At 64.3% G+C, this 57,107-nt stretch carries 51 protein-coding genes and 4 pseudogenes; 24 read left to right on the top strand and 31 right to left on the bottom strand.

Annotation, left to right across the window (positions count from 1 at the left end; translation table 11 throughout):
* Positions 1-81: 81 nt before the first annotated feature.
* Positions 82-1,407: an HNH endonuclease signature motif containing protein gene (locus ACHIRB_RS18225; protein ID WP_395125113.1), complete on the top strand. Its 1,326-nt coding sequence runs from the start codon at positions 82-84 to the stop codon at positions 1,405-1,407.
* 14 nt (positions 1,408-1,421) lie between these two features.
* On the opposite strand, the gene ACHIRB_RS18220 is transcribed toward ACHIRB_RS18225, so the two are convergent.
* The 5 genes from ACHIRB_RS18220 to ACHIRB_RS18200 all read right to left on the bottom strand — a co-directional run bounded on the left by ACHIRB_RS18220 (position 1,422) and on the right by ACHIRB_RS18200 (position 7,762).
* On the bottom strand, positions 1,422-2,930 hold the full coding sequence (locus tag ACHIRB_RS18220) for an ATP-dependent DNA ligase (RefSeq protein ID WP_395125114.1): 1,509 nt from the start codon (positions 2,928-2,930) through the stop codon (positions 1,422-1,424).
* Positions 2,931-2,944: 14 nt separating this feature from the next.
* Entirely contained in the window at positions 2,945-4,051 is a 1,107-nt protein-coding gene (gene dapC, locus ACHIRB_RS18215; RefSeq protein ID WP_395125115.1) for a succinyldiaminopimelate transaminase, read from the bottom strand.
* Entirely contained in the window at positions 4,052-4,375 is a 324-nt protein-coding gene (gene fdxA / locus ACHIRB_RS18210) for a ferredoxin (protein ID WP_199705792.1), read from the bottom strand.
* A 109-nt stretch (positions 4,376-4,484) separates the two neighbouring features.
* A complete protein-coding gene (locus tag ACHIRB_RS18205) occupies positions 4,485-5,222 on the bottom strand; it encodes a hypothetical protein (RefSeq protein WP_395116586.1) in 738 nt (245 codons plus the stop codon).
* Positions 5,219-7,762, bottom strand: a complete 2,544-nt coding sequence (locus tag ACHIRB_RS18200) for a bifunctional FO biosynthesis protein CofGH (protein WP_395125138.1) — start codon at positions 7,760-7,762, stop codon at positions 5,219-5,221. Before ACHIRB_RS18200 ends, ACHIRB_RS18205 begins: the two co-directional genes overlap by 4 nt.
* 111 nt (positions 7,763-7,873) lie before the next feature.
* Here ACHIRB_RS18200 and ACHIRB_RS18195 point away from each other — a divergent pair, with 111 nt between their 5' ends.
* Entirely contained in the window at positions 7,874-8,371 is a 498-nt protein-coding gene (locus ACHIRB_RS18195) for a PH domain-containing protein (RefSeq protein ID WP_395116584.1), read from the top strand.
* A gap of 1 nt (position 8,372) precedes the next feature.
* Here the strand turns inward: ACHIRB_RS18195 and ACHIRB_RS18190 are convergent, their stop codons facing one another.
* Positions 8,373-9,176, bottom strand: a complete 804-nt coding sequence (locus tag ACHIRB_RS18190) for an NAD(P)H-binding protein (protein ID WP_395125116.1) — start codon at positions 9,174-9,176, stop codon at positions 8,373-8,375.
* 84 nt (positions 9,177-9,260) lie between these two features.
* Here ACHIRB_RS18190 and ACHIRB_RS18185 point away from each other — a divergent pair, with 84 nt between their 5' ends.
* The 3 genes from ACHIRB_RS18185 to ACHIRB_RS18175 are packed head-to-tail and all read left to right on the top strand — an operon-like array spanning position 9,261 to position 14,607.
* A complete protein-coding gene (locus ACHIRB_RS18185) occupies positions 9,261-10,025 on the top strand; it encodes a TetR/AcrR family transcriptional regulator (RefSeq protein WP_395125117.1) in 765 nt (254 codons plus the stop codon).
* A gap of 16 nt (positions 10,026-10,041) precedes the next feature.
* Positions 10,042-11,571, top strand: a complete 1,530-nt coding sequence (locus ACHIRB_RS18180; RefSeq protein ID WP_395116578.1) for a PH domain-containing protein — start codon at positions 10,042-10,044, stop codon at positions 11,569-11,571.
* Positions 11,572-11,586: 15 nt separating this feature from the next.
* Positions 11,587-14,607 (top strand): alpha-mannosidase, encoded by a 3,021-nt coding sequence (locus ACHIRB_RS18175; RefSeq protein ID WP_395125118.1) that lies wholly within the window; start codon positions 11,587-11,589, stop codon positions 14,605-14,607.
* Here the strand turns inward: ACHIRB_RS18175 and ACHIRB_RS18170 are convergent.
* On the bottom strand, positions 14,604-16,070 hold the full coding sequence (locus ACHIRB_RS18170; RefSeq protein WP_395127739.1) for an amino acid permease: 1,467 nt from the start codon (positions 16,068-16,070) through the stop codon (positions 14,604-14,606). The two genes, ACHIRB_RS18175 and ACHIRB_RS18170, sit on opposite strands and share 4 nt — an antisense overlap.
* Before the next feature lie 125 nt (positions 16,071-16,195).
* Between ACHIRB_RS18170 and ACHIRB_RS18165 the strand changes: the two genes are divergently transcribed.
* Positions 16,196-16,780 (top strand): helix-turn-helix domain-containing protein, encoded by a 585-nt coding sequence (locus ACHIRB_RS18165; protein ID WP_199705787.1) that lies wholly within the window; start codon positions 16,196-16,198, stop codon positions 16,778-16,780.
* Between the two features lie 29 nt (positions 16,781-16,809).
* Here ACHIRB_RS18165 and ACHIRB_RS18160 read toward each other — a convergent pair whose 3' ends face one another.
* On the bottom strand, positions 16,810-17,286 hold the full coding sequence (locus ACHIRB_RS18160) for an FCD domain-containing protein (protein WP_395116572.1): 477 nt from the start codon (positions 17,284-17,286) through the stop codon (positions 16,810-16,812).
* Between the two features lie 111 nt (positions 17,287-17,397).
* On the opposite strand from ACHIRB_RS18160, the gene ACHIRB_RS18155 reads away from it, so the two are divergent.
* Positions 17,398-18,105, top strand: coding sequence for a FadR/GntR family transcriptional regulator (locus ACHIRB_RS18155; protein ID WP_395125139.1), 708 nt, complete (start codon positions 17,398-17,400; stop codon positions 18,103-18,105).
* Between the two features lie 18 nt (positions 18,106-18,123).
* Here ACHIRB_RS18155 and ACHIRB_RS18150 read toward each other — a convergent pair whose 3' ends face one another.
* Positions 18,124-18,966, bottom strand: a complete 843-nt coding sequence (locus tag ACHIRB_RS18150) for a serine/threonine-protein kinase (RefSeq protein WP_395116570.1) — start codon at positions 18,964-18,966, stop codon at positions 18,124-18,126.
* 56 nt (positions 18,967-19,022) lie between these two features.
* Between ACHIRB_RS18150 and ACHIRB_RS18145 the strand changes: the two genes are divergently transcribed.
* A complete protein-coding gene (locus tag ACHIRB_RS18145; RefSeq protein ID WP_395116568.1) occupies positions 19,023-19,730 on the top strand; it encodes a uracil-DNA glycosylase in 708 nt (235 codons plus the stop codon).
* Positions 19,731-19,735: 5 nt separating this feature from the next.
* Here ACHIRB_RS18145 and ACHIRB_RS18140 read toward each other — a convergent pair whose 3' ends face one another.
* From ACHIRB_RS18140 to typA, 4 genes are read right to left on the bottom strand one after another with little or no spacing between them, the layout of a single operon-like run.
* A complete protein-coding gene (locus ACHIRB_RS18140) occupies positions 19,736-20,116 on the bottom strand; it encodes a hypothetical protein (protein ID WP_395125120.1) in 381 nt (126 codons plus the stop codon).
* A complete protein-coding gene (gene mshB, locus ACHIRB_RS18135) occupies positions 20,113-21,018 on the bottom strand; it encodes an N-acetyl-1-D-myo-inositol-2-amino-2-deoxy-alpha-D-glucopyranoside deacetylase (protein WP_395116564.1) in 906 nt (301 codons plus the stop codon). The genes ACHIRB_RS18140 and mshB overlap by 4 nt, the downstream gene beginning before the upstream one ends.
* On the bottom strand, positions 21,015-22,811 hold the full coding sequence (locus ACHIRB_RS18130; protein WP_395125121.1) for an ABC transporter family substrate-binding protein: 1,797 nt from the start codon (positions 22,809-22,811) through the stop codon (positions 21,015-21,017). The genes mshB and ACHIRB_RS18130 overlap by 4 nt, the downstream gene beginning before the upstream one ends.
* Positions 22,812-22,855: 44 nt before the next feature.
* Positions 22,856-24,751, bottom strand: coding sequence for a translational GTPase TypA (gene typA / locus ACHIRB_RS18125; protein ID WP_395116560.1), 1,896 nt, complete (start codon positions 24,749-24,751; stop codon positions 22,856-22,858).
* Positions 24,752-24,968: 217 nt separating this feature from the next.
* Between typA and ACHIRB_RS18120 the strand changes: the two genes are divergently transcribed.
* Positions 24,969-25,145 (top strand): hypothetical protein, encoded by a 177-nt coding sequence (locus tag ACHIRB_RS18120; RefSeq protein ID WP_199705779.1) that lies wholly within the window; start codon positions 24,969-24,971, stop codon positions 25,143-25,145.
* A 51-nt stretch (positions 25,146-25,196) separates the two neighbouring features.
* Here ACHIRB_RS18120 and ACHIRB_RS18115 read toward each other — a convergent pair whose 3' ends face one another.
* Entirely contained in the window at positions 25,197-25,589 is a 393-nt protein-coding gene (locus tag ACHIRB_RS18115) for a (deoxy)nucleoside triphosphate pyrophosphohydrolase (protein WP_395116558.1), read from the bottom strand.
* Between the two features lie 16 nt (positions 25,590-25,605).
* Between ACHIRB_RS18115 and ACHIRB_RS18110 the strand changes: the two genes are divergently transcribed.
* Positions 25,606-25,893: a 4a-hydroxytetrahydrobiopterin dehydratase gene (locus ACHIRB_RS18110; protein ID WP_395116556.1), complete on the top strand. Its 288-nt coding sequence runs from the start codon at positions 25,606-25,608 to the stop codon at positions 25,891-25,893.
* Here the strand turns inward: ACHIRB_RS18110 and ACHIRB_RS18105 are convergent.
* Together ACHIRB_RS18105 and ACHIRB_RS18100 are read right to left on the bottom strand one after the other, a co-directional pair.
* The gene (locus tag ACHIRB_RS18105) at positions 25,808-26,548 is read right to left on the bottom strand and encodes a glycosyltransferase 87 family protein (protein ID WP_395125122.1); all 741 of its coding nucleotides are present in this window, start codon (positions 26,546-26,548) and stop codon (positions 25,808-25,810) included. The two genes, ACHIRB_RS18110 and ACHIRB_RS18105, sit on opposite strands and share 86 nt — an antisense overlap.
* Before the next feature lie 16 nt (positions 26,549-26,564).
* Positions 26,565-27,053: pseudogene (locus ACHIRB_RS18100) on the bottom strand (glycosyltransferase 87 family protein); the annotation flags it as partial.
* Here ACHIRB_RS18100 and ACHIRB_RS18095 point away from each other — a divergent pair.
* Together ACHIRB_RS18095 and ACHIRB_RS18090 are read left to right on the top strand one after the other, a co-directional pair.
* Positions 26,998-27,168, top strand: a complete 171-nt coding sequence (locus ACHIRB_RS18095; protein WP_395125123.1) for a hypothetical protein — start codon at positions 26,998-27,000, stop codon at positions 27,166-27,168. The pseudogene ACHIRB_RS18100 and the gene ACHIRB_RS18095 overlap by 56 nt on opposite strands.
* Positions 27,169-27,387: 219 nt before the next feature.
* Positions 27,388-28,155 (top strand): Rv1157c family protein, encoded by a 768-nt coding sequence (locus ACHIRB_RS18090; protein ID WP_395125124.1) that lies wholly within the window; start codon positions 27,388-27,390, stop codon positions 28,153-28,155.
* Between the two features lie 274 nt (positions 28,156-28,429).
* On the opposite strand, the gene ACHIRB_RS18085 is transcribed toward ACHIRB_RS18090, so the two are convergent.
* Positions 28,430-29,155, bottom strand: coding sequence for a DUF1906 domain-containing protein (locus ACHIRB_RS18085; RefSeq protein WP_395116551.1), 726 nt, complete (start codon positions 29,153-29,155; stop codon positions 28,430-28,432).
* 264 nt (positions 29,156-29,419) lie between these two features.
* Between ACHIRB_RS18085 and ACHIRB_RS18080 the strand changes: the two genes are divergently transcribed.
* The gene (locus ACHIRB_RS18080) at positions 29,420-29,779 is read left to right on the top strand and encodes a PLD nuclease N-terminal domain-containing protein (RefSeq protein WP_395116549.1); all 360 of its coding nucleotides are present in this window, start codon (positions 29,420-29,422) and stop codon (positions 29,777-29,779) included.
* 28 nt (positions 29,780-29,807) lie between these two features.
* Here ACHIRB_RS18080 and ACHIRB_RS18075 read toward each other — a convergent pair whose 3' ends face one another.
* Positions 29,808-30,947: a hypothetical protein gene (locus ACHIRB_RS18075; RefSeq protein ID WP_395125125.1), complete on the bottom strand. Its 1,140-nt coding sequence runs from the start codon at positions 30,945-30,947 to the stop codon at positions 29,808-29,810.
* 160 nt (positions 30,948-31,107) lie between these two features.
* On the opposite strand from ACHIRB_RS18075, the gene ACHIRB_RS18070 reads away from it, so the two are divergent.
* Complete coding sequence (locus tag ACHIRB_RS18070; RefSeq protein WP_395125126.1) at positions 31,108-32,526, top strand: acyltransferase family protein; 1,419 nt, start codon at positions 31,108-31,110, stop codon at positions 32,524-32,526.
* On the opposite strand, the pseudogene ACHIRB_RS18065 reads toward ACHIRB_RS18070, so the two are convergent.
* Positions 32,479-32,754: pseudogene (locus tag ACHIRB_RS18065) on the bottom strand (VOC family protein); the annotation flags it as partial. The gene ACHIRB_RS18070 and the pseudogene ACHIRB_RS18065 overlap by 48 nt on opposite strands.
* A 78-nt stretch (positions 32,755-32,832) precedes the next feature.
* Between ACHIRB_RS18065 and ACHIRB_RS18060 the strand changes: the two are divergent.
* The 5 genes from ACHIRB_RS18060 to ACHIRB_RS18040 are packed head-to-tail and all read left to right on the top strand — an operon-like array spanning position 32,833 to position 37,754.
* Positions 32,833-33,501, top strand: a complete 669-nt coding sequence (locus tag ACHIRB_RS18060; protein ID WP_395125127.1) for a GntR family transcriptional regulator — start codon at positions 32,833-32,835, stop codon at positions 33,499-33,501.
* 57 nt (positions 33,502-33,558) lie between these two features.
* On the top strand, positions 33,559-34,989 hold the full coding sequence (locus ACHIRB_RS18055; RefSeq protein WP_395125128.1) for an allophanate hydrolase: 1,431 nt from the start codon (positions 33,559-33,561) through the stop codon (positions 34,987-34,989).
* A complete protein-coding gene (locus ACHIRB_RS18050; RefSeq protein ID WP_395116539.1) occupies positions 34,986-35,699 on the top strand; it encodes a cysteine hydrolase family protein in 714 nt (237 codons plus the stop codon). Before ACHIRB_RS18055 ends, ACHIRB_RS18050 begins: the two co-directional genes overlap by 4 nt.
* 12 nt (positions 35,700-35,711) lie before the next feature.
* Positions 35,712-37,319 carry a SulP family inorganic anion transporter gene (locus ACHIRB_RS18045; RefSeq protein WP_395125129.1) on the top strand — a complete coding sequence of 536 codons (1,608 nt, stop codon included), beginning with the start codon at positions 35,712-35,714 and terminating at the stop codon, positions 37,317-37,319.
* Positions 37,320-37,328: 9 nt separating this feature from the next.
* Complete coding sequence (locus ACHIRB_RS18040; RefSeq protein WP_395116535.1) at positions 37,329-37,754, top strand: RNA-binding S4 domain-containing protein; 426 nt, start codon at positions 37,329-37,331, stop codon at positions 37,752-37,754.
* Here ACHIRB_RS18040 and ACHIRB_RS18035 read toward each other — a convergent pair.
* The gene (locus ACHIRB_RS18035) at positions 37,745-39,124 is read right to left on the bottom strand and encodes a wax ester/triacylglycerol synthase family O-acyltransferase (protein ID WP_395125140.1); all 1,380 of its coding nucleotides are present in this window, start codon (positions 39,122-39,124) and stop codon (positions 37,745-37,747) included. The two genes, ACHIRB_RS18040 and ACHIRB_RS18035, sit on opposite strands and share 10 nt — an antisense overlap.
* Positions 39,125-39,217: 93 nt before the next feature.
* Between ACHIRB_RS18035 and ACHIRB_RS18030 the strand changes: the two genes are divergently transcribed.
* Positions 39,218-39,682: a hypothetical protein gene (locus ACHIRB_RS18030; RefSeq protein WP_395116533.1), complete on the top strand. Its 465-nt coding sequence runs from the start codon at positions 39,218-39,220 to the stop codon at positions 39,680-39,682.
* Here ACHIRB_RS18030 and ACHIRB_RS18025 read toward each other — a convergent pair.
* Together ACHIRB_RS18025 and ACHIRB_RS18020 are read right to left on the bottom strand one after the other, a co-directional pair.
* Positions 39,672-40,187, bottom strand: coding sequence for an OsmC family protein (locus ACHIRB_RS18025; protein WP_395116531.1), 516 nt, complete (start codon positions 40,185-40,187; stop codon positions 39,672-39,674). The genes ACHIRB_RS18030 and ACHIRB_RS18025 overlap by 11 nt on opposite strands.
* Before the next feature lie 65 nt (positions 40,188-40,252).
* Entirely contained in the window at positions 40,253-40,720 is a 468-nt protein-coding gene (locus tag ACHIRB_RS18020; RefSeq protein WP_395116529.1) for a hemerythrin domain-containing protein, read from the bottom strand.
* Positions 40,721-40,796: 76 nt separating this feature from the next.
* On the opposite strand from ACHIRB_RS18020, the gene ACHIRB_RS18015 reads away from it, so the two are divergent.
* The gene (locus ACHIRB_RS18015; protein WP_395125130.1) at positions 40,797-44,096 is read left to right on the top strand and encodes a BTAD domain-containing putative transcriptional regulator; all 3,300 of its coding nucleotides are present in this window, start codon (positions 40,797-40,799) and stop codon (positions 44,094-44,096) included.
* A 94-nt stretch (positions 44,097-44,190) separates the two neighbouring features.
* Entirely contained in the window at positions 44,191-46,341 is a 2,151-nt protein-coding gene (locus ACHIRB_RS18010) for an MMPL family transporter (protein WP_395125131.1), read from the top strand.
* Positions 46,342-46,410: 69 nt separating this feature from the next.
* On the opposite strand, the gene ACHIRB_RS18005 is transcribed toward ACHIRB_RS18010, so the two are convergent.
* Entirely contained in the window at positions 46,411-47,556 is a 1,146-nt protein-coding gene (locus tag ACHIRB_RS18005) for an acyl-CoA dehydrogenase family protein (RefSeq protein WP_395116523.1), read from the bottom strand.
* Between the two features lie 139 nt (positions 47,557-47,695).
* On the opposite strand from ACHIRB_RS18005, the gene ACHIRB_RS18000 reads away from it, so the two are divergent.
* Positions 47,696-48,325 carry a TetR/AcrR family transcriptional regulator gene (locus tag ACHIRB_RS18000; RefSeq protein WP_199708343.1) on the top strand — a complete coding sequence of 210 codons (630 nt, stop codon included), beginning with the start codon at positions 47,696-47,698 and terminating at the stop codon, positions 48,323-48,325.
* A gap of 6 nt (positions 48,326-48,331) precedes the next feature.
* Here the strand turns inward: ACHIRB_RS18000 and ACHIRB_RS17995 are convergent, their stop codons facing one another.
* The 4 genes from ACHIRB_RS17995 to ACHIRB_RS17980 all read right to left on the bottom strand — a co-directional run bounded on the left by ACHIRB_RS17995 (position 48,332) and on the right by ACHIRB_RS17980 (position 52,441).
* Complete coding sequence (locus ACHIRB_RS17995; protein ID WP_395125132.1) at positions 48,332-48,805, bottom strand: sigma factor-like helix-turn-helix DNA-binding protein; 474 nt, start codon at positions 48,803-48,805, stop codon at positions 48,332-48,334.
* Between the two features lie 129 nt (positions 48,806-48,934).
* A complete protein-coding gene (locus ACHIRB_RS17990) occupies positions 48,935-50,542 on the bottom strand; it encodes a wax ester/triacylglycerol synthase domain-containing protein (protein ID WP_395125133.1) in 1,608 nt (535 codons plus the stop codon).
* A 17-nt stretch (positions 50,543-50,559) separates the two neighbouring features.
* Positions 50,560-51,297: a sulfite exporter TauE/SafE family protein gene (locus ACHIRB_RS17985; RefSeq protein ID WP_395125134.1), complete on the bottom strand. Its 738-nt coding sequence runs from the start codon at positions 51,295-51,297 to the stop codon at positions 50,560-50,562.
* 238 nt (positions 51,298-51,535) lie between these two features.
* On the bottom strand, positions 51,536-52,441 hold the full coding sequence (locus tag ACHIRB_RS17980) for a TauD/TfdA dioxygenase family protein (protein WP_395125135.1): 906 nt from the start codon (positions 52,439-52,441) through the stop codon (positions 51,536-51,538).
* A 417-nt stretch (positions 52,442-52,858) separates the two neighbouring features.
* Here ACHIRB_RS17980 and ACHIRB_RS17975 point away from each other — a divergent pair.
* Positions 52,859-53,537, top strand: a pseudogene (locus tag ACHIRB_RS17975) (lysostaphin resistance A-like protein).
* Here ACHIRB_RS17975 and ACHIRB_RS17970 read toward each other — a convergent pair.
* The 4 genes and pseudogenes from ACHIRB_RS17970 to ACHIRB_RS17955 form a co-directional block, all read right to left on the bottom strand.
* Positions 53,538-54,179: a TrkA C-terminal domain-containing protein gene (locus ACHIRB_RS17970; RefSeq protein WP_395127741.1), complete on the bottom strand. Its 642-nt coding sequence runs from the start codon at positions 54,177-54,179 to the stop codon at positions 53,538-53,540.
* A gap of 15 nt (positions 54,180-54,194) precedes the next feature.
* Positions 54,195-55,607: pseudogene (locus ACHIRB_RS17965) on the bottom strand (chloride channel protein); the annotation flags it as partial.
* An 8-nt stretch (positions 55,608-55,615) separates the two neighbouring features.
* A complete protein-coding gene (locus tag ACHIRB_RS17960) occupies positions 55,616-56,188 on the bottom strand; it encodes a mismatch-specific DNA-glycosylase (protein ID WP_395125142.1) in 573 nt (190 codons plus the stop codon).
* A gap of 74 nt (positions 56,189-56,262) precedes the next feature.
* A partial coding sequence (locus tag ACHIRB_RS17955; RefSeq protein WP_395127738.1) for an HNH endonuclease signature motif containing protein occupies positions 56,263-57,107 on the bottom strand: 845 nt, incomplete at its 5' end.

The raw sequence follows: 57,107 nt of genomic DNA, 5'->3' as shown, positions 1-57,107 counted from the left end.
ACGTTTCCGGCGATCATGTTTCTGTCGGTGGGTCGCGATAGGTTTGTCGAACATCAGTTCTATCGAAACCGGGGAGATTCGATGAACACCACCGCACAACTACCGACAGCACTACCGACACAACGGCCGATCGAAGAGATCGAAACCGAAATCTGCACCCTCGCCGGCCAGATCGCCGCCGCCACCGCACGATTCCTGACCCTGCTGGCCGAATTCGACGCCCGCCGCGGCTGGGCCGGGTGGCAACTGCATTCCGCCGCCCACTGGCTGTCCTGGAAAGCCGGTGTCAGCCTGCACACCGCTCGTGAACAGGTCCGCGTCGCGAACGCCGTGACCGTGTTACCGCGCATTGCACAGGCGTTCGCCGAGGGCAGGGTGTCCTACTCCAAAGTCCGTGCCCTCACCCGCGTCGCCACACTGCACACCGAAGAATCGTTGCTGCGCATCGCCCTGCAAGCACCGGCGGCACACCTGGACCGGCTCGTCCGCGGCCTCGTCCGACAAACCCGCACCACCGACACCGACACCGACACCGACCGTGCTGGTGGGCGTTGGTTCTACGACGACGACGGCTACCTGGTCGTGTCCGCCCGATTCCGTCCCGAGGACGGTGCCCGATTCCTCGCCGCCCTCACGCGTGCGGAGTACGAACGCACCCGCACCGACGCGACGGGACCTGATACCCCTGAACCCGACCGCACCGCACCCGCACCCTCGAACCCGGTTCCCGCGATGGTGGCGATGGCGGAGATGATCTGCGCCGGCACTACCGCTTCTCCGGTTGTGTCTCCTGCTGCGGATGTGTTGGTTCATGTCGGACCCGACGGCACGCCACTCGACACATCGGATGCGCACCTCGACGACGGACCCGGTCTCGATTCGCAGACTCTGGAGGCGGTGTTGTGCACCGCGTCGGTGCGGCTGATCCGTCACGGTCGTCTCGGGCCGACCATCGCCTGGGACACGTCCCAGCGCCGTCCGAGTCGAACCCTGCTGCGGCAGTTGGTGATCCGGGATCGGTGCTGCACGGTGCCGGGCTGCGGCCGCACTAGGTTTCTGCATGCGCACCACGTTGTCTACTTCTCGCGGGGCGGTCCGACCGATCTCGACAACTTGACCCTGCTGTGCGGTGAACATCACCGCGCATTGCACGACGGATTGTTCACCATCACCGCCGACGGCAATCAGAACTTCACCTTCGCCGACCTCAACGGACGCAGAATCGACTACACCCTGCTGTCCGGCGATGACGACGACCTCAGCCGCCGTTATCGCCACATCGAACCCGATGCCGTCACCGCCGATTGGTCCGGTGAACCGCTCGATGCCAGCTTCGCCACCGACGTGCTGCTCCGCAACTGGGACCTGGAGAAACGCCGACGCAACAGCGACCTCGTGGCGGCCTAGGGCGTACCCCAAAGTTAACCCGGCAGCAGAGCTCGCACCGTGTCGATGGTGTCGGCATCGCGGGCATCCTTGTCGGGTCGGTACCGCAGGACCCGTGCGAACCGCAGCGCCACTCCCCCCGGATAGCGCCGACTCACCTGCACGCCGTCCAACTCGATTTCGACGACGATCTCCGGCCTTAGGTAGACGGTCTGCGCGTCGCGGCTGCTCTCGTGTTTCGGGAATTCCTCGGTCTGCCACGCGAGCAACTTGTCGGTGAGGCCTTTGAAGGTCTTGCCGACCATGATCGGCGGGCCGCCGTCGGGATCGCGCGCGCCGAGATGCAGGTTGGACAGCAACCCCGTCCGTCGCCCATATCCCCACTCGGCGCCGAGCACAACCAGGTCGATCGTGTGGACCTGCTTCACTTTCTGCCACGTTCGACCGCGACGTCCAGCGGCGTACGGCGCAGCGAGCGATTTCACCATGACGCCTTCGTGACCGTCGCGCAGGGCAGCAACCAGATAGTCGGTCGCTGCTTCGTCGGTCGGCCGTTGCACCGACGGAATTCGATGATCCGGCGCCGCTCGCTCGAGCGCGTCGAGCCTGGCCGACAACGGTTCGTCCAACAGGTCTACGCCGTCGAGGTACAGACAATCGAAGAAGTAGGGGTGCAGCAGCAATTCGCCTGTGTCAGCACCGAATCGGCTCATCGTCTCCTGGAACGGCCGGGGTCGGCCACTGTCGGCGAGAGCAAGAGTTTCGCCGTCCAGTACGACGGACTCGCACGGCAGGGCCTGCACGAGCGAGACCAACTCCGGGACGCTCGGCGTGATCTCGCGCAGGGTGCGGGTGAAGATCCGCACCTCGTCACCGTTGCGGTGCACCTGGATTCGGGCGCCGTCCATCTTGTACTCGACGCTGATGTCGGCACCGAGTTCGGCAAGCGCATCGGCGAGGCCCTCGGCGGGTGAGGCCAGCATCGGCTGCACAGGACGCCCGACTTCGAGTTCGAACTTCGACAGTTCGTCGATGCCTCCGCGCAACGCCGCGACCGCCGTCGTCGGGAGAGCGCCGGACAACATAAACGCCCGACGTACCGGGGCGATCGGCAACCCGGCAGCGGTGGCGACGGCGTCGGTCATGATTCCGACCAGTGCGCCCTGCCGTAGTTCACCGGTGAGCAGACGGATGACGAAACTCTGCTCGTCTGCGGTCGCCGCGGCGAACAATGCACCGACCAGTTCGCGCCTGCGCAGCACCGACCCGGACCCGGACAACCCAGCAAGTTCCTCGATCATCGAGTCGACGGCCAGAACCGTGAGCGACGGTGCATCCGCGGGATCGACACGCAGATCGGTCAGCGTGCGCCAACCTGTGCCGATACGCCGCTGCCGAGGTTCGCCCGCAAGCCACGCGACGGCCGGTTCGATCTCCTCCGGCGCCAAAGCCCGCAGCAACGTGGCGAGCGATTCGATCTTGGCCTTCCGCGAACGAGTACTTCCGACCGCGGCTGAGGTGGCGACTATCTCGGCAAAGAGCACACTTCCATAGTTGCCTACTCCACCGACAACCTGTCCACGGCCGCTGCGATTCGCTCATCGGTCGCAGTCAGGGCGATCCGCACATGCTTCGCGCCGCTCGGACCGTAGAACTCGCCCGGGGCGACGAGGATCCCGCGCTCGGCGAACCAGTCGACAGTCGTGCGGCATGCTTCGCCGCGCGTGGTCCACAGGTAGAGGCCGGCTTCGGACAGGTCGACCGCAAAGCCTGCGTCACGAAGCGCGGCAAGCAGGGCCGTCCGCCGCGCCCGGTAGCGTTCGCGCTGCTCAGCCTCGTGATCGTCGGCGATCAGTGCCGCCGTCATGGCTGCCTGCACCGGGAACGGCACCATCATGCCCGCGTGCTTGCGGACCGCGAGCAATTCGGCAACCAGAGCGGCGTCACCCGTCACGAAGCCGGCGCGGTAACTCGCGAGGTTGGAGGTTTTCGACAGCGAGTGGATGGCAAGAAGTCCTGTGTGGTCGCCGTCGCAGACTCGGTCGTCGAGTATCGACGGCGCTTCGCCCTCCCAGGTCAGACCCAGGTAGCACTCGTCGGATGCGACGATCGCACCACGTTCGCGGGCGTAGGCGACAACCTTGCGAAGATGGTCGACGGGCAGCACCTTGCCGGTCGGGTTGGACGGCGAGTTGACGAAGATCAGCGCAGGCGAATCCGGGCCGAGTTGCGTCAACCCGTCGGCGCGGACAACTCGCGCCCCGGCCAACAACGCGCCGACCTCGTAGGTCGGGTAAGCAAGCTCCGGAGTGACGACCAGGTCGTCGGAACCGAGGCCGAGCAACCGCGGTAGCCACGCGATGAGTTCTTTGGTGCCGATGACCGGCAGCACAGCCTGCTCGTCGAGACCTGTTATGCCGTAGCGCCGCTGCAACGATTCGACGGCGGCGACCCGCAGTTCGCGGGTGCCGTGTGTTGTCGGGTAACCCGACACCGCCGAGACGGACGCCAACGCGTCACGGATAGTCCCGTCGACCGGATCTACCGGCGCACCGACCGAGAGATCGACGATCCCGTCCGGATGGGACTGCGCCAGCGCTTTCGCGGAAGCAATTGTGTCCCAAGGAAAATCGGGCAGGATGGCCGAGACCGGCGTGCGGGCCAACTAGCCCTCGCTCATGGGCGGCAGAGCCTTGACGAACGGCGGATCGTAGTCGACCTTCCCGAGCTTCGCGGCGCCGCCAGGCGAGCCGAGCTCGTCGAAGAAATCGACATTTGCGTTGATGTATCCGGTCCACTGATCCGGGGTGTCGTCCTCGTAGAAGATCGCTTCGACCGGGCAGACCGGCTCGCACGCCCCACAGTCGACGCATTCGTCGGGATGGATGTAGAGCATCCGACCACCCTCGTAGATGCAATCAACGGGGCACTCTTCGATGCATGCCTTATCCAACACATCTACGCACGGTTCAGCGATGATGTAGGTCACTGGCCTGCTCTCCTTGTTCCGAAACGTTGCTCGACAACCCTCACGCGCGCGGTAAACCGCTCGTGGACAGTATCCCCGCCCACGTCGGCCCATCCGTTGTAAGTCTGCCCTAACTGGCTGCGATCCATTGTTGGCCGGCTTTCGCCGCCCGTGACAACGCACCGAATTCACCGAAGTAGTCGGCGATGACTCCGACCGCAGGCAGCATCCCGAACAGCCGAAAGATCTTTTTCGGCCGCGGCCGTTTGCCGAGTTCGTCGGTGATCCCACGCACGATCTTCGTGATTCGCCACAACGCCTTTGCCAGGGCGAACGGCGTCCATTTGCTGTCCTGCTCGGCCTCGGCAAGCTGTCCCGCCGCCGACGCTGCCTTCGCCGACGCGCCGCCGATATTTCGCTGACACAGCACCGCCGCGATCAGTTCGACCTGCTTGTGCTGATCGACGATCCCGTATTCCCGCGCGACGGCACAGAGCACGATCGATTGGTTCGCGAAACCGAGCGCGTCCTGCAGCGGCAGGCGTTGCAACAGCGCACCGAAAACGCCCGGATACGCGACGACCAGGTTGTTCAACGCGCCGACACGACGGACCCACCACGCCGACCGCTCGTGCAGGCTCATCCCGTCCCACGACTTCGTGCCAGGGACATCGACTGTGTTCAGCACCCACGCCATTGCGTCGAGGCCACGGTCGACCACGGAATCACCCGACGGCTCTGTTCGCTTCGTCCGGCCGCGCAGCCCGAGCGGATCGATCGTCGACAACACGTCGAGTACCGGGTTGATGACCCACACCGCCCGACCGAGGACGGCCGCGACCTCTTTGTCCGTGATCGCTTCGCTCACGCGACGTGGACCTTGTCCGCGTAGGCAGTGGTGCGCTGCCGAGCCGGACGGTCGATGCCTTCGGCGATCGCGCGCAGCTCGGCGACCGATTTCGACGAACCGTGTTCCGACCCTGCCATCCGAGAGATGGTCTCCTCCATCAAAGTTCCCCCAAGATCGTTGGCACCGCCCGCGAGCATCACGCGACTGCCGGTGACCCCTAGTTTGACCCAGCTGACCTGAATGTTGTCGATGCTGCCGTGCAACATTATTCGAGCTAGTGCGTGCACCGCGCGGTTATCGCGATTGGTCGGTCCTGGTCGGGCAGCACCCGCAAGATAAAGCGGCGAGGACTGATGCACGAACGGCAGCGGCACGAACTCCGTGAATCCGCCTGTCTTGTCCTGGATTCCGCGTAGAACCCGCAGGTGTCCGACCCAGTGCTTCGGATTGTCGACGTGGCCGTACATCATCGTCGAACTGGACCGAAGCCCGACCTGGTGTGCGGTGGTGACGACGTCGACCCAGGTCGCGGTCGGCAGTTTGCCCTTGGTGAGAATCCAGCGAACCTCGTCGTCGAGGATCTCGGCCGCCGTGCCGGGAATCGTGTCGAGACCTGCCTCACGAAGGTCGATGAGCCAGTCACGAACGCTCTGTGCCCCACGTGCCGCGCCGTTGACGATCTCCATCGGGCTGAAGGCGTGGACGTGCATCGACGGCACTCGGTTCTTCACCGCGCGAACCAGATCCGCATAACCGGTGGCGGGCAGTTCGGGATCGATACCACCCTGCATGCAGACCTCGGTCGCACCTTGGACGTGGGCCTCCCACGCCCGGTCGGCGACATCGTCCATCGACAGCGTGAAAGCGTCGGCGTCACCCTTACGCTGCGCGAACGCACAGAACCGGCAGCCGGTGTAGCAAATGTTGGTGAAGTTGATGTTTCGGTTGACGACGTAGGTGACGGTGTCGCCGACCGCCTCCTTTCGGAGCGCATCAGCAAGTGCGACAACAGCTTCCAACCCCGGACCCTCGGCCGTCGCCAGGGCGAGGTACTCGTCGTCGGTGCAGCCTGCCGGATTTCGCTCCGCCGAGCGAAGTGCCGCAACGAGATCGGTGTCGACGCGGACGGGAGCCGCCAGCGATAGCACCTGCTCGCGAACGGTGTCCCAGTCGCCGAACGCGCTACCGAGGTCGCTGCGGGTTTCGGTGTTGCGACCGTCGGTATCGATCGACGCGTTCAGGTCGGTGCGCCCGGTCGATTCCCACGATTCGTCCGGTTCCTGCCACGGCAGCCCGACCGGCTTGGTGTCGAGCTTCGCAAGCCCGGTCTCCGGATCGGCGAGCGCCTGCACATGTGCGGTGATGCGCGGATCTATCCACGGATGACCGGCGAGGACGTACTTCGGTTGTGCGGCAGTGCGTTCGGTCAACGTGTAGCCGGCCGCGGCGGTGATCTCGGCAAGCGTGTCCAGATTCGGCCACGGGCGCTCTGGATTCACATGATCGGGCGTGAGCGGCGACACGCCACCCCAGTCGTCGACTCCTGCACCGATGAGCGCAAGGCACTCGGTGTTGGAGACGAGGTTCGGCGGCGCCTGGATTCGCATGCCAGGACCGAGCAGTAGCCGCGCAACGGCGATCGTCGCGGTGAACTCTGCGATGCCCGCGTCGGGTGCACCCCGCATCACCGTGTCAGACTTGGCGAGGAAGTTCTGTACGATCACTTCCTGCACATGCCCGAACGCCTTGTGCGACTTTCGGATTGCCATGATCGACTCGGCGCGATCGGTCAGCGTCCCACCGATTCCGACAAGGATGCCCGTCGTGAACGGCACACTCAGACGCCCTGCGTCGGTGAGGGTTCGGAGTCGAACCGCCGGGTCCTTGTCAGGGCTTCCGTAGTGGCACTGACCTTTTTCGGTGAACAGCCGGGTCGACGTCGTCTCGAGCATCATCCCCATCGACGGCGCAACAGGTTTGAGTCGGGAGATCTCCTCCCAGCTCAGCACGCCCGGATTGAGGTGCGGCAGTAGGCCGGTCTCCTCGAGCACACGAATCGACATGGCGCGCAGGTAATCCAGTGTCGAGTCGTAGCCACGGGCGTCGAGCCATTCCTTCGCTTCCGGCCACCGCGCCTCAGGTCGGTCACCGAGCGTGAACAACGCTTCCTTGCAACCCAACTCGGCACCGCGGCGAGCGATCTCGAGTACCTCGTCCGGCTCGAGGAAAGCGCCGCGCCCTTCGGCCCGCAGTTTGCCGGGAACGGTGACGAACGTGCAGTAGTGGCACTTGTCCCGGCACAGCCGAGTCAGCGGGATGAACACCTTGCGTGAGTAGGTGACCGTCTTCGGTCGGCCCGCGGCCTCGAGCCCAGCGTCACGGACCCGCGCGGCACTCAGACAGAGGTCCTGCAGATCGGCGTCGCGCGCCTGCAGCAGCACAACTGCCTCGTCGACGTTCAGGGTCGCCCCGTCCCTTGCCCGTCGCAGCGCACGGCGCATCGCGGACGGGGTCGGCACAGTCGGGGGTGCGGCGGGCAAGATCGGGTCCGGCAGCAGGGTCACGGTTCGATCATGCGCCACTACCTACCTGCCCTGCCACCGGGAGGGTCGTTCCCCAGGTCCGCGCACGATCGTGGACGATGGCTGTATGACTCCGATCGTGACGCCATGACTCCGACCGTGACGATGGCCGACCCCGCGTGGCGACCCAGCCCGAAGGCGAAAGCGCTGTGGGCGATCAACGCGGCTCTGCTGTGGGTCGTCCCGTTCGTCGCTCAGATCGTGTGGGCGGTCATCGACGGCACCGCGACATCGGCAGTCCACGTAGGAGTGTTCGTCGCGAGCGTGGTCCTTGCTGCTGCTCACATCGGCGGCGTGCCGATGTGGCGGTATGCCGTCCATCGCTGGGAGGTGAGCGACACCGCGGTCTACACCCGAACCGGCTGGTTCACGCAGGAGCGCCGCGTCGCTCCGATCTCCCGCGTCCAGACCGTCGACACCGAGCGTGGACCCATCGATCGGATGCTCGGCTTGGCCACAGTTACGGTTACGACCGCATCGTCGGCCGGGGCGGTCAAGATCACGGCGTTGGACAACGAGGTTGCCGATCGCACCGTCGCGCAGCTCACCGAGATTGCGGCCAGAAACACCAGCGACGCAACCTGATTCAGCGAAACGCAGCGACATTGGCAGCGGCCCATTCTGCGAACGTCGTTCCTGGCCTGCCGGTGATCTCAGCGACGGTCTGGACCGCGAGTTGCGGTGCCTCGACCAGTGACGCCACCCCGTCGACGTACCAGCGGGCGTATTCGCCCATACCTGCTGCCAACTCGGCGACCGCGGCCTCGTGATCGAGTTCGAAATAGGAGATCTCGCGCCCGACGGCCGAGGCGATCGCGGCCAGCTTTTCGTCGCGACGCAAGCACTCGGGTCCGGTCAGTTCGTAGGACTTGCCGACGTGAGAGTCGTCGAGGATGGCACGGGCAGCGACTGCGGCAATGTCGGACAGGTCGATAGCGGCATTGGCCGCAGCGGGATAGCCGTCGCGTACGCGGTCCGTCCTTCGGATCTGATCGGACCACATCAGGTAGTTGTCCATAAATTCGCCGGGTTCGAGATGCGTCCACCCCAGCGAGGACGCCTCGACCGCCGTCTCGATCGGCTCCCATCCTGTGCCGACCGCACCGGCGAGGTCGACGATGCGGCTGACGCCCGCCTGTTCCGCAAGCGCGACTGCTGCCGTCACGGTGGGCGGATGCGGCGCGAGGTAAAGCACATCGACGCCGCTCAGCGCACCTTCCAGCGTCTCGGGACGGCCGACGAATCCGGTCACGACGTCGACCTCCGCCGGCAGGGCCGCGCTCGCTGGATCTGTCGTCAGAGCCCGTACGTCCGTTGCGCCGAGGCGCAGCAGTTCGTCGACGACCAACCTGCCGACGTTACGCGTCGCACCTGTGACCAGCACTTTCATCGACACTCCTTTGTCGTATGCCATACGAATTCAGTTCTTGTCGTAGGGTATACGAAAATCGTCCTCGCATGGAAGGTAGTGGTGATGGAACACAGCGGTACCGGCGATCCCGACCGGATTCTGCCGCTGCTGTGGCGCCATCATGCGACCTCTCCCGATCGGCCAGCGGCCGGACGCAGACCGAAGCTGACGGTCGACGACGTTGTGGGCACAGCCATCGCCATCGCCGACGCCGACGGCCTCGCGGCCGTGTCCATGAACCGGGTCGCCACTGCCCTCGGTGTCGGAACGATGACGTTGTACACGTACGCGCCCTCGAAGGGCGAACTGCTCGACCTGATGGTCGACGCGCTCCTGGTAGCAAAGGCGCTGCCTGCGCCCGGCGAACCACGGCCCGCCTCGTGGCGTCAGCAGATCGAGCTCTACGCCGAAGCGACGCTCGCCCAGTACCACCTGCATCCGTGGCTGGGCCAGATCTCGACCGTCCGTCCGCCGATCGGGCCCGGCATGCTCGCGGACAGCGAGTACGTGCTCTCGACCCTGGTCGGACTGAAGCTGAGCGCTCGCGATACGACCGCCGCGGCGGACGCGATCACAGCATTCGTCACGGCAACGGCGGCCACCGAAAGCGAAGCGGCCGACCTCGAACGTCGAACCGGCCAGACGAACGACGCCTGGTGGGGCGAACGCGATCGGCTGTGGCAGGAATACTTCGATCCGGAGCGGTACCCGACGATGAACACGATCTGGAATGCCGGCGGCTTCGACTCCTCGACCGGTCCCGCCATGTCGAGCGCCCATGCATTCGGCCTGGCGCGACTACTCGACGGCATCGAAGCGTCGGCGTGAACGGTAGCTTCGAGGTATGACAGACCTGGTACCCGACGAAGCATCGGGATCCGAGGCGATCGCAGCCGAGCAAGAACAGCCGTGGCTGCGGTTGGACAAGCGCATGCTGCTCGTCCACCCGGTCAACGAGGCCGTGAAGTTTCTGCCGGTTCTGCTCGCGTCGTTTTTCATCGGCGCCCAGAGCGGTAACCACATGTGGAGCCTCGTCGCACTCGCGTTGATCGTGCTGTTCGCCCTATTGCGCTGGTTCACAACGTTTTATCGCATCGGCGCCGTGCACATCGAACTTCGTACCGGCCTGTTCCAGAAGAAGTTGCTGTCGATACCGCGAACCCGTATCCGTTCGGTGGATTCCGAGGCGAGCTTGCTGCACAGGGTGCTCGGGCTGTCCGTGGTGCGGATCGGCACCGGCACGCAAGCAGGTAGCGGCGACGAGAAGTTTCTGCTCAACGCCCTCGATGCCTCGCTCGTACCTGGCCTGCGAGCCGCGCTGCTGACCAAACCTGCTCCGCAGGAGGCTGATTCGCTGGACAAGGCCCAACCACCGGTCGCCGCAACAGAAATCGCGCACTTCTCTCCGAATTGGGTCAAGTACGCGCCGTTTTCCTCGACCGGCGTCGTTGCGATCCTCGCGGCGGTCGGTATCGCCTTCCAGTACGGCCTCGGTCAGCGCATCGCCGACTCCAGCGTCGTGTCCAACAGTGTCGATGCGGGAGCGCGTTTCGGAATTGTCCTCGTGGTGATCGTCGGCTTGCTTCTACTCCTGTTGCTCGCGAGCGTATTCGCCTGTGTCCGTTACCTGTTGACCTACGGCGGCCTGGAGGTCATCGACGACGGGCGCGTCCTCCATGTCAATCACGGCTTGCTCAAGACCCGACAGACGTCGTTGGATCGGGCTCGGCTGCGCGGCGCGACACTGAAAGAGCCTCTGCTGCTGCGCCTCGCGGGTGGCGCGAAACTCGACGGCATCATGACAGGCGTCAGCGCGGAGAAGCAGGAATCGTCACTGGTATTGCCACAGGCACCTGCTGCCCATGTTCGTCGCGTTCTCGCACATCTGCTCGGCGACGCCACTCAGGGCACAGTTGCCCTGACCCCGCACGGACCGAGTGCGATGCGACGCCGTTTCACCCGAGCCCTGCTGCCGATCGTTGCCGTGGTCGTCGGCTTGCTCGTCGCCAAGGTCGTCGGGTGGGACGTCCCCTGGTTCGTCTGGATCGTCGTCGTCGCTGCATTCGTCGCGGCGCTCGGGCTGGCCTGGGACCGTTACCGCGGCCTCGGGCACGCGATACTGCCCGGTTGGCTTGTCACACAGAGCGGTTCGCTCGATCGAGACCGGGATTGCCTGGAGTCTGCGGGAATCATCGGCTGGACGGTTCGGCAGAGCTTCTTTCAACGACGAGCGGGCGTGGCAACGATCGTCGCAGCGACAGCTGCCGGAAAACGGCACTACGACGTCCTCGACCTGCCGATCGACGATGCCTGGGCGCTCGTCGACGCCGTCACGCCCGGTGCAGGCGATATCTGGGTGCGTACCGACCGATAAAGCTAGGGTCGGGCCATGCACGACAATCGCCAGCTTGTCGAAGGACGTCTTGCTCGATTCAACGACGAACGTGTGACGCCGGCCGTCTACCAGGCCTTCGCGCCGGTGACGATCACCGCGTGGACCGTCCCCGACGAGCCGGTTCCGTTCGCCGATGCGGTGCGGCAGAAGTATTCGCCGATCGACATCGGGACCGCATGGGGCAAACCGTGGGGAACGATGTGGATCCACGCAACCGGGTCGATCCCCAAGGAATGGCTCGACTCGAGGGGCAGGCTCCCCCGCGGCCTCGCCACCGAGTTGCTCGTCGACCCCGGCTTCACGGGCGGGCCGGGATTCAACGCCGAAGGTCTCGTATTTCGACCCGACGGCAGCACCGTCAAGGCGATTTCGCCCTACAACGCCTACGTGCCTGTCGATCACCGTCAGCCACTCGACGTCTACATCGAGGCTGCAGCGAATCCCGACATCGGGATCTCCGGATTCCGACCGACAGCATTGGGCGACAAGGCGACTGCGGGCGACGGTCCGATCTACAAGCTCGCGCGAGTGCAGTTCGCACTGCGCAACACGGTGGTCTGGGAACTGCAGCAGGACATCGCCGTGCTCGGCGGGCTGATGCACGCACTGCCCGTCGATCTGCCGCGCAGGCACGAAATCCTGCGGGCGTTCGAGCGCATGCTCGACATCGTCGACCCGGAGGACGTCGCGGGAACAGCCGCAGCGGGTCGTGCTGCATTGGCCGACGCCTTCGCCAAGCCCGCGTATGCGAGCGCGCACAACCTGATCGCCGTCGGCCACGCGCACATCGACTCCGCGTGGCTGTGGCCGATCCGCGAGACGATTCGCAAATGTGCACGAACGTTCTCGAACATGGTCGACCTGATGGACCGCTACCCGGACTTCACCTTCGCCTGCTCATCGGCTCAGCAATTCGCCTGGATCAAGGAGCATTACCCCGAGCTGTTCACCCGCATCAAGGCCAAAGTTCGCGCAGGCCAATTCATTCCGGTCGGCAGCATGTGGGTCGAGGCCGATACGAACATGCCGGGCGGTGAAGCGATGGCGCGCCAGTTCGTCGCGGGCAAACGCTTCTTTCTCGACGAGTTCGGACTCGACACACTCGAAGCGTGGCTGCCCGACTCCTTCGGCTACTCCGCTGCGCTGCCGCAGATCGTCAAGTCGGCCGGCGCCGATTACTTTCTGACGCAGAAGATCTCGTGGAACCAGACCAACAGGATGCCGCATCACACCTTTGCCTGGGAAGGTATCGACGGCACCCGAGTCTTCACTCACTTTCCGCCGGTCGACAAGTACAATTCGGAGTTGCACGCCAACGACCTCGCGCACGCGCAGAGAAACTATCGCGAGCAGGGCGTCGGCACCGTCTCGCTGATCCCGTTCGGCTACGGCGACGGCGGTGGTGGCGCGACTCGGGAGATGCTGGCCGTCACCGAGCGTGTCCGCTCGCTCGAAGGTTCTCCGACAATGGAACTCGGCACCCCGATCGACTTCTTCCGCCGCGCCGAGGCCGAATACCCGACTCCCCCTGTGTGGTCCGGCGAGCTGTACCTCGAGATTCATCGCGGAACGTATACGACACAGGCGAATACCAAGCAGGGCAATCGGCGTAGCGAGCACTTGCTGCGCGAGGCCGAACTGTGGGCTGCTACGGCGAGCGTCCGGGCAGGTGTCGAGTATCCATATGCAGAACTCGAGGAGATCTGGCACCTGGTGCTGCTACAGCAATTCCACGACATCCTGCCCGGCAGTTCGATCGCCTGGGTGCACCACGACGCCGAACGCAACTACGCGGCCATCGCAGGGCGGCTGGAGAAGGTGATCGCCGCCGCGCTCGCAGCATTGAGCGGCAAGGGCAGCGGCCGCGGCCGAAAGGCATTGACCTTCAACGCAGGACCGTTCGATCGCGACGGCGTCGCAGGCCTCGGCGCGGGCATCGCTGAGCCGGCCGACGAGGTCGTCCCGCAGAAGTATCGCCGTGGGTACGTGCTCGACAACGGCGTGATTCGTGCGGTGATCTCGACGAAAGGTCTGATCACGTCCCTGACGGACTACGCGACCGGACGCGAGGCGATAGCCCCGGGCACGGTAGGCAATCTCCTGCAGCTCCATCGTGACATCCCGAATCAGTGGGACGCCTGGGACATCGACGAGTTCTACCGTCGCAACGTCACCGATCTGACAACTGTCGAAAGCCTGTCGGTCGACGGCGACGAGGTTGTCGTCGAGCGGGTGTTCGGGAAGTCGCGCATCACGCAACGACTCCGGCTGGCCGCGGGATCGGCTGCTCTCGAGATCGTCAACGACATCGACTGGCAGGAAAGCCAGAAGCTGCTCAAGCTGGCATTTCCTGTCGACGTCCACGCCGATCGCAGTGCGTCGGAAACGCAGTTCGGGCACGTCTTTCGGCCGACACATTCGAACACCTCGTGGGACGTCGCCAAGTTCGAGATCTGCGCGCACCGCTGGGTGCATGTCGGCGAACCGGGTTACGGCGTTGCAGTGGCCAATGATTCGACGTACGGCCACGACATCGGGCGACGCACCCGCGACGACGGCGGAACGACGACGACGATCCGGTTGTCGCTGTTGCGCGCGCCGCACTATCCCGATCCGACCGCCGATCTAGGGCACCACGTCCTGCGGGTTTCGATAAGTCCAGGCGCGAGCATCGCCGACGCGGTCGCGGAAGGCTATCGAATGAATCTGCGGCCCAGAACTGTTCGCGGTACCGAGTCCTCGGTGGAACCGCTTGTACGCGTATCGAATCCGGCCGTCGTCGTCGAGGCGGTGAAGCTGGCGGAGGATCGCAGCGGTGACGTGATCGTCCGGATGTACGAATCCCGCGGCGGCAAGGCCGAAGCCATGCTCACCGCGGGATTCGACTACTCCTCCGTCGAGTGCACCGATCTGCTGGAGCGGACCACCGATGGCCCTGTAACGGTTGGTGCCGAAGGCGCAATCACATTGCGCCTTCGGCCTTTCCAACTGGTGACGTTGCGCTTCGCTACCTAGTTCTTCTCATCACCCTCGACCGGAAGGTTCGCTACGACCGGGTATTCACCGGTGTAGCCGACCCGCTCCTGCGCGACCCTCATCACCTTGTCGCGCACGAGATACCAGCCGCCGATCAACGACGGGATGATGATCAGAATTGCGTAGAAGTTCCACACGTTCTCGTAGCACATAAGAACGGTGACCGCGCCGAGGAAGATGAGCGTCGCGTAGCTCGAGTACGGCGCTAGCGGCGTCCGGAACGCGGGTCGCGTCAAGATGCCCTTCTGTGCCCACCGGTACATCTGGATCTGGCACGCAACGATCATGGCCCACGACGAGATGATGCCGAGCGCAGCCAGGTCGAGTGCGATGTTGAAGGCTTCCGCAGGCACGATCAGGTTGAGCACGATGCCGAACAACGTGATCACGCCGGTCAGCGCGATACCGCCGAATGGCACACCGTTTTTGTTCATCTTTCCGGTGAATGCCGGTGCGCTGCCGTTCATTGCCATCGACCGCAGGATGCGACCGGTCGAATAGAGACCGGCGTTGAGGCTGGACAGTGCAGCGGTGAACACGACCAGGTTCATGATGCCGCCGGCGGCAGGAACGCCGATTCTGGAGAAGAACGACACGAACGGACTGGTACCCGCCTGGTACACGGTGTAGGGCAGCAGCAAAGCGAGCAGCACGAGCGAGCCGACGTAGAAGACCGCGATACGCGCGATCACCGAGTTGATGGCACGCGGCATGATCTTCGCCGGATTCTCGGTTTCACCAGCTGCTGTACCGACCAGTTCGACTGCGGCGTAAGCGAAGATGACGCCCGTCGTGACGACGATCAACGACCAGATTCCTTCTGGGAACAAGCCGCCGTTGTCTCGCAGGATGGTGAAGCCCGTGTCCTGGCCCTCGATCTTGTAGCGTCCGCCGAGGAACACGAGGCCGACGACGAGGAACGTCATCAGTGCGACGACCTTGATCAGTGCGGCCCAGAACTCCATCTCGCCGAAGACCTTGACCGAGATCATGTTCATCCCGAGCACCAGAATCAGTGCTATCAAGGCGATCAACCACTGCGGAATGACGTCGAACATCCCCCAGTAGTGGATGTAGAGCGCGATTGCGGTGACGTCGACGATCGCTGTCATCGCCCAGTTGAAGAAGTACAACCAGCCTGCGACGAACGCGGACTTCTCACCGAAGAATTCGCGGGCGTAGGAGACGAAAGATCCCGACGACGGTCGGTGCAGAACGAGCTCACCGAGACATCGCAAGATGAGGAACACGAACACGCCACAGACGGCGTAGACGATGAAGAGTCCGGGTCCTGCCTCGTGCAAACGGCTGCCTGCGCCCATGAAGAGGCCGGTGCCGATCGCGATCATCTGGAGCTGGCGTGGCTTGAGACCCTTGTGATATCCCTCGTCCTCGTGGGCAAGGGATGAATTGTCGTACCCGGTTGTCGGCGTTGCGGTCATTGTTGTCCTCGCAAGATGGTCGGGATCGCCCTGGTCGAAATCGAGCTGGTCAAACGTTTGATGGCTCTATAGTTTTGACAACGTAGTTCGTCATGGAGAGTTCGGGAAGAGAATGCGTGTAAAGAATGAGTGACCTGACTCGAGACCGTTCGGTACGGACGGTCGGTGGCCAGCAACTCGGCCGAGCGATACGCACAATGCGCCGAGAGCGCTCCCTGACGTTGACTCAACTCAGCGAACGCAGTGGCTTGTCCGCGCCGTTCCTGAGTCAAGTCGAAAACAACCGCGCGAACCCGTCGTTGGCTTCGCTCGCGCTCATCGCGGCCGCACTGGAGTGCGCCACCATCGACATCATCGGCGCCGCGGACGCCGGCCGAATCGTCGAAATCACTTCCGCACCGCCGTTGTTCGACGATGGCGATCGATCGCTCAATCCCCGCGGCGGCGAGGTGAACGTCGTCGAGTCCCGACGCCGCGAGGGCGGGGAAACTGTTCCCGTGCGGCACCGGCACGATTGCGTTCTCTACGTTGCCCGTGGCGATGTCGATATCACCGTCACACCGCCGAGCGGTCCGCAGGTTCATCGCCTCGACGCGGGTGCCAGCGTCGTGTGTGCGGCAGGGGTGCCCTACCACTGGTCGGCGGTAAGTGGCGAAGCCATCGTTCTTGCGATCAGGGTCGACGACAGGGTGGTCGCTCGGCACGAGTGACGCGGTGCTGCGTTGCGGCCCAGTCGGTTTCATGCGACATCCACCGCCGAGTTCGCAACCGCGCCACGTGTCGCACTGACAAGTGCGAGCATGCCGGCAACCGCCGAGTCCGGATCGCTTGCAGCGATGCGATCTATCACCGCTTCGAGTCCCTCGTGCATCCCTTCGCGGATCGGCCATAGTGCGGCGGCGATGTCCACGTGACGAGTCAACGCGTTCCACAGTTCATAGGCAACCACGTCGAGTACGTCGTTGCCGCTGGATTCGATCAATCCGGCATACGTTGCGGCAAGCAGACTTTCCCAGACTTCGGGGTCTCTTTCGGCGCCCAACAGACGGCCGAGTTCACCGAGTGAGCGGATCTGCTCGGGGGCTGCGCGCAGCGCCGCGACTTCCGCGGCTTCGGTCGCGATCGACGCCCAGGCGTCCACAAGTTCGCCTCTGGACATGGTGTCGGCGAACGACATCGTCAGATGACCGACTGTCAGGCTGTCAGACAGGTTCACGTCTCATATGGTGTACGACACATGGACGGGAGTCAATACCTGAGCAGAACCTGAGCGACATATTCTGGAAGTCGGGTTGACCTGGGAGTAATGATGAGCAAAAGTTCACACATGAACCTGTCCGACAGCTGGGCCGACCGACAGCCGACCTCCTCTCGCGTCGGTGCGGCAGAGGCGGTGCTTGCCGACCTCCGAGCCGCGATCGAGAGCGGCGACCTGCCCGTCGGAACCAAACTGCCTGCCGAAGCAACGCTGTCCGCCCGCTACAGCGTCAGTCGATCCGTCGTCCGCGAGGCGCTGCGCTCGAGCACCGCACTGGGATTCACCGAAACACACACGGGCAAGGGCACTTTCGTCATCTCCGATCGTCCTCGATCCGAGCCGGTGTTCGGCGAGTACTCCGCGGGGGCACTCCGCGAAGCCCGACCCCACATCGAGGTGCCCGCCGCCGGCTTCGCCGCACTACGCCGCACCGATGTGCAACTCGCCCAGCTACGCGGGCTGGTCGACAGGATGGACGCGGAAACCGATCCCGCCGAATGGGTTCGACTCGACGGCGAGTTCCACCTCGCGATCGCGGCGGCAAGCGGCAACGGCGTGTTCGCGGCCGTTGTCGGCGAACTTCGCGACGCGCTGTCCCAGCAGTCGAAGATGATCAACAAGCTGTCCAAACGGCAGCAGGCATCGGGAGTCGAGCATCGCGTCATACTCGACGCCATAGCCGACGGCTCCTACGAGGGCGCGGCAAACGCGATGTCGGACCACCTCCGCATCGTCGAAAGCACGGTTGTATCGCTGTTTCCCGCAAGCACGGAGTGAAGCGTCAGTAGAACCCGCTCAGTAGAACCCACGCAGCGCATGGGTGACGAGTTCGACGAACTCGCTGCACGAGGTGTAGCGCTGCCCGGGATGCTTCGCCAACGCGCGGCTGACGATCGGATCGACCGTCGCAGGTATCCACCGGCGCCGACGTGACAGCACCGGTGGCGGCGACGAGATCTGCGCACTGGTGATCGCGAACATGTTCGGCAGCGGAAACGGCGGCTTACCGGTCAGCAGCTCGACAGTCGACGCCGCGAGCGCATACACGTCGGTCGCAACCGAAAGAGGTTGAGCCTGAAGAACTTCCGGTGCTGCATAGGGCAGCGATCCGACGATGTGTCCGCTCAGCCCGCGCGGTCGAGTGTTGTCGATCATGCGGGCGATCCCGAAATCGGTGAGCACCGCATTGCGTGGCGCCGCATGTGCGATAAGAAAATTCGACGGCTTCACGTCCCGATGCAGCACACCCCGCGCGTGCGCGTAGTCCAGTCCAGCAGCCATCTGCGCAAGCACACCGAGCACGAGCGCCAGGTCCGGGCGAGCCCGCGGGCGCGGAATCAAGGCCGTACCGCTCACGCCGAAGATGTACTGCATGGTCATCCACTGCTGACCGTCGTAGTCGCCGAAATCGTGGACGTCGACGATGTTCGGATGCTCGAGCAGCTTCGCGATGTCGAACTCGCACCGAAACCGTGCCCGGACCGCCTCGTGCACAACGACGTCGGGGTTGAGAATCTTCAGCGCTTCGAGCTCACCCGTACGCGTGTTTTCTGCAAGGTAGACCGTGCTGGTGCCGCCGCGACCGAGTACGACGCGCACGACGCAGTCCGATATGCGTTGATCGGGCTGCAGCAACATGCCTCAGATTATGACCGCATACGCGGCCCCGAACGACGCGAAGGCACGATGTAGGGGTGAAGCCGCGCTCGATCGCCGACCTCGATGCCGCAGTCGCGTCGTGTCGTGCGTGCCCACGCCTCGTCACGTGGCGCGAACAGATCGCCCGCGACAAGCGCGCTGCCTTCCGCGAACAGACCTACTGGGGACGAGCGGTTCCCGGTTTCGGACCCGACGACGCGGCGTTGCTCATCGTCGGACTTGCACCCGCGGCGCATGGTGCGAACCGGACCGGACGGATGTTCACCGGCGACCGCAGTGGCGACGTGTTGTATGCGGCATTGCACGCGGTGGGGTTGGCCAACCAACCGACCTCGGTCGCCATCGACGACGGCCTGCTCCTTCGCGGCACCCGAATCACCGCACCCGTGCACTGCGCTCCCCCGGACAACAAACCGACGACCGACGAGCGCGATCGCTGCAGAACGTGGCTCGACCTGGAATTGAGTTTGCTGGCACCGACGCTCCGCGCGGTCGTTGTGCTCGGTGGATTCGGTTGGCAGGCCTTGCTTCCCGTGCTCTCCGACGCGGGCTGGACGGTGCCGAAACCGCGACCGAAGTTCGGCCACGGCGTGCACTACGAATTGCCGGGAGCTCGTCCGCTACATCTGTTCGGCAGCTACCACGTGAGCCAGCAGAACACCTTCACCGGCCGTTTGACACCTGCGATGTTGGAGGCGGTGCTGGCCGATGCAGCTGCGGCCGCCGGACTTGCTAGGACGTGAGCCTGCTACAACGAGGCAGAGGCCGGAAACGGTTGCTGCGCATACCTGTACAGCAACCCCGCAGCCGGCAGGACGCCGAGCGCGAACAGCAGCAGGGTCGGCCACTGCCAGGTCAGAACGACGTCGTTACCCGGACCGCCCATCATGCCGAGCAGAAATCCGATCACCCACGCGAGCAGCGGCGCGGCGACGAAACCCAGTCTGTCGCTGACGTTTCGCGCGAGCATGACAAGTGCGACGTTGACGAGCGCCGCGACAACCGCACTGATCGGGAACGGCGTCGCTCCGAGATAGGTCGGCAGGTAGAGCATCTGCAGTATCGCCGCCAAGAACCCATCGAATACGAGTACACCGAGCGCGATGGTCCCGACCAGGTCCGGCTTCATACTGACCCCGCTTCCGGTAGCCCTGCGAACAGGTCGTGTTCACGGCCGTCCGAACCGAGCGGGCCGATCTGCCCGCGGACGAGGATGAAGTGCTCGTTGGTGAGGATCGGCGCGATCAGGTTGTTGGACAACGCGTATTCGGTGCCGCTGGCAGCGACGGTCACCTGGGTCGCATGCGCACGCAACGCCGACCGCTTCGCCTCGAGCGCCGTCTGCACGTCGATCACGGTTGTCACCGATTCCGATGGGACGGTGCACAGTTCGTCGATACGCGGTGCCGACCACTCCGGCGGAACGACCTCGATCGCAGCGATCGCCGACAGGAGTTCGCCGGCGTCGACGACGGTCCAGTAGAACTTCGCCGGATCCCATGCAGCGCCGGCTTCAGGGAACAGATCGGTACCCGCGGCCTCGACGGCCGCCGTCGTAATCCGATGTGCCTGAATATGATCCGGGTGGCCGTAACCACCGACAGGGTCGTAGCCGACGACCACGTCAGGACGCAGTTCCCGAATGACGCCGACGAGGGCAGCGACGGCCTCCCCTTCGTCCGCGTTGACGAAGGCGCGCGGATGGGCTGCCGACGGGGTGCCTGCCATACCCGAATCTCGCCATCGGCCCGCCGCGGAAAGGAACCGAGGTCTCCTCGCACCGAGTTCGCGAAGAGCGGCAGTCAATTCGAGAATCCGGTAGCCGCCGAGCTGATTCGCGCGATCGGCAACCAACTCCGACCACTGCTCGCCGATCACTTCGCCCTCTTCACCGAGCGTGCACGTCAGGACTGACACCTCGACGCCAAGGCTCGTGTAGTGGGCGATCGTGCCACCGGTTGTGATGGTCTCGTCGTCGGGGTGCGCGTGCACGAGCAACAGCCGTCGAGCTGGTACGGGCGCCGGAGTCACCCGTCCCGCCTGGACCAACTGTCTGCATCGGCAAAGATGCCGACCTGGATAGCGCCTGTCAGTGAGACTCCTTCGACGCCGGAACCCGCCGCGACGACGGTCGTGTCCTGCAGGATCGGCAGTACTGTCGACAACTCCCAGAGCTTCGGCTCCAGTTGTGCCGCAACGGCAACGATGTCGGCCGGCCCGCGAAGCGTCGAATCGATCACCGGCTGCAGCGCTGGGTCACATGCACCGGACAGGTTGCTCGGCGCCCGGCTGTTGGGAGCTTCCTGCGGCGCAGGCGGTGTCGGAGTCGTGTCGGGGCCGGGAGTGGACGGCGCCCCCGGTGTGGTCGTCGACGAGCATCCGAAACGCGATGCCAGTGCGGTCGCTCGATCGGAACCGGAGCGAACCCAGCCGACGATCGCGTCGATCTCGCGATCGACGAGTGCGTCGCCGTAGAGGTCCGACGCAGGTAGTCGCACCGTCGAGGCATCGATTCCTGCGGCACGCAGTTGGTCGACGGCCGTGCTTGCGACGGCAGCCGCCACATCGTCTTCCTCGGGTGTGCCGATGCGCAACGTCAGCGCGTCGCCGTCCTTGGTGATCCGGCCGACACCTGGCGGGATCTCGCCGGGAACAGGGCTCGTCGAGGCCGGCGCCGCGTCCTGCCGGATATAGCCGGCCGACGCAAGCAACGCGAACGCCTGGTCGCGGTCCAACTGCGGCGGTGCGGTCGGCGTATAGCCCGCATCCGACGGCGAAAGTATCTGCGCGCGAGCAGGTTCGACCGTCGCTCTGCTACCGGCGCCGACCGTCGCCAGCAGCGCGGGATCGAGCATCCCGAGTACGCCTGCGCGGACCCGTACGTCGGTCAGCTCGCCCGCGCGAGCGTTGAGCGCCAACTGCAGTACCCGCGGCTGAAAGATGGTTTCCGTACGAACTTCGGGGATGGCCGACAGTTGCGCAGCCACCGCGTTTCCGCCGTGAATTACGGCGATCTGCGCGTCGTCGGAGCGTATCGAATCCGCAAGCTGCGCAGGCGCTCCCGCGCGTCGCATCAGGATCTGGTCGGGCTTGGCAGGCGCGTCCCAGAATCGATCGTTGCGTTCGAGGACAACTTCGTCACGACCGCGGTCGATCGATTTGATGTGAAAGTGGCCGCCGGACACCGGAATACTCTCGGCTAGTCCGCGTGCGAAGCCGCCGGGCGAATCCTTGACCAGGTGCGCGGGAAGCAGGTTCGTGAACAGTTCGCGCCACGCCGGGTAGGGGCTGTCCATCGTCACCGTGACCGTCTTGCCGCCGCCGGAGGACCCGACATCGCGAATCCGTCCGTACCCGGCAGGGTCGACCGTTCCAGGCTCCTTGATCATCTGCTGCCAGAGGTAGAGGAAATCCTCGGCGGCGATCGGCGCTCCGTCGGACCACTGCGCTTCGTTGCGAATCTGGTAGGTGATCGTGAACGGATCCTGCGATGTCACGTCCGCCGACACCATCACGGTCGGATCGAGGTTCCACTGCGTCGTGCCCGGACCGCCTTCGCCGACAACCGGACGGAAGGGGCTCGGCAGAACTAGCGCCGCCACAGCGGAATTGGTCGGCGACTGGTCGGCGAGCAGGTGCGGGTTGAAACCGACTCCGACGTCGTCGATCGCGACGACGACCGTATTACGGGTCGCAATCGCGGTCGGCGGGTTGGGGCTGTCGGTGCTCTCGATCGGTGGAGGAGGATCGGCAGTGCACCCGGTGACGCTCAGCGCACAGACGGCAACTGCCGTCGCGATGCGTCGCGCTACCCGAGTCTGCACATACCCTCCTTCGACACGCCCTCCTTCGACACGAGCCGCATCGACTACAGAGCAGCCTTGTCGCGAGCCTTACGACGCGACAGATCGCGCGCGCGCTCGGTCGCGTTGAGCATCACCTTACGCACGCGAACGACGTCGGGTCCGACCTCGACACACTCGTCCTGCGAGCAGAATTCCATCGCGCCTTCGAGATCGAGCTTGATCGGAGTCGCGAGGGTTTCCATCACGTCGGCCGAGGACTGCCGCATGTTCGTGAGCTTCTTCTCACGCGTGACGTTGATGTCGAGATCTTCCTGGCGCGGGTTGATGCCGACGACCATGCCCTCGTACGTCGCAGAACCGGGCTCGACGAAGAACGTGCCACGATCGGCAAGCTGAGTCATGGCGTACGGGGTCACATTGCCCGCGCGGTCCGAGACGAGCGAGCCGGTGTGCCGTGCCCGGATTTCGCCCGCCCACGGCGCGTAGCCGTGGAAAACGGCGTTCATGATGCCGGTACCGCGAGTGTCAGTGAGGAAGTCGGTGCGGAAGCCGATGAGACCACGCGACGGAACGATGAATTCCATTCGGACCCAACCGGATCCGTGGTTGGTCATCTGCACCATCTTGCCCTTGCGGGCGGCGAGCAGCTGGGTGATGCCACCGAGGTGCTCTTCGGGGACGTCGACGGTCAGCTCTTCGAACGGCTCGTGGATCTTGCCGTCGACGGTCCGCGTGACCACCTGCGGCTTGCCGACGGTCAGCTCGAAGCCTTCGCGACGCATCTGCTCGACGAGGATGGCGAGCGCCAGCTCACCACGACCCTGGACCTCCCAGGTGTCGGGGCGTTCGGTCGGGATGACCTTGAGCGACACGTTGCCGACGAGCTCGGAATCGAGGCGTGCCTTGACCAGGCGAGCGGTCAGTTTCTTGCCACCGTTGCGGCCCGCCAGCGGCGAGGTGTTGATGCCGATGGTGACCGAGATCGCGGGCTCGTCGACCGTGATCCGCTTGAGGGCGACAGGGTTCTCGGGGTCGGCGAGCGTGTCGCCGATCATGATCTCGGGAATTCCGGCGATCGCGACGATGTCGCCTGCGACGCCCTCTTCGGCCGGATGGCGTTCGACACCCTCGGTCGCGAGCAACTCGGTGATCTTGACCTGCTTGATGCCGTCGCCGTGCATCCACGCAACGGTCTGGCCCTTCTTGAGCTTGCCGTTGTGGATACGAACGAGCGCGAGCCGACCGAGGAATGCCGAGGCATCGAGGTTGGTGACGTGCGCCTGCAGCGGTGCTTCGACATCACCCTTCGGCGCGGGGACGTAGCTCAGCAGAACGTCGAAGAGGGCATCGAGATTCTCCGCGTCGGGAGCGTGGCCGTTTTCGGGCTGCTCCTTCGACGCCTTGCCTTCACGGCCCGATGCGTAGAGAACGGGGAGATCGAGCGCGAGCTCCGCTGCTTCCGCGGCTTCGTCGTCGAGGTCCGACGCGAGGTCGAGCAGCAGGTCGTGGCTTTCCGAGACAACTTCGGCGATACGCGCGTCGGGACGGTCCGTCTTGTTGACAACCAGGATCACCGGCAGCGACGAAGCAAGCGCCTTGCGCAGCACGAAGCGGGTCTGCGGAAGCGGGCCCTCCGATGCGTCGACGAGCAGCACGACGCCGTCGACCATGGACAGCCCACGTTCGACCTCGCCACCGAAGTCGGCGTGGCCAGGTGTGTCGATGACGTTGATGACCGTGACGCTGCCGTCTTCGTGGTGCTTATGCACGGCGGTGTTCTTCGCGAGGATGGTGATGCCCTTTTCGCGCTCGAGATCACCGGAGTCCATGACGCGGTCGACGAGCTCTGCTCGCTCGGCGAAGGCGCCGGATTGGCGAAGCATGGCGTCGACAAGGGTGGTCTTGCCGTGGTCGACGTGTGCGACGATGGCGACGTTGCGAAATGTAGTGCGCGACACGCTTGGTCTCCTGAGCTGATTCTCCCGCGCAAGGTCGATCGCACGGATTCTGGGCTGCCGTGGAACATGAAAGATCGAACGACGCGCTTTTGCGCTCGGTTCGGGCTACACGGCCACGAACAGACTACCGCGCAACACCGCCCCGAACTTCCAGCCGTCCGATTGAGGGTAGGCTCAGCTAGGCAAGTGGGCAGCACAAGAGGAGCAAAAACCGGACATGGGCAAGGTCAAAGCCGACAGGGTCTCGGGCCTCAAACCGAAGAAGAAGTGTTGCCGCAGCAAGAACCGCTGCCTCAAATGCCCGGTCGTCATCATGCGAATGAAGAAGGCCGAGAGCGCAGGCATGACGGGCAAAGATCTGCGTAAAGCACTCAAGAAGGCTCGCGCGGCATAGGCCGCTTCGCGGCTCGTGCGTCTTTTCGGCGCGCCCGCCCACCGAAAAGACTCACGAGGCGCGCAGCGCCCGCTCCAGCTCGGGCAGCCACATTCGGTCGTTCGGCACCAGATCCACCGCAGGCAATTCCGCTGCCGAGAACCAGCCGATGGCGGCGTGATCCAGCGCGCGGGGGGTGCCCGACACGAGCTCGGTCAGATACGCCCGCAGGACAAGGCCATCTGCCAACGGCACCTCGACGCCGATTCGCTCGCCGGCCTCGGTCTCGATGTCGAGCTCTTCACGCAGCTCGCGACGCAATGCGTCCGTAGGCGTCTCACCTGCTTCGACCTTGCCGCCAGGCAATTCCCACAGCCCTTCGAGCTCGGCAGGCCGACGCCGTTGCGCAAGCAACAATCGACCATCGACGACGATCGCTGCGGCCACCACCACGCGGACGTTCATGGCACCATCATGAGGTATGGCAACCAAGCTGACCGATCCCGAAATCGCCGCCGCGCTGACCGACCTGAACGGCTGGTCGAAGGTCGATGCGACTCTGACCAAAACTTTCGAACGACCGACCTTTCCCGACGCGATCGAGTTCGTTCGCGTAGTAGCCGTCGAAGCCGAATCGGCGAACCATCATCCCGATATCGATATTCGCTGGCGCAAGGTCACGTTCACACTGTCGACGCATTCCGAGGGCGGGCTAACGGAACTGGATGTAGCGCTGGCTCGGGCGATCGACCGAATCGCCGAAGGCTGAGCACACCGGACCATCGGGTCGCGCCGAGCCAGACGAACAACGCTGCCACGCCGATCACGTTCACCGCACCGAGCCAGGCCAGAACACCAGGGCGTGAGATGTCCCACACCGAGGGCTGAACCAGGGTCGATGCCCACGGAACTCCCAGAGCTGTGGCGGCAAACCAGTACCAGACCAGCGCTCGCGCGCCGCGTCGATGCCGCAGCGGTCCGTAGCTCAGCCAGATGAGCAACGGCGTCACCCACACCCAGTGGTGCGCCCACGAGATCGGCGAGACGACCAACCCGAGGAACTGCACGACGAGCAACGCACCGAGCGCGTCCGAGGCAGCGAGCGCGCGCCAGGCCAACACGGCAAGGACAACCGCGACCGACACCCCGACGAGCCACGCCGGACCAGTCCCGACGTCGTATCCGGCCAACCGGCTCAACGCCCCGCGCAGCGACTGATTCGCGACCGACCCGACTGGACCGATCCTGGTTGCGTCGCCGATCAGATTCGTGAAGTAGTCGCGTGACTGGTTGCCGATGAGGGCGAAACTCAGGCCGATCGTCGCGGCGAACGCGACCGCCGACCACCCGACGGTCGCCGGACGCCGCCTGAGCAGGAAAGTAGAGGCCGCTGATCGCGGGCGTGAGTTTGACGCCGGCAACAAGACCGACGAGGGCGCCGCTGATCCACCAGCGGGCGCTTCGCGCAGCAGCGAGTACCGCCGCGACGATGAAGACGTTGACCTGCCCGCATTCGAGAGTCGTTCGCACGGGTTCGGTCCACAGGGCGACCGCGCACCAGATCATGGTGGCGTTGCGGCGGTCTGGCCGTTTGTCACCTTTCGCGGTGTCGTCCAAAGCGGAGTCGATCAGTTCGAAACTGATCCGAACCACGAGGTACATCGCGCCGATGGTCGCCACCTGCCACGCAAGGCCGACGACTGTGAACGGCAGGTGATGCAGCGGATAGAAGAGCAGCGCGGCGAACGGCGGGTAGGTGAAAGGCAACGCAAAGTCGGGACTACCGAACGAGGTGCTGAATTCGTAGAGCTGGTTGTCGGCCAGCGCTGCCGAACCGTCGACGTAGACACGCAGATCGACGAGGTTGAGGCCGTTGGCCGACAGCGAGGTCCACAGCAGTCGCGTCGCCGCCGACACCGTGAGCAACATGATCGCGACGGTTCGTAGCGGGAGTCTCGTTCGCGGTGCGCTGGGAGCGGAAGTGTGCGGGGCAGCTTCGACCTCGACGGCAGTCATCGGCGATGAGCCTATCGGCGCAAAGTAGGGTCTGCAGTTTGTTAGCATCTACCGAATAACAGTTGTATCAATATTCACTTTGATCACTCCTGTAACAGCTACTGTCACGGGTGGTGACCTGTCTTCGACAGGGGCATAGACTCCGCGGCTGTACAAGATCCGGGCGCGCACATAGAGTGGCGTCCCGAGTCGGCAAGCACGGGCCACGGCCGGCTTTTTTGCATTACCGAACAAGGATGGGGACACAGTGCGTCGAACCCGAGGAACTCGCAGAGCCATTACGGCACTCGCGATTGCGGCTGCAGCCGCAATGGCCGCGCCGGGAGTTGTGTCGGCCGAGCCGATCCCGGCAGTGCCTGCGATCCCGCAGGACGTCCCGATCGATGCGCTCGCCTCGCTCGCCCCCGCGATCCTCGGCGCAGCTGCAGGCCCCATGGACATCGCCGAAGGCCCGCAGGCAGCACTCGTCGAGCAGCTGAAGCTTCTGCAGCAGTCTCCGGCACTGCCCGAGCAGCTCAAGTCGACGCTCGACCGCATCATCAAGTTCCTCGACGGCAGCGGTGGCGGTGGCCCTGAGATTCCACCGTCGGACGGTCCCGTCATCTCCCAGTTCCTCTACCCGACGATCGGTAGGGGCTGCATCTCCGACACAGCAGACTCGGTCGGCACAGCACTCGCCGTTGCCGGTCCCGCCAAGCTGCCGCCTCCAGGACCCGCAGCGGGCCAGGCAGGCTTCGTCTTCACCGCGCTCGGCACCAAGACCGTCGCCGACACCCAGGGCGACAAGCTCACTGTCACGTGGCTGAACATCGACAACCGCAAGACGCTGACGCAGCCGCTGACCAACGCGTCCAAGATCAACCCGGACGGACCGGCAACACTGTCCGCCATCGCCGACACCGGCCCTGGTCGCGTACTCGCGGTCGTTTCCGGATCGCTCACCACGCAGGCAGCCGACGCCGCACCGCGTACCTGCACATTCCTTCCGACAGTCGGAATGTTCTCCGTCGCATAACATCTCCACACACATACGAAAGCCCGGGGACGAAAGTCCCCGGGCTTTTGCGTTGGGCGAATAAGCGTCGTCGGCCAACTTCGCAGCACGCATTCACACTACGCACGCCTACCAACAGGTCACACCGGTTGCGCAGTGCTAGAACAGGTTGCGCAGTGCGAGCATGGGCTGCGTATGGCAAACCAGCTATCAAGCAACAGCTAGGACGAACCGCCTGCCGAGCCGCTCGAAATCGCTTGGTACAGCCAGCCGAGTGCGGTGTAGAGAAGATCGATCATGAGAGAGACCACTGTCCGTAGTCGGGGGCAAGAATCGAGTTGAGGTCGATCCCGATACCGTCGATCCGCCGCTTGTCGATTTCGAACTGATGCAGTTGCGCATCCGGATGGACGTACCCTTCCGGGGTTCCCCAATCGTGTTGCCAGAACCAGGATCCGAGGCCCGCGGCGGTTGCGAGGTCGATCGTCGGAGAGTTGGCGTAGACGCCGGTGTTCTCCTTGCCGACCACCGCTTGCCAGCCGAGCAGGTAGGGCGCGATCATCGTCGCGAATTCGATCGGCGTCGGATTGTCGTCGATCGACGCGTAGATCGGCCGGTTCGCGGGACCACCTGCGGCAAGGTGCAATTCGAGTCCACGGTCGGCGTGCCGCTTGCCTGCTTCGAGTCCGCCACGCCAATCGGCTGTCTTACCTTTGCCGAACTGGTAGCAGGACACGATCTCGAGCCCGGCGTCGGTCAGCGCCTCTGCCTCGTCGGCACGAAGGGGTTTGCCCAGCATCCATTCGGCGCCCTTGCGGCGATCCGACACGTACCTGATCGCGCCAACGTGCCCGGCCTCGAGGATTGCATCGGCCGACGGCACTCCGCCGGAATAGTCGATGAGGGTGCCGAGGTCCGAATCAGCCTGCGCTACAGCGGCATTGACGCCCATGGCGGCAGCGCCGAGCGCGCAGGACCCTGCGGCGGCATAGCGGAACAGCTCTCTACGGGATACCTGCACTTGCGTCCTCGCTAACGGAATTTTCTTTCGATGACTACCGGCGCGCCTTCCCCAGTTCATTGATGCGCGCCGGTAGCTTCGATCGTTTACATATTTCACCACACTAACTCTGACGCCGCTAGACACTCGAGAAACTTTGACCTCATGAGTTTCAGCAGTCACAAGACTTCGTGATCGTCGCGCTCTCGCGTAATCTCGTCGCCAGGCGGGACACACAACACACGTAGCGCGGCTGCACGCCGCGCACACCGGGGGGGTAACACGATGCCGTACGCAATACTCGGCTTGATCACGATGGTGCTGTGGATCTACTGCATCGTCGACGTGATCACCTGTCCCGAAACCGAAGTCCGCAACCTGCCCAAGCTCGCCTGGTTGCTGATCGTGCTGCTGATTCCGACCATCGGCTCGATCGTCTGGTTGGTCGCCGGGCGACCCGTCGGCCCGGACAGGCGCTACGACAGACCGACTGCAGGCAGCTACGTCGAGTACGAACGACCGGGTCGGGCAGTCGCGCAGAACCCCGAGGACGACGCGGAATTCCTCCGCCGCTGCCGTGAACGCGCCGAACAGCAGCGCCTCGAAGCCAAGCGCCAGAAACGCCCTACCGACGACAGCGAGTAGGCCGGATTAGCCGGACCAGACGAACCGGTCAGGCGCTGGCAATCCGCTCCGCAACGTCGACCGTGCGACCGCTTTGGTCGGCGACCTCCTCGGCGACGACGGCAGCGACCTGTTCGGCGATCTCCCGATTGACGTTGCCGACCACGCCGAGCATCGAGGCACCGAGACCCTTGGCCTTGAGGTCGATCTTGATGTCATCCACCTCGGGCGCCGGAACGTCGACGACGATCACCAGATAGTCGGCCGCGCGAGCAGTCAACACGAGCGGTATGCCGATCTCTGCCGTGTAGTGGTTCTGGCGGCCCATCGCGATCGTCAGGTCGAGGGTCACCGGAATGAGTACGTCGAAGACAACGATGTCGCCCGGACGTTTGGCGACCTTCGGCGTACCGATGTTGCCGGTGGCGTTGACCTCGGCCATGTTCTTCGGACCAGCCTTCCGCGGACCGATCGTCAGCTCACGACCCGAGAGATCGGCGACGCCGTCTTCGATACGTTTCTGCGTGATCGCGGTCTGGTAGAACGCGGTGCCGAACTCCTCGTAGGTCATCCACGTGAAGTTCAGATCCAGGTTCTCCTTGGGATCGTCGTTGATTCGGGCAGCGATATCGAAGATCCGGCCGCGGAGTGAATCCTTCTCCGACAGCATCGCATTCAGCCTGGTAGCGACCTCACGGCGAATCACCTCGCCCATCGGTTCCAGCAGCCACTGCCATGCTGCGCCGAGCGCCTCGGCACGGACGACGAGCTTCACGTCGCGGTGTGTGATGCGCGGGATGTCGATGACGATGCGCAACGGACGTGCCGCGCGCGCCGACAGCACCAGCTTGATCTCGACGCCGACCTGTATTCGAATTTCCTGCCCGAGTCGCAGGACTACGGCCAACGATGCGGGGACAAGCAGGTCGTAGGCGACCTCACTACCCTCGTGTCGGGTGATGGTCGGATCTCCGACATTTCCCTCGGCGACGAACCCTGCGAGCCCGGCGGGACCCAGCTGCAGAGGCCCGATCTTGATTCCTTTGCCGGCCATCCCCTCGATCGCGGCCGTGATTCGATCGATCGTGACGGCATCGTCGAAGAATCGAGAGCCGAAGTCGCCGTAGCTGATCCACGTCAGTCCGCGGTCCGTCGTCGGCTCGGCCGAGTCGTGGTCGGTTTCGGTCATCTGCAGGTCCCCTTCGCCATCGCATCCTTGCGAGCAACGGACCTACGATACCTGCGGTTCGCCGCGCAAATGTGCGTACGCGACAGGTGACTCGAATACTCACGCTCGATGAGTAGTTCTCCTCTCCAACGCCGATGTGTGTGAAGGCACTGTCGTTGACATGCCAATTTTCGAGTCGAGGACGATCCGCTCCCCCTTTCCGAGTACAGCGGAAGTCGAGGCGAACACGCCGCCGCAACGCGATCGGTCGCTCGATTTCGTTCGCTTGTTTTCGTTGGTCGTTGTGATTGCCGGACACGGCATCATGCTGCGTGTGACGGTGGGTCCGGACAGCCTGATCTTCGGCAATCTGTTGAGCGAATCCTTTGCGCTCCAAGCATCGACGTGGCTGCTGCAGGTGCTTCCGCTGTTCTTTTTCGCGGGCGCCGCCGCAGGTGCACTCGGGTGGCGACGCGGTGCCGGCTGGGGCGCGTGGCTCATGCGACGCGCGCAGCGACTCTACCGACCTGTCTTCTTCTACGTTGCCGCGTGGATCGTCATGTTGATCGCCGCGAAACCTGTTGTCCCACAGTATGTACACAACGCGGTCGCGGGGTTGAGCATCCAATTGCTCTGGTTCATCGGCATTTACGTCGTAGTTCTCGCGTTCGTTCCGGCACTGGCTCGCATTACCCGCGCAAGTCAGCTCGGCTTCGTTGTCGGCGGCCTCGTCGGCGGAGCAGCACTGATCGACGCGGTTCGGCTCAACGGTGGCCCGATGATGATCGGCTACGTCAATATTCTCGTGTGGCTCATCCCGGCGGCGCTCGGTGTCGGCTACGTTCGCGGACTACTGGCCCGCCGTTGGGCACTGCGGATCGCCACTGCTGCACTCGGTTTCGACGTCGTGCTCGTGACCGCCGGACCCTACGACGTAAGCCTGGTGACGATTCCAGGTCAGCAACTGTCGAACATGACGCCCCCGTCGCTACTGCTCGCCGGGCACACCATCGTGCTGTCGTGTCTGTTCGTCGTCGCGGCACCGTGGTGCGCACGCGCCATGCGGCACGCTCGATTGTGGTGGTTCGTTGCGATCGGCAACCGGGGCGCCATGACGCTCTACCTCTGGCACATGCCCGCGCTCTTGATAGTGAGCGCGGTCAGTCACGTTCTCGGACATGACCGTTCGACGCCGACGCAGCCGGGATTCGGCACGCTGGTCCTCGCCCAACTCGTGACGTTCGCTGCGACGACCGCTGCGCTGTTCGTGCTGCTGCAGCCGCTGGAGAACCGGCCGATCGATCGGTGGGACGACGCGGTCGCCGAGGTCGGTGGCGTCCGCAATATCGTGGTCGGCGCCGTCGTGATCTGCGCAGGTCTCGCCAATCTGCTTGCTGCCAAATGGGGACTCGCAGGCCCTGGCGTGTGGTGCACGGGCGCCGCGGCCGCATTCCTACTCCTAGCTCGCCTGCAGACCCGGGTCCGGCGGACGGACGACGCACCACTCGTTACCTTCGGGGTCGAGCAGCACCTGAAAGCTGCCCGCCGTGTCGGACACGACCCCGCCGACCGCGACGGCGCCCATAGTTATTGCAGCTGAGGTAGCCACGCCGATGTCGTCGACAAGGACGTCCAGGTGGACCCTGTTCTTCACCGCTTTGGCTTCGGGCACCCGCTGGAAAGCCAACCTGGTCCACCCCGGCGGATCGACGTAGGCCCAGGAGTCGCTGCGCCGCACCGGATCACCGCCGAGCACGGTCGACCAGAAGGTGGCAAGGAGCAACGGCTCCGTGCAATCGAAGACCACTTCGTCGATGCGTCCGAGCATCGGCCGAGCCTACTCGCGGGAGTCGGCGCGGCCCGGCCATACCGAGCGCACCGACAGAATTTTCGTAGACTGTCGACAATGGCCATACCGGAATCACGCGAGTCGCTCCCGATGAGTCTCGTCGAACTCGCAGCAATGCGGGTCCGCGACGAGATTCTCAGCGGCGCCCTCGAGCCCGGCGAGCGCATCATCGAAGAGCAGCTGTGTGGCAGGTTGGGCATCAGCCGAGCACCGCTGCGCGAAGCCTTGCGACTGCTCGGTCAGCAGGGTCTGGTCGAGCATCTCCCCCGGCGCGGATCACGGGTTGCAACCTGGTCGCCGACCGACATCCTGCAGCTCTACGACCTCAGGCACCTGTTGGAGCGGTACGCGATCGAAAAGGCGCTACCACTGCCGCAGGACGCCGAGGTCGATCCCCTCGCGCGCATCCGGACTGCCCTCGCGGAGATGGAACACCACGGCGAACACGGCGACGAGCTGGCGAAGGACGACGCGCATCGACGTTTTCACGCCGCGGTCGTCGGCCTGGCCGACAATCGGCAGCTGGAGATCGCACTCGAGCCTGTGCTGCTGAAGCTGCAGCTTCCGATGGCCATCAATTTGCGCGAGGAAGCACGACAGCACGATCCACAGGACGGCATCCGCAGACACCTCGCGATACTCGAGGCACTCGAAGCCAACGACGTCGACCGTGCCGTCGCTGCCGTCGAACACCACGGCGAGTTGTCCTACCTCGAGCTCGGATAACACAATCGACACGTAAGCGTTCCAGGGACGCCACGCATTCTGTCGACAATCGACAGCATGACATTTTCTGCAAGCGGAACTGGACCTGCGCTCGGTCCGTCGGTCGCGGAGATCGTGGACTCGCACGCGAGCGGCTCGGGCTCGCCCGTCAAGACCGCAATGCGGGTCGCCGACGCGATCGAAGCGCGCGGCGACGACGGCACCTGGATATCGGTGGTCCCCCGCGATCGACTGCTCGCTGCGGCGCGTGAAATCGAGGCACGACCCGGCGCGCGGGCCCTCCCGCTCTACGGTGTGCCCTTCGGAGTGAAAGACAGCATCGACGTAGCAGGTGTGCCGACCACGCTCGCCTGCCCCGACTTCGCCTACACGGCCGAAGAGACGGCACCTGCGGTGGCGCGACTGCTGGCAGCGGGCGCGCTGTACGTCGGAAAGACCAGTCTCGATCAGTTCGCGACCGGGCTCAACGGCACGCGGACCCCGTACCCGATTCCGCGAAGTGTGTTCGGCGACAACATGATTTCCGGTGGTTCGAGTTCGGGCTCGGCACTCGCCGTCGCGCTCGGTCAGGTCCCGTTCTGCGTCGCAACCGACACCGCCGGATCCGGTCGAGTACCTGCCGCGCTCAACGGCGTGGTCGGCTTCAAACCGTCGCGCGGCGTGATCAGCACCGTCGGCTTGGTTCCGGCCTGCAAGTCGCTGGACTGCATCACCGTGATGGCGGGCTGCATCGAAGACGTCGACCGCACCTTCGACGTACTTGCCGGACTCGACGACAACGATTCGTGGAGTCGACCACGCGGACCCTTCTACGGCGGCAAACCGATTCGGATCGGCCTCCCCGACGCGACCGATCTCGAATTCTTCGGCGACGAGTCCATGGCGGCAGCCCATTTCGCGATTCGCAAGAAGATTCTGCGCAGCGCGGCGACGACGGTCGCAGTCGGCCTCGGACCCTTTCTCGATGCGGGCGCGCTCCTCTACCAGGGGTCATGGGTCGCCGAACGCCTCGTCGAGTTCGCCGACTTCCTTGCCGCACAACCGGATTCGATCCGTCCCGTCGTTCGCGACATCCTGCGCAGCGGCGAAAAGTACACGGCTGTAGACGCATTCCGAGCCCAGCAACGACTGCAGGAACTACGAGCCGAGGTCGGGCGCGGGTGGCGCGACATGGACGTTCTGATCCTGCCCACGATCGGAACCACCTTCACCGTCGACGAAGTCCTTGCCCGGCCGATCGAATGCAACACCGTACTCGGGTACTACACGCATTTCGGAAACCTGCTCGATCTCGTCGGTGTGGCTGTGCCGATGGGACTCACGGCCGACGGCAGGCCCTTGAGCGTGATGGTGCTCGGCCCCGCCCTGTCCGACGACACGGTGCTGCAGGTTGCCGCACAACTGCTCGACGAGCCGCGCAGTCACTCCGATGAGCCTGCCCACGAGCCACTTTCGCAATCCACCTACATGCTAGAGGAGCAACTGTGAATACCCCTACCGTCTCGTCCGCGCGCCCGTCACCGTTCCCCCTCACCCCGGGTGCGACCGCACTGATCGTCATCGACATGCAGCGAGACTTCCTGCTGCCCGGCGGTTTCGGCGAAAGCCTCGGCAACGACGTCGCGTTGCTGCAACAGGTAGTCGGTCCGCTGACCGACCTCCTCGCCGCGGCACGGGCGGCAGGCATCCTGGTTGTGCACACCCGCGAGGGCCACGAACCCGACCTTTCCGACTGCCCTCCTGCGAAACTCGCGCGCGGGAACCCGTCACAGCGGATCGGCGACCCCGGTGCATTCGGGCGCATCCTGATTCGCGGCGAGTACGGCCACGACATCGTCGACGAACTCGCTCCGATCGACGGTGAGGTCGTCATAGACAAGCCGGGCAAGGGCGCGTTCTACGCGACGTCTCTGCAGGATGTGCTTGTCGCCGAGGGCATCACCCAACTTCTGGTCACCGGAGTCACCACCGAGGTATGTGTGCACACAACGGTGCGTGAGGCGAACGACAGAGGTTACGAGTGCCTTGTCGTATCCGATTGCGTCGGTTCGTATTTCCCGGACTTTCAGAAGATCGGTCTGGAGATGATCAGCGCGCAGGGCGGCATCTTCGGGTGGGTCGCCGACACGTCCGCTGTGATACCGGCACTTGCCGCGCTCGAAGAGTTTTCCGCATCGTCTACCCGCCAAGCCAGCTGAAGGGATTCCGCCATGAGTACAGATGTAGACACCTCGTCCGAATCTCCCTCCGACACAACGCCGCCGACCCTACCGCCGGCATCCGTCAAGGCGCTGCCGTGGTGGACGCGCGGCGACACCAACGCCTTCTTCGGCCTCGGCTTCAACATCCTCGTCAACGTCCTGACGCTGACGGTGCTGATGACCGGAGTTGTGAAACTTCCCGGCGACGACGTGTTCGGCACGGTCCTACCCGCGCTCGGTATCGCATTGATACTCGGCAACCTCTACTACACGCTGCTTGCCCGCAGACTTGCCAAGCGCGAAAACCGCACCGACGTAACGGCATTACCGTACGGACCAAGCGTTCCGCACATGTTCATCGTCGTCTTCGTCGTCATGCTGCCGGTGTATCTGGCGACGAACGACCCCACCGCGGCGTGGCAGGCCGGGCTGGCATGGGCGTTTATGATCGGCGTCATCGTGATGATCGGCGCATTCGTCGGTCCCTACATTCGCAAGCTCACCCCGCGCGCCGCAATGCTCGGCACGCTCGCAGGAATCTCGATCACCTTCATCTCGATGCGACCGGCAGCGCAGATGTGGGAAGTCGCCTGGATCGGTCTCGCTGTACTCGCGATCATCCTGATCGGCTTCTTCACGAATGTGAAGCTGCCAGGCAATATTCCGGTCGGCTTGGCCGCATTGCTGATCGGCACGGCGATCGGGTGGATCGGCGGCTACATGTCCGCTCCCGATGTGTCCGCGGCAGTGCGTGACATCGCGATCGGGCTCCCCGACCTGCGCCTCGACATGCTCTTCTCCGGCCTCGGTGACCTTGCGCCACTGCTAGGAACCGCAATCCCGTTGGGAATCTACAACTTCACCGAAGCGATGAGCAACGTGGAGAGTGCCGCAGCAGCAGGTGACGACTACAACCTGCGCAGTGTCCTGCTCGCCGACGGAGCCGGCGCGGTCGTCGGTGCTGCGTTCGGTTCGCCGTTTCCGCCTGCCGTCTACATCGGGCACCCCGGCTGGAAGGACGCGGGCGGTCGGATCGGCTACTCGCTCGCCAGCGGCTCTGTCATCGGATTGTTCTGCTTCCTAGGGCTTTTCGGCGTACTCGCGACGATTCTGCCCATCCCAGCGATCGTCCCGATTCTGCTCTACATCGGTCTGCTGATCGGCGCCCAGGCCTTCCAAGCCGTACCGAAACTGCATGCTGTCGCAGTGGTCGCGGCACTCCTACCGAACCTCGCGCAATGGGCGAGCGGATTGGTCGACAATGCACTTGCCGCAGCGGGCACGACGGCTGACAAGGTCGGCAGCGAAGCGCTCGGCAACGCCGGAGTCGTCTACGACGGCTTGAAGACACTCGGCGAAGGTGCGGTGCTCACTGGACTGGTTCTCGGCACCATCGTCACCTTCATCCTCGACAAGAAGCTCGTGTACGCGGCGATCGCTGCCGCGGTCGGTGCCGTCCTCTCGTTCATCGGACTGATCCACGGTGAATCCGTCGCGTGGGCCGCCAACCCGACTGTCGCGCTCGGTTACGTGTTGTTCGCGATCGTGTGTGCTGCATACGCACTGTTGCCGTCGGCCAAGACGCCACCCGAGGTCGTGCAGGACGAGGTCGCCTAACCTGGTTTCGTGACGACGGCACGGGTGGACAGTTGGACGTGGGCGGTGCGGCTTTTCAAAACGCGGTCGAGCGCGGCGACCGCCGCCCGCGCCGGCCACGTCCGCGTCAACGGTGTCTCGGTCAAAGCGGCGCACCCCGTACGAATCGGCGACGAGGTGCGGGTGCGTGTCGCGGGCACCGAGCGGATCGTCGAAGTGGTGCGCATCGTGACCAAGAGGGTCGGCGCTCCGATCGCAGCGGAATGCATCATCGACCGAAGTCCGCCACCACCGCCCCGTGAGGTTCTCGCGTCGATCCCGCAACGCGACCGCGGCGCCGGGCGGCCGACCAAACGTGATCGCCGCGAGCTGGACCGACTGCGCGGGCACTCCTCAGCGGATCAGGTTGCGGTAGAACCGTTCTCGCCAGATCAATGCTCGCCACTTCAGGAGTAGAACGACTCCAGTTCGAACAGCGCCGACTCCAGATACGCCGCAAGCTGACCGAGGTCGGGTACGGCGTCCGGACATCCGACGATGCCGAAATCGAGTGTGCCTGCCAAAGTCGTCGCATTGATTGCGACGGCAAGTCCGTCGTCGAGTACCGATGCCGGATGCAGGGCAGCGAGGCGCGCACCGTTCCAGTACAAGCGTTCCATCGGTCCCGTCACATGCGACACCACGAGATTGAACGGCGGCGGCGCGGAGGTGCGTACTCCGGCAAGCATCTTCGGCGTCATCGCAGCGACCGACGACACCAACGAACTTGCCTTGCCGACCGAACTCGCCATCTTCCTGCCCGTCGCGAGCGACGACTTGATCGCAGTTAAGCGATCGCCCGGATGTTTCGTCGTCGTACCCAGCTGGCAGAAGACGGTCTCGACCTTCGCATCCGCGTTGGCGTCACGCGTCCGTTTGACGACCGGAACCATGGCGACCAGCGACGTCTGCGGCAACGCATTGCGGTCGAGCAGATAGTTTCTGACGGCACCTGCGGTCATTGCGAGCACAAGCTCGTCCAGGTCGGAACGCGAAAACCTGCGGACGACGTCGAGGCGGCTCGACGTGAACGAGCGCGTGACGAACTCCCGTCGCGCGCCGACCGGAACGTTGAACATCGTCTTCGGCGCCCGGTACGGCACGGCAAGGTTGCGGTCGGCAAGTGCGCGACCTGCAACCCGCGCCGAGTCAGGGACCATCTCGGCGAGTCCGGTCAGGCGTTTACTACCCATCCGCAACAGCGATCCGAGGCTGGTGTCCGGTGTGGGCTGCGGGGCTTGCGGGGCTGCAGGCGCGGGTTTGCGAGCAGCGATCTGATGCCAGGGCGCCCGGACCGTCGTGTCGGTGGGATCCTTCGACAACGTCCGCTGGACCAGTTGGACCAACTGCACGGCGCTCACCCCGTCCATAAGTGAGCGGTGCACTTCGAGGAACAGTGCGAAGCGGCCGTCTGCAAGCACATCGACGAGGTAGGCGCCCCACAGTGGCCGCTCGCGGGTCAACAGCGTGCCGTGCCACTCCGAGACCGCTGCGAGAAGTTCGTCGATGCCTGCGGGGTCACCGATCCGCATAAGCCGGACGTGTTTGCGAATGTCGACGTCGAGGTCGGTACTCCAGGCGAGCGGACCGACAACTCCGCCCATGGCCGTCATCGGCTTCTTGCGGAACTCCGGCGCCAAGTCGTGGTCGGCAACGATCTGCTCGTAGAGCGCCTCGACGAACTCCGAACCCGCACCCTTCGGCGGTTCGAACAGCATCAGCAACCCGACGTGCATCGGGTGGTCGCTCGATTCCGCGAGGACATAGGACGCGTCGGTTACTTGCATGAACTCCACGCGGGGTTCCTCCGATGCGACGCGGTTTGTTGGTTGCCGCATGGTACCGGTGCCTCGGTCCCCCGCGCTCGCTATCCTGCCGCCATGACTGTCCTCGCAATTCTGGTGCTGCTCGCCCTGCTCGCCGCCCTGATCTTCTCCGGCTACGCGCTGCACAGATTTGTGATCCGACCCAACCGCAAGACTCTCGCGTACCGAATGTCGAAGGACTTCGACAAGGAGAAGGTGGTCCGGCAACAGTTGCTCGTCGACTTGATGTGCGTCGAATCGGACACAGCGGCGGCCGTGAACGGCCTTGGCGCGCTCGTGCTATCGCCGAACCGCCTCTGGTTTCACCATTCGGATTCGCTTGTGACGCTGGATATTCCGCTGTCCACCATCACCGAGTGCACGCTGGTCCCGCGCCATCTCGGGAAGTCGACCGGGCGTCCGTTGCTTATGGTTCGCTACACGACCGCGGCGGGACCGGACAGCGCGGCGTTCCACCTGCCCTACCCCGACGAGTGGCGGCTCGCCCTCGACAATCTGCGGAATCCGATCAGTTCGTGACGAGCGTCGTGTGGACCGGCGTCGGGTATCGCGAAATGTCGAGTACCGGGCAGTGCGCGTCGGCGGCAGTCTGGAGTTCGGCGTAGCGGTCGGCGGATTCGGGGCCGGTGATTCGCACCGCGAGTCGAACCTCGCCGAAACCCGCACGGACATCGTCGTTCAGTCCGAAGAAGCCCTGCACATCGAGGTCGCCCTCTGCCTCGATAGCGAGATCGTCGAACGCGATTCCGAGCTTGTCCGCCCAGAATCGGTACGCGACGACCTGGCACGAGATGAGGGCCGCCAAGTAGAACTCGACGGGATTCGGTGCGGTGTTCTCGCCACCGAGGGCGGGTGGTTCGTCGACGGCGATCGTGTAGTTGCCCAGTGTGATCGAGCTGCCGACCGCGCCCTGCGATCTGCCCGAACCGCGGAAGACGACCTGCGCGTTCGCAGGATTCTCTGCAACCGCATTCGCCGTTGCGTCGATGATTGCGCCGAGCTGCGTCGTCGATGCTGTAGTCATGTGCCAGAGCATATTTCGCTGCCCACGCGCGCCGCAGCGGTTGGAATCGCGCTGAGTCGAAGGGTTCACTTGTCCTGGGTTCGCGCGCGCAGGGTCGACCACTCCGCGGTTGTGAGCGCACGTTCCGCGATGGGTAGCAGTTGCGATTCCTCTTGCGCTGCATGCTCTTCGAGCTCGTCGGAGAGGGCATCGAGCGCAGCGGTTAGGCGTGCCCGTTCGATAGCCGCGGCGGCACCGACGAATGCTGCCGTACGTGCTTGCGCGCGGGTCAGCAGTCGGTCTATCCGTTCGTGCTGTTCTTCGGCGCAGAGCACGCGCACCGAGTCTGCGGGTGCACGGTCGAGCACTGCGGGCCATACGATCTCGTCCTGCGACATGGTGTGACGGCGCAGGGCAGCGACCGCTCCTGCCAGTCGTCGCGCGACCTCGGCAGCACCGCTGCGATCACCGTCGGCAACAGCGTGCACAAGTCGGCGCAGCGTGCGGAACATTGTGCAGTGCTCGTCGTGTAGCAAAATCGCTCGGTGGTCCACGGATCCAGGGTGCCGCGAGCGGCTTGTAGCCGGCTAGGAACGCGGTCGGCGTCGCTGCCATTACGCTTGTCCAGCTATGGTTTCGATCCGCGTACTCGGCTCCCTGGACGCCGCCATCGGGCGCGAGAGCATCGATGTAGGCGGTCCACGCCAACGAGGTGTCCTCGCGCTACTTCTTGTGGCCCGGGGTGAGGTCGTGTCGGTGGATCGACTCGTCGACGATCTGTGGAAAGGCGAACCACCGCCCCGCGCACTCGGTGCCCTGCAGGCCTACGTTTCCAATCTGCGCAGGGTGCTCGAGCCGAACCGACCGCCGCGAGCGCCGGCCGAGATCTTGGTCAGCCAGGCACCCGGCTACGCACTGCGCCTGGCTACGTCTGCGGTGGATGCCTGGCAGTTCGAAGCAGACGTCCGCGCGGCCGCGACGATCGACGATCCGATTCGCCGCCACAAAGCGCTGGACGAGGCTCTCGGTTTATGGCGAGGCCCAGCGTTTGCGGAGTTCACCGGCGAACCGTGGGCGACCGCCGAAGCGCACAGACTCGACGAGCTTCGACTCTCCACACGTGAACGGCGTGCAGCAGCCGCACTCGATGCGGGCGACGCCATCGCCGCCGCTGCGGACGCCGAGGCGCTCACCGGCGAATATCCCCTGCGTGAAGAGGGTTGGCGACTACTTGCTCTCGCCCGCTATACGGCAGGCAGGCAAGCGGAGGCGTTGTCCGCGCTGCGTCAGGCCCGCGACGTTCTTGCCGAGGAACTCGGTATCGATCCGGGGCCCGCGCTGATTCGTCTCGAGGCCGATCTGCGTGCCCAACGGATCCCGGTTCGTCAGCCGGAACCCGCCCGAGCAACGGTTGCTCGCAACGAGACGGTGGACACCGCCGTTTTCGTCGGCAGAAAACCCGAGTTGCAAGCTCTGCATGCCGTCGCCTCGACGCCCGCGCACGGCGGGCGGTCGCGGGCCGCTCTTGTGTCCGGCGAGGCGGGTAGCGGTAAATCGACTCTGCTGCAACGTTTTCGGAACGAACTGGAAGCCGACGGCTGGCGCGTCGTCGTCGGCCGCTGTCCTGAGACCGACGGCGCTCCCCCTGCCTGGCCGTGGGTGGAATTGCTGCGTTCCCTCGCCGTCGACGTGGACCCCGGTGAGCATCGCGACACCCTCGCACCCCTGCTCGACGATCATCGCGGGAGCGTCACCGACCCCAACGCCGCGTTCGGCCGCTTCCTCTTGCACCGAGCAGTCGCCACCTACCTCGACACCGCAGCACGCGATCGCCCACTCGCGATCTTTCTCGACGATCTCCACCGCGGTGATGCAGAAACCCTCGCACTGCTGAGCAGCGTCACGGAGTCGTCGTCCGTGTTCACCGTCGTTGCCTACCGACCCGACGAAGTAGGTCCACAGCTCGAACACACATTGGCGGGCGTCGCGACCTCGACGCAGGCTCGGATCCGGCTGACCGGCCTCGATGCTGTCGACGCCGCACAGCTCGTCCGGGCGGTCTCCGGTGTCCTTCCGGACGGTTCCACGATCGAGAAGCTCACGGAGCGGACCGGCGGAAATCCGTTCTACCTGCGAGAAAGCGCGCGTCTGCTCGGCAGCGAAGGTGAGTTGGTCGCGACATCGGAAGTGCCGGAAGGGGTAAGGGACGTGCTGCGCAGGCGGTTCGCGCGGCTGCCCGAGGTTGCGGTGTCGATACTGCGACTGATGGCCGTCATCGGCCGCAACGCCGAGGTCGACGTGCTGCTGCGTGCGGCCGAGGTGGACGAAGACACCGTCCTCGACGCACTGGATGCAGGGGTTGTTGCCGGCCTGCTCGACGAACCGGGGCCAGGCCGCGTGCGATTCACCCACGCACTCGTTCGCGACACCCTGTTCGGCGATCTGTCTCGGCTCCGACGCTCGCGGTGGCACCTTAGGGTCGCCGAGGCGGTGGAGGCTGTTCGGCCCGGCGACGTCGCGGCGTTGGCGCACCATTTCGGCGAATGCCTAGGACTGGCAACCGCGCGCCGCGCTGCGGACTACGCGATCGCCGCGGGCGAGCAGGCCGAACGGCGGTTCGCACACGATCTTGCGGCAGCCTTCTATTGGCGAGCGGTCGCTGCTCTGGAGGTGCTCGACAGCGCAGGCCCGGTGACACCGCAGAGTGTCACGTCGCGAGTGGACCTGATCTCGCGCGCAAGCAAGGCCTACCTCGCATCCGGCGCAAGCATTCCAGCTCGCGAAGCCAGGGACCGTGCAGCGTCGCTAGCGGCCACCGCAGGCCGTGACGACTTGATCGTCGCGGCCCTCACAGCCTGGGACGCGCCGACGCCGTGGCTCAACAGGATCTACGGCACCGTCGACGACCGAATCGTCGGCATGATCGAAATCGCTTTGAGCACAAATGACCTGACCCCAGCGCAGCGTTGCCGTTTGCTTGTCGTACTCGTCGAGGAAGTCAGCGGCGAACAGTACGAGAAAGCGTGGGCCGCGGCGACGGAGGCACAGCGACTCGCACGCGAGATCGGCGATCCGCACGTCCTCGGTCTAGCACTGAGCAGCAACCTGTCCCTCCACGATCCGACTATGACGAGATCGACGCGGGAAAGCTTGGCCACGGAGATGATCGCGCTCGGCACCGAGCACAACATGCCTGCTATCGCGTTGATCGGTCACTACGTCGCGATGCAGGCCGCGGCCGCGTTCGGTGAACTCGAGCTCACTGTCGAGCATCTCGATGCCGCAACGGCCATCGCTGACCGCTATCAGTGGCGCCAGGCGCAAGGCACCAACATGTCGGCTCGCGGGTTCGTCGCGCACGCCCGCGGCGACCTCGACGAGGCCGAAAAGTGTTATACGACAACAAACGATATTTTCGTACGGCACGGTGCAACCGATGCAACGGGCACCTACGCCGTCGCGCTCTTCTCGGTTCGGCTCAGGCAAGGCCGGGTCGGCGAGCTCGCGCCGATCCTGACCGCGGTAGCGACGTCCGCGCCCGACGCCGTCGCGGATCCGCTCGCCGTTGCACTGCTGGCTATCGGCGACACCGCCGGTGCGCGCGCTGCACGGCAGCAGCTTGGACCGATTCGTATCGACTTCTTCCGATCACTGTTCCTTGCCGTACGCGGCCTGGCTGTCGTCGGGCTTGGAGCACACGACGAGGCTCGCACCGTGTACGACGAGCTGCTGGCATATGCCGGTCAAATCGGTGGTGCGAGTACGGGTTCCGTCGCCATCGGACCGACGGACACAATCCTCGGCGACCTTGCCGTGTTGCTCGGCGACACCGCAGTGGCGGCCGCGCACTACGAGGTCGCCGAACAGCTGGCATTGCGCTGCGGCTGTCCGCAGTGGATCGCCGAAGCGCGGGAACGTCTCGGTAACTGACGGACTCCAAGTGTTCTACTAGTGGCCAGGCCCATCCTGACGAAGACAATTCTCGATTACGAGGCTCTCGTTTACACAGTCTTCGGAGGACACCATGAGTTCCCTTCTTCATAGGGTCGGTGCGGCGAGTGCAACTCGGCCGTGGCGGGTGATCGGCGTTTGGGTGACCTTGGTGCTGATCGCATTCGGATTGGCCGCAGGAGTCGGCGGTAGCCCACAGGACAACTACACCATTCCGGGGGTCGACGCCCAGGCGGGCACGGATCTCCTCACCGAAAGGTTCGTCGAATTCTCGGGGGCCGACGCTCGCATCGTCGTGCACTCCGACACGGGCAAGGTGCCCGCCACCGAACTCACCACGTTGAGCGAGCGACTGTCGAAGGTGGCAGGCGTGAGCGCGGTCGCTCCCCCACGGGTTTCGGCCGACGGTGACACCGCGCTGATCGACCTCAGCTATAGCGTCCCCGTCACCGACTTCAGCGGCACCGAAGGTATCGACGCGCTCAGGGCAGCGACCGAACCCACCGAGGATGCCGGCTACCAGGTCGAACTGGGCGGTCAGATCCCCGAAAACATCTCTGCGCCTTCGGGTGTGGCTGAAGCGATCGGCATCGTTGTCGCGCTGATCATCCTGGTGTTCGCGTTCGGTTCGATCGTCGCCGCCGGATTGCCGCTCGCAGTTGCGTTCGTCGGCGTCGGAATCGGGTCCGCGCTGATCACCGTCATGGCGGGCTTCACCGACATCAGCAACATTGCGCCGACGGTCGCGACGATGGTCGGCATCGGTATCGGCATCGACTACGCATTGCTGCTGGTCACGCGGTATGCCGAGGGACTACGCGGCGGGATGAGCGTCGTCGACGCCGCTGCCAGAGCCAATGCAACGGCAGGCATGTCGGTGATCTTCGCCGGTACTACCGTCCTCGTCTCGCTGTTCGGTCTGAAACTCGCAGGCATTCCGGTCTACTCCTCGTTCGGCTACGCGACCTTCGCGATGGTCGCCTCCGTCATGTTGGCGTCGGTCACCTTGGTTCCAGCGCTGTGTGGACTTGCTGGTCACCGAGTGTTGAGCAAGCGCAGTCGTAACGCGACCGCGGTTGTGGTCGCGGACGCACCCAGGGTGTCCACGACGTTCAAGGCATCCAAGACCGAACGCTGGGCGACCAGGGTCGGCGAGAAGCCGTGGCCGCTTGCAGTTGCCGCGTTGCTGATTTTGCTACTGCTGGCAGCGCCCGTACTGCAGATGCGCACGTGGCCACAGGATTCCGGCAGCCAGCCGACGTCCAACACGACCCGACTTGCCTACGACATCGTCAGCGACGAATTCGGTCCGGGCGCCAATGGTCCGTTCATCGTCGCCATCGATCTGGACCACACCTCCGACAGCGAGCTGAATGCACTGATCGCAACGTTCAAGGCTGATCCGGGCGTCGCGCAGGTGTCCCCCGTGATCCGCAATGCGGCGGGCACGGCGGCAATCGTTCGGGTCGAAGCGAAGACCGGACCGCAGGATGCCGCAACACCAGAGACGCTGACCCGGTTGCGGTCGGCGCTGCCGGAGACCTCGCACGTGACAGGACTGACGGCGATCTTCTCCGATATCTCGAATCGGTTGGCCGACAGGTTGTGGTTGGTGATCGCGGTCGTCGTCGCGCTAGCGGTGATCTTGATGACGGCGGTGTTCCGCGCGCCGGTGGTCGCCTTGAAAGCTGCTGCAATGAACCTGCTTTCGGTCGCAGCCGCCTACGGCGTGATGGTCGCGGTGTTCCAGTGGGGCTGGGGCGCCGAGCTTCTCGGATTGCCACACGAAGTGCCCGTGTCCAGCTGGGTCCCGATCCTGATGTTCACGATCCTGTTCGGGCTCTCCATGGACTACGAGGTGTTCTTGCTCTCGCGAGTCAGGGAGCTGTGGCTGAAGACGGGTGACGCGCACACCAGCGTGATCAAGGGTCTCGCGTCGACAGGTCGTGTCATCACCAGCGCGGGCGCGATCATGATCGCGGTGTTCGCAGGGTTCGCCATGGATTCCGACATCACGGTCAAGATGATGGGCGTCGGCCTCGCGACGGCAGTCCTCGTCGACGTGACGATCGTCAGGATGGTGCTCGTCCCGGCGACGACGTCGATCCTAGGTAAGGCCAACTGGTGGATCCCGGCCTGGCTCGATCGGGTGCTGCCGAAGTTCGACATCGAAGGCAGCGATCAGGCGGGCGAGCCGGCCCGCAAGGAGCCGATAAACGCGTAGGCAGCAAGCTGCTCGTGAGTCCTTTCGGAGGTTGGGCCCTCCGAAAGGACTCACGAGGCGCGGAGCGCCTTACAGCGAACGGGAGATGATTTCCTTCATGATTTCCGTCGTACCTGCATAGATCTGCTGCACGCGGGAATCGACCCAGGCCCGCGAGATCGGGTACTCGGTCATGTAGCCGTAGCCACCGAACAGCTGCAGGCAGGTATCCAGCACTGCCGTCGAACGCTCGGTCGTCCACCACTTCGCCATCGCGACGGTCGGGATGTCGAGTTCGCCCTGCAGATGCTTGGCGATGCAGTCGTCGAGGAACACTCGCGCGATCCGAGTTTCGGTGGCAACCTCGGCGAGCTTGAACTTGGTGTTCTGGAAGTTGAAGATCGGCTTCCCGAACGCCTGCCGCTCCTTCGTGTAGCGCAGTGTCTGCTCGAGCGCCGCCTCCATGCCGACGACCGCGCCGATGGCAACGATCAGCCGTTCCTGCGGAAGCTGCTGCATCAGCTGAATGAAGCCCTGACCTTCAGCGGTGCCGAGCAGGTTCGCGACCGGAATACGGACGTCTTCGAAAAAGAGTTCGGACGTGTCCTGACCCCGCTGCCCGAGCTTGTCCAGTGCGCGCCCACGGCGGAAGCCTTCGCGGTCACCCTCGACGAGGATCAGCGAGATGCCTGCTGCACCCTCGTCGGTTCCGGTCTTCACGACAACGATGATGAGGTCGGCCTGCTGACCGTTGGTGATGAACGTCTTCGAACCGTTGACGACGTAGTCGTCGCCGTCACGAACTGCGCGCGTCTTCACGGCCTGCAGGTCGGATCCGGTGCCAGGTTCGGTCATGGCGATCGCGCCGACGACCTCGCCGCTTGCCATCTTCGGCAACCACAGCTTCTTCTGCTCTTCGGTGCCGTACTCCAGCAGGTAGTGCGCCACGATGCCGTTGTGCAGGCTGCCGCCCCACGACGAGTCGCCGACCCGCGCCTGCTCCTCCATCAGCACAGCTTCGTGCGCGAACGTTCCGCCACCGCCGCCGTACTCCTCGGGGATCGACATGCAGAGCAGGCCCAGTTCGCCTGCCTTGTTCCAGAGGTCGCGATCGACCTGGTGAGCCTCGAGAAACTTCTCGATGTTCGGCTTGATTTCCTTCTCGACGAACGAGCGTGCGAGGTCGCGCAGCGCGTCCAAGTCCTCGTTCATCCACGCGGACCGATGTGCGGCCATCGAGATCTCCTAGTCAACAGGTGACACCCGCCACCAACTGGTGACGTAGGTCCTCACATTAGAGTTGTCGTCAGCCGTCGTCAATTTGCGGTACGAATAACGGGCTTGCGCTACAGGCCCGACCAGGAAGGAGTCGCCGGTGGAATCGACGTCAGCAGCACCAACGGAGACCCCGACCCGACTGTGGGCGGGCACGACACTCGACGAACGACGCACGTTCCGCTCGACGGCGTTGCTCGACGCCGCCCTCGACCAGATCGGGGAAAGCGGCAGCGCAGCCGTCACCGTGCGGTCGCTGTGTCGGCAGACCGGCCTCAACGACCGCTACTTCTACGAGAGCTTCGCCAATCGCGACGACCTGCTGGCTCAGCTCTATCGCCGCACGGCCGAAGCCGTACAAACCGAGTTACTCACGGAGACAACCGATATCGAGCATGACCGCCAGGCGTGGGCGCGGGCCGTCGTCGAACGTTTCGTCGCCATGATGGTCGACGATCCGCGCAAGGCGCGGCTTTTGCTCGTCGAGCCGATGGTCGAGCCGATCCTCGGCGGTATCGGCCTCGCGACAGTCCCCGTGTTCACCCGAATGATCCGCACCACCCTGCCGAAAGACGCGACGAAAACGGAACGAACCCTGACGGCGGTCACAGCGGTCGGCGCGCTCAGCGCTGTCCTCGGCGGCTGGTTCTCCGGCAAACTGGACGTCACCCGGGAGGAATTGGTCGAGCACTGCGCCAGAGTCCTGCTTCGAGGACGCACCGACGAGTAATGCGGCTCACCCAGCCCGAAGTTCGAGCGACCGCATCGCCTGATGCTGCAGCAAACGCACCCGACCTGCAGGTACCTCGAGCACCGTTGCCGTCTGAAATACCGTCAATCCTACGATGACGCGCAGGATCATGACCTCCTGGGCGATCGGATCGATGTTGTCGAACATCGCGTCGGACTGCCCGGCATCGTGTGCCAACTCGGCGCGGACGACCCGGACGATGACCGAGTACAGCTGTACGCGAGCAGCGGTGTCGGTGTCTGTGTATGTGTACGTGTCGACGAACGGCTCGATGGCAGCCGCATGAGCGATTCGCGCGACTGCATCGGCGAAATCCCAGCCGCTCGAAGACCTGGGAGAACGGAAGCGTCGACCGACTCTGGCACGGGTGTACCTGATCACCTGGGGCCACACAATAGACGTCAACTCAGCGAGCGATCCGCGGAAACGCTTGTCGCACTCTGCTGTCGTCGGGTCCATGCATCGAGTCTGTCGCCTCGTTCACGGCCACACATCGGGACAAGTACCCATATTGCGGGTCGGGGTTGTACCCCTTTAGGATGACGTGCGCCCTACTTTCGGACGAGACCGACCTCGTGTCGAGTCCGATTACGACGCTGGCTTCGTGTAGTCGCGAGCTACTCGAATCGCTTCCGACAAGGTCGCGTTGCTCAGAATCACCTTACCGACCGCCTGCACCGTCTCCTGCGGAAACTGTTCCCACAGTTGGTAGATGGGCTGTTCGTCAGTCCCCGACTGCGCGAATACCAGACCCTTGCTCGCCGTGAGTTCCTGAAGTTCCGCCTCACCTGTCGCGGCCATCGCAACTCCCTCCGTCGACGGCCGGGTACCCCGCGCCCTCTCATCGAAAACACCGACGACGTCGGCTATCGACCTACGCAGCAACGCTTCGTAGTCATCGACATCCGGCATGACGTCGGGACTGGTCGTGATGGTGACCGTGACCGTGTCCCCGATGCCGTGAATTCCGTGGGTCAAGCCCATCACAGGCGACAACGACGGAAACCCTGCCGTGAACCTGACAGTCCCGCCGTCGAGTTCCAGGTCGCCGGCACCGCGAAACACACTGGAGACGACTGTGTTTCCGCTGACAGTCGGCGGAATGTCGTCGAACGGATAGTTGGCGCCCTCGTGCCGCAACATCGGCGCTGCCAGCACGCTGCCGACCCGACTTTGGGCCGCGAACAATGGATTGTCGGCTCGGGAACGGCGTTCCGCCAGAGCCGCAGCGATCCGCTGTGCGCGCGTCACCACATCCGGCTCGTCGGGAAACAGGTCAACGCCGACGTTACGAAAGTTGTTCTTGACGTTCGCTCTTGGATGCGACGCAACCGGAAGCTCGGCGCCCAGACGGTCGACGGTACCGCCGTGACCGGTCAGGTACTCCGCAAGCGCCGATGAGATTGCCGTCAACACCATGATCGTGACGGTCACCTCGGAGCTGCGCAACTCCGCCGCGGGCAACACGATCATGCGCACCACCCGCGTCGGGTCGGGGCGGCTGTTCACCTTCGTCAGCTGTTGACCGACCGTGGGTGCAGGCAGTTCGCCTGCGGAGGTCAGCCGCTCGATCTCACGCTGTGCGCGAAAAGCTTGAACACCGCGGACGAATGTCATCGCAACGCGCAGCGGCAATCGCCCAAGCCCCCTGGCCACGAGGACTCCGTCGGGTAGTCGAGACGGTGCGCGGCGAACTGTCGGCCCGGGCGGATCCTGCGAACCGAACAATGCCCTTGCGATAGTCGAGGCCTGGCGTCCATCGGCCAACGCGTGGGATATCTGCAGTACTGCAATCGATCCCACACCCGACTCGCACCACGGTGCACCTGCGACGTCGCGAAACATGTGCAGCCGCCACGGTGTCGAACGAGCGTCGAGTTCGTCGGTGAGCAATTCACCCATTGCAGCGGTGAATCCACTCCAATCGGATTCTGGAAGTTGATGTTCGACTATCTGGTCAGGACCGAACGGCCGCGGCACCCAATAGGGAAAGTCCAGATTGCGCGGTACCTCGCGCAGCTTCACACAAAGATCGGGAATCAGAGCGCTGCGACGAGCTACCAACCGGCGCAACGACTCCGGCGTGCCGTGCGAACCGTCGAAGCAATACAGCAGGTATTGATCGTTACCGATCCGCTCGGTGAGCCAGTACATCTGGGCATCGCGCGGCGCCAGCTGCGTCCATCCCGCGGTCATTTTTCGAGTCTAGGAGATCATTCCAGCAGCAACCAGGCGGCCAGCCCCAGGCCGAGTATCGCAACACCGATGCGGAGTACCTCGGGTGGAATCAGTTTCACGACCGGTGGACCGAACCATCCGCCGACGAGCGCACCCATCGCCAACGCCAGCGTCGCGACCCAGTGCACCGGACCGAACACCGCAAACCCCACTGCTGCGACCAGATTGGCGATCCCGAGCAGAAAGCTCTTCAAGATCGTTGCGCCCCAGACGGTTTCCTTGGTGCAGATCAAGATGAGCGAAAGGAAGATCACGCCCGCACCCGCGCCGAAGTACCCGCCGTAAATGGCGATTGCAAAGATCGAGATCGGAACCAGTCGTGGAAAGTCGCGCTCCGCAACGTGTTTGCGAATCACCGGTTGCGCAAGCAACGCCAAAGATGCTGTTGCAACGAGAAACGGAACGATTGCCTCGAACGTGCCCTCCGGGGCGAGCAGCAGGACACACGCACCCGTCAGGCCGCCGAGCGCGGACGCCACCGCCCACCACACCAGTTTCGGGCCGCGACCGAGGAGTTCCTGTGTTGAATTCGCGGTCGAGCCGACGCCGACCGCGACCATCGCGACCGTGTTCGTGACGTTGGCTGTCACCGGAGGCAAACCGGCTGCCAACAAAGCTGGGTACGAAACGAGAGACGCCATCCCGGTGACGAATCCGACCACACCTGTGAAGAAGCCCGCGACCACGAGGAGAACAAATACGATCGGGCTCACGTGGTCCGACTGTACGGAGCGGCAACTAGTGCGGGAAACGCTCCCGCACACTGACCAAGGTCTCGGGTGCGCGCGCGGCCACCATTCCGGAAATCGCCATCACAAAGATGAAGACCATTGCGAGTGTCATGATCAGCATTCGGAGCACCTCTTCGGTTCGGATTGACTTCGATGTTGCCGAACCGATATTGGACGCGCCTGAGCGCAGATCGTGAGTTTCCTGTGAAAGGAGTGCAGGTCACCGCGAGGTGCGCGGACCGACAGGCGTATCGCCTCGCAAAGTGATCCGATGCATCACTCGCCGCTGCGTGCCATAGTCGCGGTTCGCATAGTGGATCGTGCTGCGGTTGTCCCACAACACCAGGTCACCGAGCTGCCAACGGTGCCGAACGATGTGTTCGGGCTTCGTCAGGTGCGCGTACAGGAAATCGAGGATGCCGCGGCTCTCCGCCTCCGAAACCCCGACGATATGCGACGTGAAACCCGGATTGACGAACAAACCCTTGCGCCCACTCTCCGGGTGAACACGAACGACAGGATGGGCGACCGGCGGCAGCGACGTCACCTCTTCGCCCTCCCAGAGATTGCCTTTGCCTGCCCTCTTGTGTGCGAGGTAGTAGCCGAATTCGCGGTTGCCGTCGTGGATCGCGGTCAGGCCGTCGATCAGTTCTCGAATCGGCGCAGACAGCGATTCGTACGCCAACTGACTGTCGGCCCAGTTCGTGTCGCCACCGTTCGGCGGCAGAACGACGGGTCGCAATATGGAACCGAGCGGTGGGCGTGGCATGAAGGTCACGTCGGTGTGCCAGACGTCGGCAAAGCCGTTGTCCTGGCTGTCGAGCGCGTACACCTCAGGAGCAACCTCGCCGCTGTCGTGCACGGGATGACCGACAGTGAGGTCGCCGAGTCGACGACCGAATTCGATGTGCTGCTCGTCGTCGATGAACTGCTTGCGCAGCACGAGCACCTTGTTCGCTACCAACGCCGCGCGAACCGCCCGCACCTCGGCATCGGAGGCGTCGGCTATCTGGAGGCCGAGTACCTCGGCGCCGAAATTGGGTCCGTAGTGGTCCAGAACCAGTTCGGTGGTCTCGATGTTGTTCTCGACAATGCTGTCGACGTCGTTCTCGAATGCGATGCTCACTGTTGCTCCCCTCGGACGACAGGTCCGATCGGATCGTGGGGTGTGAACCCGAAGATGGATGCTGGCGGTGGCCGGCTACGGCGTGCGAGATCTCGACGCGCTAGCGACGGCAGTCATCATCGACAACAAGAGTTTGCGCACAAACGACACAGGTCGACGGTGGTCCGTCGTACCAATCGGGTCGAGTGCATACGACAATTCCTACCGCAGATGTAGGGAAGCGGCAACTCCGCCCCTGGTCGGGTCGCTGTGACGATGGCCGTCGACGGCGTCGCGCTCTACACTCGGGCGGAGTTTGCAACGCCAGGAGCCCGAGAGTATTTGACCAGCGCAATTACGACGACCTCGTACCCGCCGCAGGACGGCGGCCGTACCGACTTCCGAACCCCCTTCGACGGGGTCCGGGCCTACGTCGATATCGCGGTTGGTCGTTCTCGTCCTGTTGTGCACCAATCTCATCGCCCACTTCACAACAGTGTGGGCCAGCCTTGCGGCCGTCCCCGTCGCAGCACTTGTCCTGGTGGCGCTGACAAGGCACCGGGGGTTGGGGTGGGAGGAACTCGGCCTCGGGCGCGAGCACCTGCGACGCGGGGCGCTGTACGCGGCGGGCGCCGTCGGTTTGGTCGTCACCGTTATTGCCATCGGTGTCGCTCTTCCGCTGACGCGTCCAATGTTCATGGCTGACAGGTACGCCACGATTTCCGGTGCTTTGATCGCGTCGATGATCGTGATTCCGCTACAGACCGTCATTCCCGAAGAACTTGCGTTTCGCGGTGTTCTGCAAGGCACGCTCTCGCGCGTCTACAGCTTCCGCGGTGTGGCGATGGCCGGGTCGTTGCTGTTCGGGCTCTGGCACATCGCCTCCTCGCTCGGTCTGACCGAAGGAAACCGTGGCTTCAGCGCGATACTCGGTGGCGGCGTGGCCGGCCAGGTCATCGGCATTGCCTGCGCGGTGCTTGCGACCGCAGCAGCGGGCCTCGTCTTCACCTGGCTACGCCGACGCAGCGGCAGCCTGCTCGCGCCGATCGCGCTGCACTGGTCGCTCAACGGTGTCGCCGCATTGGCAGCGGCAGCGGTTTTCCACGCTGCGGCCTGATCACGTCAGCAGCGCCCTGACCTGCTCCAGATCCGTTTGATGTCCAAGCAGGGTGACGACGTCGCCGGCGTGCAGAGCCACCGCTGCCGCTCCGGGCAACACAGAGTCGCCGCGCAGGATCGACACCACGATCACACCATCGGGAACGGCGTTGTCGCCGAGCTCTCGACCGACCGCAGTCGAGGTCTCGCCGACGCGTACATCGATCAAGTCGGCGTTGGCGGACACCTTCCCGAAACGTTCGACGTCGACCTGTACAGCCGTCCGATATCCGTGAACGATTTCGCGGACGCCGACGATGCCACGGACCAGGCGTTGGTCGTCGACCACCGTCAGCCATCGATGTCCGTCGGGAAGTGCATCTACGGCGTCGGCGAGTGTTGCCGCCACCGCGACAGTCGGTGCGCTGGCATCCAGCCACCTACCGAGCGACGTGTCGCCCTTCCTGGTCTGGAGTTCCGTCGACAACACATCTGTGAATACGGCACCGACGAACCGCCCGTGTTCGTCGACGACCGGGGCGCCTGGTACTGACACGGCCGACATGGCCTCGAACGCTGCTGCGGCGCGTGTCGATTCAGAGAGGACGAGACGAGGTTCGGTCAGCACCGACGCGACGGTGACGCCACCGAGTAGCGGCATCCCACGCTGCATCCGCGCGGCCTGTGCTTCGTCGCGATTCTGCAACTGCGCGCGGTAGATGGTGTCGCCGGAAGCACGAACGATCAGGTAGGCGAGGCCAACCGCGATCATCGCAGGGGCTAAAATCGTTATGCCGCCGGTCATTTCGGCGACCATCAGCATCACCGCAAGCGGGACGCGAGCAATGGCACCGAAGCAGGCCATCATCCCGACTATCACGAACGGCGCAGGACTGTCCGGCACAGCCGGCGCGATAGGTTCGAGCACTCGCCACACTGCCGCGCCGGTGAACGCGCCGATGACCAGTCCCGGCCCGAAGATGCCGCCGGAGCCGCCGGTCCCGATCGACAGCGATGTCGCGACGATCTTGGCGATAGGCAGCACGAGGATCAGCCAAAGTGGCATCGCGAGCAGAAGGGAACGGTCGAGTCCCTGCTGCACCCAGCCGTAGCCACTGCCGAGAATTTCGGGGATGCCGAGCGCGAGCAGACCGACGAGCACCCCGCCGATCGCCGGCTTGATGATCGGACTTCCTGGCAACCGATGGGTGACGCCGACCGTGAAGTAGAAGGTCCTCGCGAACAGCAGGCCGATGAAGCCTGCGAGTATTCCGATCAGTGCGAACCAGGCCAATTGCAGTGGCTCGTCGAACCGATAGTCGGAACCAGAGAAGCCGAACAACGGCTCGAAACCGAGGATCGCGCCGTAGACCGTGTAGCTCACGATCGATGTGAACAGACCGGGGATGATGGCCTCGAACTCGAAATCGTCCTTGTAAACGATTGCACCGCAAAGCAAGGCACCGCCGAGTGGGGCGCCGAAGATCGCACCGATACCGGATCCGATGCCGACCGCAACAGCGATACGACCATCGCGCGGCGCCAGGTCGAGGGTGCGTGCAAGCAGCGACCCGAAACCCGCCGAGATCTGCGCGGTCGGTCCTTCGCGGCCTGCCGAGCCGCCCGACCCGATCGTGATGGCGGACGCGACGAGTTTGACGAGCACAGCGCGCATACGAATCATGCGGGGGTTCTTGTTGACCGCTTCGATCGCTGCGTCGGTTCCGTGCCCCTCCGCCTCCGGAGCGAGAGTGAAAACGATTATCCCGGAAAGTAATCCACCGAGTCCGACGACGAGCGGGATAGCCCACGGCCGCGAAAAGCCGCTGTCCCCCTCGTGGCCGCCCTCACCGCTCGGAGAAGGCGGGGTGTACCCGCCGAGGAACTCGAGAAAGAACTGGGTCGACTGAGTCAGCGCGACGAAGAAGACGACGGCACCCAAACCGGCGACGACGCCGATCACGGTGCCGAGGACCAACCACTTCTGCAGATAGCTCGCACGTCCGACCCAGCCGCCGGACTGTGTCGCCACGGATAGCAACCTGTGCCGCACCGCCTTCGGCGCGCGGAGATTCAGCGGACCGATCATGATGCACCCTAACCGGGCACGAGAACTCCTGCGGCTGTTCCGACCCGGCCATATGCCGTCGCGAGCGTTTCGACCGTGTCGTGGGCGTTGAGACCGCTCGGATTGGGGACGACCCATAGTTGCGCGCCTGCCAAGTCCTCGGGTTGACGGCCGACCGTCGCTTTGCGTCGATCGAATGCGACGCGGTAGGCGGTGATGCCTGCGATGGCGACGACCTGGACCTGATTGTCGGCCACCAACTTCTCCAAAGCTTTTGTACCGCTGCGCAACTCGTCGGTCGTTAATTCGTCTGCCCGCGCCGTGGCCCGTGGTGCGAGGTTGCTGATTCCGACACCGCGGCGGATGACGTACTCGGCGTCCTCGGCCGACATTCCCTCGGACGGATCGATTGGACGTTCGATGATGCCCGCTCGAAACAACGCGGGCCAGAACCGATTGCCACGTCTGGCGAAATGCGCGCCGGTTGCGGCGGTCCACAAACCGGGATTGATACCGACGAACAGCAGCTTGCACCCAGGCCCGATCAGGTCGGGCACGGTCGCGTCGCGGTAGCCCTCGAGTTCAGCTTTGGTGAAGCCCACTATCCGATCTAAGCGCACGTCGACTCCGCATCGGTGGCTGATCCGATGCGGAGTCGATGTTCGGTTGTCGGCGGTCAGGCAGCCTTGGGACTGGCTCGGCCGTGGGCGGGAATGGGTTGTCGGCGTGGGTCCATTCCAGCGGGTGGGATGAACCAGGGATGGCGGTCGGTGCCCATCACCACATCCCAGTCGGTGTGATGCATCAGCCGATGATGAAACCGGCACAGCAGCACCAAGTTGTCCAGATCGGTGGGTCCGCCGTCGACCCAATGGTGCACATGATGTGCGTCGCACCAGGATTCGGGTCGACCGCAGCCAGGGAACGCACACCCGCGATCGCGGGCAGCGACGACTTTGCGGAGCCGTTTCGACACCACCCGAGTGGTGCGACCCAGGTCGACGGGGCAGCCGTCCTCGTCCAACACGATGGTGGTGCGCACACAGTCGCAGGCAAGGCGACGGGTGGAGCGCACGGTCAGTGGTCCCATCCACGGCATCCAGCCGGTGTCGGTGTTCTCGAACAACTGCCGGTAGGCGTTGCGATCGGGTCGCGGTTGTTCAGTGTCGAGCCGATCTGTGTCGGGCTGATCGGTGTCGGGCTGATCGGTGTCGGACTGGTCAGCAGCATTCGGGTCACACATGTCGGTGTGGTAATCGATGAGGTCGGCGGCGTTGATGTGCACCGACAGGTGCGGTCGGTCTCCACCTTCGGTGGGTCCGGTGGCGGAGTCGAGGTAGCGCCGCAGAATTTCGGCGAACGCGTCGGCGCGGCGTTGCGCGGCACTGCGGGCGTCGCGGTCTCCGGTGGCGCTGTTCGGGTGCGGTGCCGCCAATGGGGAGAGGGCAGCGAGCAACATTTCCGCGGTTTCGGCGTCGACGTCACCTTTGATCGCCATGCGACCGTTGAGGCTGGTGGAGG

Origin of the sequence: Antrihabitans spumae, assembly GCF_043944905.1 — a bacterium.
Taxonomy (GTDB): Bacteria; Actinomycetota; Actinomycetes; order Mycobacteriales; family Mycobacteriaceae; genus Antrihabitans; species Antrihabitans spumae.
The sequence above is the reverse complement of the archived record's forward strand: the minus strand, read 5'-3'. Positions and strand labels throughout refer to the sequence as shown.

Coding starts and splice junctions, on each gene's coding strand:
- ACHIRB_RS18170 (WP_395127739.1), bottom strand. CDS start 16,070: ATGACCGCAACGCCGACAACCGGGTACGACAATTCATCCCTTGCCCAC.
- ACHIRB_RS18175 (WP_395125118.1), top strand. CDS start 11,587: ATGCACGACAATCGCCAGCTTGTCGAAGGACGTCTTGCTCGATTCAAC.
- ACHIRB_RS18055 (WP_395125128.1), top strand. CDS start 33,559: ATGACATTTTCTGCAAGCGGAACTGGACCTGCGCTCGGTCCGTCGGTC.
- ACHIRB_RS18155 (WP_395125139.1), top strand. CDS start 17,398: ATGAACCTGTCCGACAGCTGGGCCGACCGACAGCCGACCTCCTCTCGC.
- ACHIRB_RS18150 (WP_395116570.1), bottom strand. CDS start 18,966: ATGTTGCTGCAGCCCGATCAACGCATATCGGACTGCGTCGTGCGCGTC.
- ACHIRB_RS18165 (WP_199705787.1), top strand. CDS start 16,196: ATGAGTGACCTGACTCGAGACCGTTCGGTACGGACGGTCGGTGGCCAG.
- ACHIRB_RS18180 (WP_395116578.1), top strand. CDS start 10,042: ATGACAGACCTGGTACCCGACGAAGCATCGGGATCCGAGGCGATCGCA.
- ACHIRB_RS18015 (WP_395125130.1), top strand. CDS start 40,797: ATGGTTTCGATCCGCGTACTCGGCTCCCTGGACGCCGCCATCGGGCGC.
- ACHIRB_RS18025 (WP_395116531.1), bottom strand. CDS start 40,187: ATGACTACAGCATCGACGACGCAGCTCGGCGCAATCATCGACGCAACG.
- ACHIRB_RS17970 (WP_395127741.1), bottom strand. CDS start 54,179: ATGCCGCTACTCGGTGGCGTCACCGTCGCGTCGGTGCTGACCGAACCT.
- ACHIRB_RS18140 (WP_395125120.1), bottom strand. CDS start 20,116: ATGAAGCCGGACCTGGTCGGGACCATCGCGCTCGGTGTACTCGTATTC.
- ACHIRB_RS18075 (WP_395125125.1), bottom strand. CDS start 30,947: ATGACCGAAACCGACCACGACTCGGCCGAGCCGACGACGGACCGCGGA.
- ACHIRB_RS18185 (WP_395125117.1), top strand. CDS start 9,261: ATGGAACACAGCGGTACCGGCGATCCCGACCGGATTCTGCCGCTGCTG.
- ACHIRB_RS18120 (WP_199705779.1), top strand. CDS start 24,969: ATGGGCAAGGTCAAAGCCGACAGGGTCTCGGGCCTCAAACCGAAGAAG.
- ACHIRB_RS18030 (WP_395116533.1), top strand. CDS start 39,218: ATGACTGTCCTCGCAATTCTGGTGCTGCTCGCCCTGCTCGCCGCCCTG.
- ACHIRB_RS18060 (WP_395125127.1), top strand. CDS start 32,833: ATGGCCATACCGGAATCACGCGAGTCGCTCCCGATGAGTCTCGTCGAA.
- ACHIRB_RS18080 (WP_395116549.1), top strand. CDS start 29,420: ATGCCGTACGCAATACTCGGCTTGATCACGATGGTGCTGTGGATCTAC.
- ACHIRB_RS18225 (WP_395125113.1), top strand. CDS start 82: ATGAACACCACCGCACAACTACCGACAGCACTACCGACACAACGGCCG.
- ACHIRB_RS18070 (WP_395125126.1), top strand. CDS start 31,108: ATGCCAATTTTCGAGTCGAGGACGATCCGCTCCCCCTTTCCGAGTACA.
- ACHIRB_RS18010 (WP_395125131.1), top strand. CDS start 44,191: ATGAGTTCCCTTCTTCATAGGGTCGGTGCGGCGAGTGCAACTCGGCCG.
- ACHIRB_RS18035 (WP_395125140.1), bottom strand. CDS start 39,124: ATGCAAGTAACCGACGCGTCCTATGTCCTCGCGGAATCGAGCGACCAC.
- ACHIRB_RS18110 (WP_395116556.1), top strand. CDS start 25,606: ATGGCAACCAAGCTGACCGATCCCGAAATCGCCGCCGCGCTGACCGAC.
- ACHIRB_RS17990 (WP_395125133.1), bottom strand. CDS start 50,542: ATGACCGCGGGATGGACGCAGCTGGCGCCGCGCGATGCCCAGATGTAC.
- ACHIRB_RS17995 (WP_395125132.1), bottom strand. CDS start 48,805: ATGGACCCGACGACAGCAGAGTGCGACAAGCGTTTCCGCGGATCGCTC.
- ACHIRB_RS18045 (WP_395125129.1), top strand. CDS start 35,712: ATGAGTACAGATGTAGACACCTCGTCCGAATCTCCCTCCGACACAACG.
- ACHIRB_RS18005 (WP_395116523.1), bottom strand. CDS start 47,556: ATGGCCGCACATCGGTCCGCGTGGATGAACGAGGACTTGGACGCGCTG.
- ACHIRB_RS18195 (WP_395116584.1), top strand. CDS start 7,874: ATGACTCCGACCGTGACGATGGCCGACCCCGCGTGGCGACCCAGCCCG.
- ACHIRB_RS18190 (WP_395125116.1), bottom strand. CDS start 9,176: ATGAAAGTGCTGGTCACAGGTGCGACGCGTAACGTCGGCAGGTTGGTC.
- ACHIRB_RS18115 (WP_395116558.1), bottom strand. CDS start 25,589: ATGAACGTCCGCGTGGTGGTGGCCGCAGCGATCGTCGTCGATGGTCGA.